General features: G+C 74.3%; 55 protein-coding genes, 1 pseudogene and 1 CRISPR repeat array (2 of these 57 running past the window's edge). Of the genes and pseudogenes, 29 read left to right on the top strand and 27 right to left on the bottom strand.

Annotated elements, in window-relative coordinates:
- Positions 1-1,513, top strand: the 3' portion of a protein-coding gene (locus BUE45_RS12675; RefSeq protein ID WP_073379295.1) for a hypothetical protein. Its footprint begins 494 nt before the window's first position; 1,513 of the gene's 2,007 nt are visible here — the last part of the coding sequence; the start codon falls outside the window, past its left edge; it ends in the stop codon at positions 1,511-1,513.
- Positions 1,514-1,682: 169 nt separating this feature from the next.
- Here the strand turns inward: BUE45_RS12675 and BUE45_RS12680 are convergent, their stop codons facing one another.
- Positions 1,683-2,396: an SDR family oxidoreductase gene (locus BUE45_RS12680; protein ID WP_073379297.1), complete on the bottom strand. Its 714-nt coding sequence runs from the start codon at positions 2,394-2,396 to the stop codon at positions 1,683-1,685.
- Positions 2,397-2,571: 175 nt separating this feature from the next.
- Between BUE45_RS12680 and BUE45_RS12685 the strand changes: the two genes are divergently transcribed.
- The 3 genes from BUE45_RS12685 (at position 2,572) to BUE45_RS12695 (ending at position 5,379) form a co-directional block, all read left to right on the top strand.
- Positions 2,572-2,988 (top strand): MerR family transcriptional regulator, encoded by a 417-nt coding sequence (locus tag BUE45_RS12685; protein WP_245833083.1) that lies wholly within the window; start codon positions 2,572-2,574, stop codon positions 2,986-2,988.
- 351 nt (positions 2,989-3,339) lie between these two features.
- Positions 3,340-4,143 carry a VOC family protein gene (locus BUE45_RS12690; protein ID WP_073379301.1) on the top strand — a complete coding sequence of 268 codons (804 nt, stop codon included), beginning with the start codon at positions 3,340-3,342 and terminating at the stop codon, positions 4,141-4,143.
- A 318-nt stretch (positions 4,144-4,461) separates the two neighbouring features.
- Positions 4,462-5,379, top strand: a complete 918-nt coding sequence (locus BUE45_RS12695) for an NADP-dependent oxidoreductase (RefSeq protein WP_073379303.1) — start codon at positions 4,462-4,464, stop codon at positions 5,377-5,379.
- Between the two features lie 103 nt (positions 5,380-5,482).
- Positions 5,483-5,816: a CRISPR direct-repeat array (repeat unit 29 nt; unit sequence GGGACCACCCCCGCGTGCGCGGGGAGCAC).
- A 130-nt stretch (positions 5,817-5,946) separates the two neighbouring features.
- On the opposite strand, the gene BUE45_RS12700 is transcribed toward BUE45_RS12695, so the two are convergent.
- Positions 5,947-6,567 carry a hypothetical protein gene (locus tag BUE45_RS12700; protein WP_178378518.1) on the bottom strand — a complete coding sequence of 207 codons (621 nt, stop codon included), beginning with the start codon at positions 6,565-6,567 and terminating at the stop codon, positions 5,947-5,949.
- Between the two features lie 105 nt (positions 6,568-6,672).
- Here BUE45_RS12700 and BUE45_RS12705 point away from each other — a divergent pair, with 105 nt between their 5' ends.
- The gene (locus tag BUE45_RS12705; RefSeq protein WP_073379305.1) at positions 6,673-7,194 is read left to right on the top strand and encodes a hypothetical protein; all 522 of its coding nucleotides are present in this window, start codon (positions 6,673-6,675) and stop codon (positions 7,192-7,194) included.
- Positions 7,195-7,219: 25 nt separating this feature from the next.
- Here the strand turns inward: BUE45_RS12705 and BUE45_RS12710 are convergent, their stop codons facing one another.
- Positions 7,220-7,942, bottom strand: a complete 723-nt coding sequence (locus BUE45_RS12710) for a TioE family transcriptional regulator (RefSeq protein WP_073379307.1) — start codon at positions 7,940-7,942, stop codon at positions 7,220-7,222.
- Positions 7,943-8,034: 92 nt separating this feature from the next.
- On the opposite strand from BUE45_RS12710, the gene BUE45_RS12715 reads away from it, so the two are divergent.
- Positions 8,035-9,192, top strand: coding sequence for an erythromycin esterase family protein (locus BUE45_RS12715; RefSeq protein WP_073379310.1), 1,158 nt, complete (start codon positions 8,035-8,037; stop codon positions 9,190-9,192).
- Between the two features lie 120 nt (positions 9,193-9,312).
- On the opposite strand, the gene BUE45_RS12720 is transcribed toward BUE45_RS12715, so the two are convergent.
- Complete coding sequence (locus BUE45_RS12720) at positions 9,313-10,326, bottom strand: SDR family NAD(P)-dependent oxidoreductase (RefSeq protein WP_084737182.1); 1,014 nt, start codon at positions 10,324-10,326, stop codon at positions 9,313-9,315.
- 157 nt (positions 10,327-10,483) lie between these two features.
- Here BUE45_RS12720 and BUE45_RS12725 point away from each other — a divergent pair, with 157 nt between their 5' ends.
- Complete coding sequence (locus BUE45_RS12725) at positions 10,484-11,032, top strand: TetR/AcrR family transcriptional regulator (RefSeq protein WP_073379312.1); 549 nt, start codon at positions 10,484-10,486, stop codon at positions 11,030-11,032.
- Between the two features lie 109 nt (positions 11,033-11,141).
- Here BUE45_RS12725 and BUE45_RS12730 read toward each other — a convergent pair whose 3' ends face one another.
- Together BUE45_RS12730 and BUE45_RS12735 are read right to left on the bottom strand one after the other, a co-directional pair.
- Positions 11,142-11,729: a hypothetical protein gene (locus BUE45_RS12730; protein WP_073379314.1), complete on the bottom strand. Its 588-nt coding sequence runs from the start codon at positions 11,727-11,729 to the stop codon at positions 11,142-11,144.
- 74 nt (positions 11,730-11,803) lie between these two features.
- A complete protein-coding gene (locus tag BUE45_RS12735; RefSeq protein ID WP_449406658.1) occupies positions 11,804-12,493 on the bottom strand; it encodes a TetR/AcrR family transcriptional regulator in 690 nt (229 codons plus the stop codon).
- 88 nt (positions 12,494-12,581) lie between these two features.
- Here BUE45_RS12735 and BUE45_RS12740 point away from each other — a divergent pair, with 88 nt between their 5' ends.
- Entirely contained in the window at positions 12,582-13,343 is a 762-nt protein-coding gene (locus tag BUE45_RS12740; RefSeq protein WP_073379318.1) for an SDR family NAD(P)-dependent oxidoreductase, read from the top strand.
- A gap of 425 nt (positions 13,344-13,768) precedes the next feature.
- Here the strand turns inward: BUE45_RS12740 and BUE45_RS12745 are convergent, their stop codons facing one another.
- Positions 13,769-14,413, bottom strand: a complete 645-nt coding sequence (locus tag BUE45_RS12745) for a CBS domain-containing protein (RefSeq protein WP_073379320.1) — start codon at positions 14,411-14,413, stop codon at positions 13,769-13,771.
- 149 nt (positions 14,414-14,562) lie between these two features.
- On the opposite strand from BUE45_RS12745, the gene BUE45_RS12750 reads away from it, so the two are divergent.
- Positions 14,563-15,993, top strand: a complete 1,431-nt coding sequence (locus tag BUE45_RS12750) for an acyl-CoA synthetase (protein ID WP_073379322.1) — start codon at positions 14,563-14,565, stop codon at positions 15,991-15,993.
- Positions 15,993-16,427, top strand: coding sequence for a GNAT family N-acetyltransferase (locus BUE45_RS12755; protein WP_073379324.1), 435 nt, complete (start codon positions 15,993-15,995; stop codon positions 16,425-16,427). The genes BUE45_RS12750 and BUE45_RS12755 overlap by 1 nt, the downstream gene beginning before the upstream one ends.
- Positions 16,428-16,731: 304 nt before the next feature.
- Here the strand turns inward: BUE45_RS12755 and BUE45_RS12760 are convergent, their stop codons facing one another.
- Complete coding sequence (locus BUE45_RS12760; protein WP_073379326.1) at positions 16,732-17,052, bottom strand: putative quinol monooxygenase; 321 nt, start codon at positions 17,050-17,052, stop codon at positions 16,732-16,734.
- A gap of 191 nt (positions 17,053-17,243) precedes the next feature.
- On the opposite strand from BUE45_RS12760, the gene BUE45_RS12765 reads away from it, so the two are divergent.
- Complete coding sequence (locus tag BUE45_RS12765; RefSeq protein WP_073379332.1) at positions 17,244-18,011, top strand: MBL fold metallo-hydrolase; 768 nt, start codon at positions 17,244-17,246, stop codon at positions 18,009-18,011.
- 277 nt (positions 18,012-18,288) lie between these two features.
- On the opposite strand, the gene BUE45_RS12770 is transcribed toward BUE45_RS12765, so the two are convergent.
- From BUE45_RS12770 to BUE45_RS12795, 6 genes are all read right to left on the bottom strand, one after another.
- Positions 18,289-18,669: a DUF1304 domain-containing protein gene (locus tag BUE45_RS12770; RefSeq protein ID WP_073379334.1), complete on the bottom strand. Its 381-nt coding sequence runs from the start codon at positions 18,667-18,669 to the stop codon at positions 18,289-18,291.
- 161 nt (positions 18,670-18,830) lie between these two features.
- Positions 18,831-19,148, bottom strand: coding sequence for an L-rhamnose mutarotase (locus BUE45_RS12775; protein ID WP_073379336.1), 318 nt, complete (start codon positions 19,146-19,148; stop codon positions 18,831-18,833).
- 13 nt (positions 19,149-19,161) lie between these two features.
- Entirely contained in the window at positions 19,162-20,226 is a 1,065-nt protein-coding gene (rhaS, locus tag BUE45_RS12780) for a rhamnose ABC transporter substrate-binding protein (RefSeq protein ID WP_073379338.1), read from the bottom strand.
- On the bottom strand, positions 20,223-21,308 hold the full coding sequence (locus BUE45_RS12785; protein WP_073379341.1) for an ABC transporter permease: 1,086 nt from the start codon (positions 21,306-21,308) through the stop codon (positions 20,223-20,225). The genes rhaS and BUE45_RS12785 overlap by 4 nt, the downstream gene beginning before the upstream one ends.
- On the bottom strand, positions 21,292-22,341 hold the full coding sequence (locus BUE45_RS12790) for an ABC transporter permease (protein WP_073379343.1): 1,050 nt from the start codon (positions 22,339-22,341) through the stop codon (positions 21,292-21,294). The genes BUE45_RS12785 and BUE45_RS12790 overlap by 17 nt, the downstream gene beginning before the upstream one ends.
- Positions 22,338-23,855, bottom strand: coding sequence for a sugar ABC transporter ATP-binding protein (locus BUE45_RS12795; RefSeq protein WP_073379344.1), 1,518 nt, complete (start codon positions 23,853-23,855; stop codon positions 22,338-22,340). Before BUE45_RS12795 ends, BUE45_RS12790 begins: the two co-directional genes overlap by 4 nt.
- Before the next feature lie 351 nt (positions 23,856-24,206).
- Between BUE45_RS12795 and BUE45_RS12800 the strand changes: the two genes are divergently transcribed.
- From BUE45_RS12800 to BUE45_RS12830, 7 genes and pseudogenes are all read left to right on the top strand, one after another.
- Positions 24,207-25,259 carry a LacI family DNA-binding transcriptional regulator gene (locus BUE45_RS12800; RefSeq protein WP_073379346.1) on the top strand — a complete coding sequence of 351 codons (1,053 nt, stop codon included), beginning with the start codon at positions 24,207-24,209 and terminating at the stop codon, positions 25,257-25,259.
- Positions 25,260-25,449: 190 nt separating this feature from the next.
- Complete coding sequence (locus tag BUE45_RS12805) at positions 25,450-26,526, top strand: Rv2578c family radical SAM protein (RefSeq protein WP_073379348.1); 1,077 nt, start codon at positions 25,450-25,452, stop codon at positions 26,524-26,526.
- 876 nt (positions 26,527-27,402) lie between these two features.
- Positions 27,403-28,047 (top strand): HemK2/MTQ2 family protein methyltransferase, encoded by a 645-nt coding sequence (locus BUE45_RS12810; RefSeq protein WP_073379572.1) that lies wholly within the window; start codon positions 27,403-27,405, stop codon positions 28,045-28,047.
- Complete coding sequence (locus BUE45_RS12815; protein WP_073379350.1) at positions 28,040-28,255, top strand: CDGSH iron-sulfur domain-containing protein; 216 nt, start codon at positions 28,040-28,042, stop codon at positions 28,253-28,255. The genes BUE45_RS12810 and BUE45_RS12815 overlap by 8 nt, the downstream gene beginning before the upstream one ends.
- Entirely contained in the window at positions 28,252-29,253 is a 1,002-nt protein-coding gene (locus BUE45_RS12820; protein ID WP_073379352.1) for an iron-containing redox enzyme family protein, read from the top strand. Before BUE45_RS12815 ends, BUE45_RS12820 begins: the two co-directional genes overlap by 4 nt.
- Positions 29,250-30,254, top strand: coding sequence for an L-histidine N(alpha)-methyltransferase (locus BUE45_RS12825; RefSeq protein WP_073379574.1), 1,005 nt, complete (start codon positions 29,250-29,252; stop codon positions 30,252-30,254). Before BUE45_RS12820 ends, BUE45_RS12825 begins: the two co-directional genes overlap by 4 nt.
- 105 nt (positions 30,255-30,359) lie before the next feature.
- Positions 30,360-30,881, top strand: a pseudogene (locus tag BUE45_RS12830) (LysE family translocator); the annotation flags it as partial.
- Between the two features lie 154 nt (positions 30,882-31,035).
- On the opposite strand, the gene BUE45_RS12835 reads toward BUE45_RS12830, so the two are convergent.
- The 5 genes from BUE45_RS12835 to BUE45_RS12855 form a co-directional block, all read right to left on the bottom strand.
- Positions 31,036-31,644, bottom strand: coding sequence for a flavodoxin family protein (locus tag BUE45_RS12835; protein ID WP_073379354.1), 609 nt, complete (start codon positions 31,642-31,644; stop codon positions 31,036-31,038).
- A gap of 864 nt (positions 31,645-32,508) precedes the next feature.
- Positions 32,509-33,453, bottom strand: a complete 945-nt coding sequence (locus BUE45_RS12840) for a nucleoside hydrolase (protein ID WP_073379356.1) — start codon at positions 33,451-33,453, stop codon at positions 32,509-32,511.
- 62 nt (positions 33,454-33,515) lie between these two features.
- Positions 33,516-34,409 (bottom strand): carbohydrate ABC transporter permease, encoded by an 894-nt coding sequence (locus tag BUE45_RS12845; protein ID WP_073379358.1) that lies wholly within the window; start codon positions 34,407-34,409, stop codon positions 33,516-33,518.
- A 3-nt stretch (positions 34,410-34,412) separates the two neighbouring features.
- On the bottom strand, positions 34,413-35,357 hold the full coding sequence (locus BUE45_RS12850; protein WP_245833089.1) for a carbohydrate ABC transporter permease: 945 nt from the start codon (positions 35,355-35,357) through the stop codon (positions 34,413-34,415).
- A complete protein-coding gene (locus tag BUE45_RS12855) occupies positions 35,354-36,637 on the bottom strand; it encodes an ABC transporter substrate-binding protein (protein WP_073379360.1) in 1,284 nt (427 codons plus the stop codon). The genes BUE45_RS12850 and BUE45_RS12855 overlap by 4 nt, the downstream gene beginning before the upstream one ends.
- A gap of 224 nt (positions 36,638-36,861) precedes the next feature.
- Between BUE45_RS12855 and BUE45_RS12860 the strand changes: the two genes are divergently transcribed.
- The 6 genes from BUE45_RS12860 (at position 36,862) to BUE45_RS12885 (ending at position 41,224) form a co-directional block, all read left to right on the top strand.
- The gene (locus BUE45_RS12860) at positions 36,862-37,857 is read left to right on the top strand and encodes a LacI family DNA-binding transcriptional regulator (RefSeq protein ID WP_073379363.1); all 996 of its coding nucleotides are present in this window, start codon (positions 36,862-36,864) and stop codon (positions 37,855-37,857) included.
- A 136-nt stretch (positions 37,858-37,993) separates the two neighbouring features.
- Positions 37,994-38,239, top strand: a complete 246-nt coding sequence (locus BUE45_RS12865; protein WP_073379365.1) for a hypothetical protein — start codon at positions 37,994-37,996, stop codon at positions 38,237-38,239.
- On the top strand, positions 38,211-38,738 hold the full coding sequence (locus tag BUE45_RS12870) for a DUF6879 family protein (protein WP_073379367.1): 528 nt from the start codon (positions 38,211-38,213) through the stop codon (positions 38,736-38,738). The genes BUE45_RS12865 and BUE45_RS12870 overlap by 29 nt, the downstream gene beginning before the upstream one ends.
- A gap of 27 nt (positions 38,739-38,765) precedes the next feature.
- Positions 38,766-39,614, top strand: coding sequence for a helix-turn-helix domain-containing protein (locus BUE45_RS12875; RefSeq protein WP_073379369.1), 849 nt, complete (start codon positions 38,766-38,768; stop codon positions 39,612-39,614).
- Positions 39,615-39,704: 90 nt separating this feature from the next.
- A complete protein-coding gene (locus BUE45_RS12880; RefSeq protein WP_073379371.1) occupies positions 39,705-40,124 on the top strand; it encodes a hypothetical protein in 420 nt (139 codons plus the stop codon).
- Complete coding sequence (locus BUE45_RS12885) at positions 40,124-41,224, top strand: methyltransferase domain-containing protein (protein ID WP_245833091.1); 1,101 nt, start codon at positions 40,124-40,126, stop codon at positions 41,222-41,224. Before BUE45_RS12880 ends, BUE45_RS12885 begins: the two co-directional genes overlap by 1 nt.
- A gap of 50 nt (positions 41,225-41,274) precedes the next feature.
- On the opposite strand, the gene BUE45_RS12890 is transcribed toward BUE45_RS12885, so the two are convergent.
- The 3 genes from BUE45_RS12890 to BUE45_RS12900 all read right to left on the bottom strand — a co-directional run bounded on the left by BUE45_RS12890 (position 41,275) and on the right by BUE45_RS12900 (position 42,659).
- On the bottom strand, positions 41,275-41,508 hold the full coding sequence (locus tag BUE45_RS12890) for a hypothetical protein (protein ID WP_073379373.1): 234 nt from the start codon (positions 41,506-41,508) through the stop codon (positions 41,275-41,277).
- A 78-nt stretch (positions 41,509-41,586) separates the two neighbouring features.
- A complete protein-coding gene (locus tag BUE45_RS12895; RefSeq protein WP_073379375.1) occupies positions 41,587-41,802 on the bottom strand; it encodes a DUF397 domain-containing protein in 216 nt (71 codons plus the stop codon).
- Positions 41,799-42,659, bottom strand: a complete 861-nt coding sequence (locus BUE45_RS12900; RefSeq protein ID WP_073379376.1) for a helix-turn-helix domain-containing protein — start codon at positions 42,657-42,659, stop codon at positions 41,799-41,801. Before BUE45_RS12900 ends, BUE45_RS12895 begins: the two co-directional genes overlap by 4 nt.
- 993 nt (positions 42,660-43,652) lie before the next feature.
- Between BUE45_RS12900 and bla the strand changes: the two genes are divergently transcribed.
- Both bla and BUE45_RS12910 read left to right on the top strand, forming a co-directional pair.
- Complete coding sequence (gene bla / locus BUE45_RS12905) at positions 43,653-44,597, top strand: class A beta-lactamase (RefSeq protein ID WP_073379378.1); 945 nt, start codon at positions 43,653-43,655, stop codon at positions 44,595-44,597.
- 263 nt (positions 44,598-44,860) lie between these two features.
- The gene (locus BUE45_RS12910) at positions 44,861-45,574 is read left to right on the top strand and encodes a DUF6518 family protein (RefSeq protein WP_073379380.1); all 714 of its coding nucleotides are present in this window, start codon (positions 44,861-44,863) and stop codon (positions 45,572-45,574) included.
- A gap of 900 nt (positions 45,575-46,474) precedes the next feature.
- On the opposite strand, the gene BUE45_RS12915 is transcribed toward BUE45_RS12910, so the two are convergent.
- From BUE45_RS12915 to BUE45_RS12935, 5 genes are all read right to left on the bottom strand, one after another.
- On the bottom strand, positions 46,475-47,941 hold the full coding sequence (locus BUE45_RS12915) for a rhamnulokinase (protein WP_073379382.1): 1,467 nt from the start codon (positions 47,939-47,941) through the stop codon (positions 46,475-46,477).
- Positions 47,938-50,049, bottom strand: a complete 2,112-nt coding sequence (locus BUE45_RS12920; protein WP_073379384.1) for a bifunctional rhamnulose-1-phosphate aldolase/short-chain dehydrogenase — start codon at positions 50,047-50,049, stop codon at positions 47,938-47,940. The genes BUE45_RS12915 and BUE45_RS12920 overlap by 4 nt, the downstream gene beginning before the upstream one ends.
- Positions 50,037-51,218, bottom strand: a complete 1,182-nt coding sequence (gene rhaI / locus BUE45_RS12925) for an L-rhamnose isomerase (protein WP_073379386.1) — start codon at positions 51,216-51,218, stop codon at positions 50,037-50,039. Before rhaI ends, BUE45_RS12920 begins: the two co-directional genes overlap by 13 nt.
- A gap of 327 nt (positions 51,219-51,545) precedes the next feature.
- The gene (locus BUE45_RS12930; RefSeq protein ID WP_073379388.1) at positions 51,546-52,487 is read right to left on the bottom strand and encodes a universal stress protein; all 942 of its coding nucleotides are present in this window, start codon (positions 52,485-52,487) and stop codon (positions 51,546-51,548) included.
- 159 nt (positions 52,488-52,646) lie between these two features.
- Positions 52,647-53,696, bottom strand: coding sequence for a glucose 1-dehydrogenase (locus BUE45_RS12935; RefSeq protein WP_073379390.1), 1,050 nt, complete (start codon positions 53,694-53,696; stop codon positions 52,647-52,649).
- Between the two features lie 371 nt (positions 53,697-54,067).
- Here BUE45_RS12935 and BUE45_RS32510 point away from each other — a divergent pair, with 371 nt between their 5' ends.
- The 3 genes from BUE45_RS32510 to BUE45_RS31250 form a co-directional block, all read left to right on the top strand.
- Positions 54,068-54,292, top strand: a complete 225-nt coding sequence (locus tag BUE45_RS32510; RefSeq protein WP_073379392.1) for a hypothetical protein — start codon at positions 54,068-54,070, stop codon at positions 54,290-54,292.
- Between the two features lie 59 nt (positions 54,293-54,351).
- Positions 54,352-55,122, top strand: coding sequence for a DUF1963 domain-containing protein (locus tag BUE45_RS12945; protein ID WP_342746022.1), 771 nt, complete (start codon positions 54,352-54,354; stop codon positions 55,120-55,122).
- A 150-nt stretch (positions 55,123-55,272) separates the two neighbouring features.
- Positions 55,273-55,311: the beginning of a hypothetical protein gene (locus BUE45_RS31250; protein ID WP_084737188.1), read on the top strand. 522 nt of this gene lie beyond the right edge of the window; 39 of the gene's 561 nt are visible here — the first part of the coding sequence; its start codon is at positions 55,273-55,275; the stop codon falls past the right edge of the window.

Raw genomic sequence — 55,311 nt, forward strand, 5'->3', positions numbered from 1 at the left:
CGCCGCCCGGGCCCTGCGCCTGCGCGGCGCCCTCACCGGCGCCGACCTGGACTCCGTTCTCTCCCCCGAGGGCCTCGACGCCCTCGACGACTCCGGCGAGGAGGCCTCCGCGCTCGTCGCCCACGCTCTGGAGGCCGACCACCCCCGGGCCCGGGCGGCGGCCACCGTGCTGGCCGAGCTGGGCCGCGCCGACTCCCGGGTGCTCAACCGCTGGAAGGACCCGGCGGCGCTGCGCTCCGCCCGCGCCGCCGCGCTGGAAGGGCGCGACGTCGCCACCTACCTGGACCTGGTCGCGGCCGAGGGCGGGGACCCGGTGAACGCCGCCGTCGCGCTCGCGGAGGACATCGGGGCCGCGGGCGGCGAGCAGGCGCAGGCGCGCGTGCAGGAGGCCGCCGTGCGCCTGGTCGCCCGCTTCGGCGGTTCCACCCGCGTCCACGCCCTGGCCGCGCTGGGGGACGCTCGCGTCCCGCTCGGGCTGCGGGTCGTCATCGCCGACCACTGGACCCGCACCCCCGTCACCGTGGAGGGCCTGCGGGCCTCCTGGTCCTCCTCCCCGCACCGCGGCTCCGCCGCGGAGCCGCCGCCCGACGCGCTGGAGGCCACCGCCGCCTGGCCGGACGCGGTCGACGGGGTGCGCGCCGCCGCCGGGCTGCCGCCCCACCCGGGGTTCGACCCGGAGCACCGCCTGGGCCGGGACACCGCGCTGGAGCTGCGCGAGGCGGTCCTGGCCCGGCACCTCGACGGGCTGCGGGCGGCGCTCGCGCGCCCCGACCTGTCCGAACCCGCCCTCGCCGTACTCCTGGAGCTGCTCCACGGCGCCGGAGCCCTGCGGCCCGAGGAGGACCTCGCGCCGTTCGCCCGCACCTGGCGCAAGCGGCTCTTCGTCAAACCCGACACGTACACCTACGCCCCGCCCGCCGTCGTGACGTACGCGGCGGCCCTGGCGGCGTCGGGTGCGGGGGCCGCCGACAGGGTCGTCGGCTCCGTCCTGGGCGACAAGCGCCAGTGGTCGCTCCCGGTCAGGCTGCTCCTGCTCGGCGCGGTCGACCGCGGCCGGGACGCCGACCTGGAGGCCGAGGCCGCACTGATCCCCCACGCGCACGGCGGCGCCAAGGGCGCCCAGGCCGCGGCGCACGCCCTGTCCCTGGTGCGCTCCCGCCTGCGCGGGACCCCACCCGTCGCGGCGGCCTGCGCCTCGCTCCTGGAGGCCCCGGAGCGGCCGCCGTTCGTGCGCCGCGGGTTCGCGACCGCGGCGGTCGCCCTGGCGGAGGGCGGGTCGGGACTGTCCGCGCACCTCTTCCGGCAGGGTTCGGCCCGGGCGCTGGACGCGGCGCTGCGGGTCGCGGGGGACCCGGACCTGCCGGAACGGGCGCGTCGCCGGGTCCTGGACCTCGCCGAGGAGTCAGGGGTCCCGGACCACCCCGGTCACGCCCGGCCCGTCCGGGTCCACGCCGACGAGGTGGCGCGCCTGCGCGCGGTCCGCGAGCAGGTCAGGGCCGGGCTCGGGGACTGACCCGGGCCGGGCCAGGGACGCCGAAAGCGGTGGCGACTCCGCGCCCCCGCCCCGACCGGGCCCCGGCACGGTGCCGCCCGGTCGCGGGGCCCTGCGGAAGGCGGGGCGAACGCGCCCCGTTCGCCCCGCCCCGGGCCCACCGCCCGGCGCAGAACCGGTCGCTCCGCCCTCAGGCCGCGGACAGCCCGGCGTAGAACGCGGCGGGGTCCCCCGCCAGCGCCGCCTTCACGTGGCGGCTGACGTCGTCGACCAGCACCTCGATCGCACCGGTGCGCACCCCGTCCAGGGCGGCGCGGGCCACGTCCGCCGGGTCGATCTTGGGGACGTCGTACCCGGCCATCATGTCGGTGTCGGCGGAGCCGAGGTGCACCCCCTGCACCAGGGTCCCCTGGCCGGCCAGTTCGAGGCGCACGCCGTTGGTCATGTTCCACTCCGCCGCCTTGGCCGCGGAGTAGGCCCCCGCGCCGTCGTGGGCGAACCACGACAGCGCCGACAGCACGTTCACCACCGCTCCCCCGCCGTTGGCGGCCAGTACCGGGGCGAACGCGCGGATCACGCCGAGCGTGCCGAAGAAGTGGGTGTCGATCTCCAGCCGGATCGCGTCCATGTCCCCGGTCACGAGCCCGGCGCGCGTCGCGACCCCGGCGTTGTTGACGAGCAGGGCGGTGTCCCCGGCCCCGGCGGCGGCCTCGGCCACCGAGCCGGCGTCCAGCAGGTCCAGGCGCAGCGGCTCGATCCGGGGGTCGGTGACCTCGACGGTCTCGGGGCGGCGGGCCGCGGCGTACACCTTCGCCGCGCCGCGGGCCAGGAGCTCGTCGACGAAGCGCCGTCCGATGCCGCGGTTCGCGCCGGTGACCAGGGCGACGGATCCGGTGATGTCCATGGGTTCCTCCGAGTACTCCGGGTGTGGTCGGACACGAGGGCGGCGCCCGCAGGACCGGTCTCGGCCTGCGGGAACGCCGTCTCACCCGGTTACGCTAAGACTTGACGCCGACGTCAAGGGCAAGTCCTCGTGCCGTGATCCACGTCACGGGTGCACGATCGGGAGCGGGGGGCGGATGAGCGGTTCCATGCGCATCGGGGTACTGGCGGAGCGGGCCGGGGTGAGCACACGAGCGCTCCGCTACTACGAGGAGCAGGGTCTCCTCTCCCCGGAGCGGACGCCCAGCGGGCAGCGCCTCTACCCGGAGGACGCGGTCGAGCGGGTCGAGATCATCCGGGGGTTCTACGCCGCGGGGCTCAACAGCGCCACCATCGCGGCCATCCTGCCCAGCGTCGACGCGGGACGCGCGGAGCCCGGGGTGCTGGAGCGGCTGCGCACCGAGCGGACGCGCATCTTCGCGAGCATCGCCGAACTCCAGGAGGCCGGACGGCGGCTCGACCAGGTGATCCGGCTGACCGTGCATCCCGACCCGGAGCACTGCCCAGCGCTGCGCGGGCAGGAGCCCGCCGCGGCCGGTCCGGCCGGACCCTGATCTGACCGGGGCCGCCCCGGGTCCCCGGCCGCCGGGACCGTGCCCACCGGTCCCGCTCCGGTCGCGGATCCGTCCGCCCTCCGGTCGCCCGAACCGGCCGGCCCGGGATCGGCCGGTCCGGGATCGGTCGACCCGGGATCGGTCGGTTTTGGAGAAGCCCGGAGCGGCGGGCCCTCCCTAGCGTGGTCGCAGGCCGCGCTCCCGCCGTCTCGGCGAAGACGACCGCGCCGACCGCACCGGACCCCCGCCCCTACCCGAGGCGGCCCGGAGCCGTCCCGGCGCCCGCGGGGGCGGCGGCACCGCCCGGCACCCACGGCCGGGCGGACCCGGCGAACCAAGGAAGCGGACACCATGGCACTCTCACTCGACACCGTCACCCTCGCGGTCGGGCGCGCACGGGAGGCGGAGGAGTTCTACACCTCCGTGTTCTCCCCGGCCGGAAGGCGGGGCGGCGACGGGGACCCCGTGCTCCTGGACCTGCACGGGGCGGGCCGGATCATCCTGCGCGAGGTAGGGACCGAAGACCCTACGGCCCCCGGGACCCCGGAGTTCCGAGGCCACGTGCTGTCGTACATCGTCGCGCAGCCCGGCGAGGTGGAATCGCTGCTGGCCGCCGCGGTCGCGGGCGGGGCCCACGTGCTCAAGCCCGCCCGGAAGGGGGTCTTCGGCGGCTTCTCCGCGGTCCTGCGGGCCCCGGAGGGCACGGTCTGGAAGCTCGCCGCGCCGACGAAGAAGAACACCGGCCCGTCGGGCGAGCCGCCGGTTCCGACCGAGGCGGGTGTGCTGCTGGGGGTCGCCGACCCCACCGCCTCCAAGGCCTTCTACACGTCCCTGGGCCTGGAGGTCGACCGGGACTACGGGGACAAGTACATCGACTTCGCGCTGGCGCCCGGGGGCCTGCGGCTGGGCCTGATGACACGCAGGGCGCTGGCCAAGGACGCGGGCGTGGGAGCCGGCGGCCCGGGGCCCGGCTCCGCGGTGCCGACCCTGGGGGCGTCGAAGCCCGAGGAGGTGGACGCCGTGCTGGAGGCGGCGCGGGCCGGGGGCGGCGGCGTCACCGCCGCCGGAGAGGTCGAACGCGGCGACGTACGCTCCTACACCGGACGCTTCACCGACCCGGACGGCTTCCCGTGGGAGGTCGCCGCGGCGGTGTGAGCGCGCTGGGGGCACGGGGCTGCGCGGGAGTCGGGGTCCCCGTGCCCGCCCCCGGCGGGGTGCGGCGGGAACCGCCGCGACCCGCGTGCGGGAGGCACGGCCGGGCGGCGGGCGACCGGGGCGCACCGTGGGGAACACGGCGCGACCGGCCCGCGTGCCCGTCGGTTCGGCCGGGTTCACTGCTGCCGACGTCCGGTTCCTCCAGGAGGAGACATACGCACTTCCAGGTACCTACTTCCCTATGGAGAGTTCCTCCACAAGAGTGGTGCGCGTCGGTTTCCGAGCGCGGGGCCCCAGGGGCCCGAAGGAGTGAGAACCATGGGTGCAGCCACCTTCCGCACCGCCGTCGTCCGGGTGCCGGGCGGACCGGACTCCATCGAGTTCATCGAGCTGCCGGTGCGCGAGCCCGGTCCGGGCGAGGTGCGCGTCGCGGTCACGGCGGCCCCGGTCAACCCCGTCGACCTCGGGGTGGCGGGCGGGGTCTTCCACGAGGCGGGCATCATCACCCAGGCCGAGCGGACGGGACTGGGCTGGGACTTCGCCGGAACCGTCGCCGCCGTCGGGGAGGGCGCGAACCTGGCCGTCGGCACCCGGGTCGCGGGTCTGGTCGGGGGCCTGGACCGGGACTTCGGGACCTACGCGGAGCAGCTGGTCGTCCCGGCCGCGAACGTGGCCGAGGTGCCCGAGGGGCTGGAGCCGGCCGAGGCGGCGACGCTGCCGCTCAACGGGCTGACGGCCGCCCAGATCGTCGACCTGGTCGGCGGGGCGCCGGAGGAGGGGGACCGGCTGCTGGTGACGGGCGCCGCGGGTTCCGTCGGGGGGTACGTGCTGACGCTGGCGCGGGAGCGCGGTTGGCGGGTCACGGGGCTGGCCCGCGCCGGGGACGAGGGTTTCGTGAGGGGGCTCGGCGCGGACTTCACCGACCGGGCGGCCGGGGTGTGGGACGCGGTCGCCGACACAGCCGCCCTTCGGGAGGACGCACTGGGCCTGGTGCGGGACGGCGGGGTGTTCGTGGGGGTGCAGCCGGGCTTCCCGGTGGCGTCCGAACGCGGGATCGACGTGCGCACGGTGGGGGTGGTGCCGGATGGCGTGCGTCTGGCGGGGCTGCTCGCGCGGGCCGCGACCGGTGAGCTGGCACCCCGCGTGCACGCGGTCGTGCCGCTGGCCGAGGCGGCCGAGGCGCACCGCGCCTTCGCCAAGGGCGGAGTTCGGGGCCGGTACGTCCTCCAGCCCTGAGGCCCGAGGGGCGAGGGGTGAAGGGGTGCTCCCCGCCCCACTCGGGCGACCCCCGCATGTGCGGGAAGCACCTGGGCATCCGATTCGACGAGTTCAACCGCACAGGACCACCCCCGCGTGCGCGGGGAGCACGACATGACCCCGCAAGAGGTCGGGGAAGCGCTGGGACCACCCCCGCGTGCGCGGGGAGCACCGGGAGATGTCGCCGGACAAGTCCTTGCCCAGGGGACCATCCCCGCGTGCGCGGGGAGCACGCTGGCCATGGGGGCTCCGGCGGGGGCGACTCGGGACCATCCCCGCGTGCGCGGGGAGCACTGGCCATATCCCCTGTCTCATCGGGGATTGAGGGGACCACCCCCGCGTGCGCGGGGAGCACTGGCATCCGGGGTGGCGGTCTGTCAACGCTCAGGGACCACCCCCGCGTGCGCGGGGAGCACAGTAACCGACCTGCGGATATCCCACCAGGAAACCGGCGTTTTTCAAACTTTCCAAGAATCGGCCACCGACCCCAAAAGCCCCTAAAGCCCCCAAAGCACCCGGGCGCGCACGCCCCGCCGCCCCGCACCCTCACTCCTCCCCCGCCCGGAGGCTCCCCTCCTCCCGGCAGCGGCGGAACATCTCCTCCACCAGCTCCTCCACCGCCGCCGCCCGCTCGGGCCAGGGCACCCGCCGCGCCACCGCGGCGAAGCGCTGCGCCTCTTCCGTGGTCGGCAGCAGCCCCGCCAACAGCCCCGGCAGCGCCGACCGCCGCAGCAGCAGTTCGTTCTCCGACGTCACGTGGGGCCGCCGCACCACCGACACGTTCACCCGCACCGCGTGCTCGTTCCCCGGCGGGACACCCGGGCGGTCGGGTTCCAGGGCGACGTAGCGGAACCCGTGCGCGAGGTCGCACGGCCCGCAGCCCACCGGGCCGCGGCCGAGCCTGCCCCCGCAGCCGGTGCAGACCAGCCGGTCGAGGGCGCCGTCCAGGACGCGCCAGTCGTGGCGGTCCGGCTCGGCGGCCACCAGGGCGGCCAACTCCTCTTCATCGGCCTCCTCCCCGAAGTCACGGGCGAACTCCGCCCAGCCCTCCTCGACCACACCGTCCACCAGGGCGCGGCACACGTCGCACGCGGGCGCTCCCCCGTACTCATATCCCCCGCACCCGGTGCACCGCCGCGGCGCGGTTCCCACCGCAGGTCGTCCCATCGGCCCTCCCCGTCCGCCGCAGACGATACGGGAGACCGCCCCCGCACCGCGCCCGGTTTTCCCCGGCCCCGGAGGCGGCGCGCGAGCCCCCTAGACTGCCGGACCATGGAGAGCCCCCTCACCCACGACAGCAGCTCCTTCCTCAACTTCCGCCGCTACTCCTTCCGGTCCCCCCACGCCCACGCGTTCCGCTGGGTGAACGCCAAGCGGTTCCGGCTCCGCGTCCCCTCCGCGGGCGACCGGCGGCTGCTCGCGGCCCTCATCGGGCACGCGTGGTTCCGGGACGCCTACGCGGGCGGCGGCGCGCACGCGGACGAGACCCGGCACGGCTCCTACCGGCTGGACGCGATCACCCCCGACACCTACGAGCGCGTCGGCAGGGAGGAGGGCGCCGCCGTCCTGCGCATGTGGGCGGACCGGTACGGGGAGGTCCCCGACGACCTGGAGGCCGACCTGCGGCGCGAGGTGTTCGAGCCGCTGGCCCGCGCCGACGGCGTCCACCACCTCGTCGGGGTCGGCGAGGACGACTTCCACGACTGGGGCGGCGTCCACGACGAGTTCCACGAGTTCGTGCTCGTCGACCGCTTCCGGGGACTGCTGACCCTGCTCGTCGCCGCCGACGACTGACCGCACCGCCCCGAGCGCGAACGCGCTAGCCTCCCTTGGCCCCTGCGGCTCCGGCCAACTCCAGGTAGTCCCCCAGGTGGGCCGCCGCCCCGAGCATCGCCACCCCGCGCGCCGTCAGCCTGGCCCGCCAGTCCTCCAGGGCCTCCGCCAGCGCCTCGGTGTCCCCCGCGGCCCGGACCTGGTCCACCACCACGGCGATGTGCTCCAGCGGGTACCCCCCGCGCCGGAGCAGGTGCGCGAGTTCGGCGTCGCGGACGTCGTGGGGGCGGAACACCCGGTACCCGGTGGCGGGTTCCCGCGCGGGCACGAGGATCCCCGCCTCCTCCCAGTTGCGCAGGGTCGCCGGGGTCACCTCCAGCCGGCGGGCGAGCGCGCCGATGGTGCGGACCGCACCGTCGCCGGACCGCGCCGGCGGGGTGCCGCCCCGCTCCAGCAGGTGGTCCACCGCCTCCCGGACGGCGTCGAGGGTGGCCCGGTCGCGCAGCGACCGGCGGTGGCCCTCGTCGACCACCGCCAGCGCCTCGTCGAGCCGCCCCGTGTTCACCGCGCGCATGATCCGTCCGGCGTCCGCGTGCCCGTGGGCCGCGATGAGGGACAGGTAGGCGCGCAGCGCCGCCGCGTGCACCCCGGTGTACACCCGGTAGCCGCTGGGCGTGCGCTCCGCGGCGGGCAGGCACCCGTCCTGTTCGTAGTTGCGCACCGCCTGGGTCGAGATGCCGTGTTCGCGCGCGAGGTCCGTCGGTCTCAAGGTTCCATCACCGCTTTGAGACTTTACAGCAACCGGCCAGTGTTGATCCTCTTCAAGTCTCAACAGCATTGTCAAAGGTACGATGGAGAGGCATGAGCCTGGACATCACCGACCTCGCCGCCCCGCCGTGCGAAATCCTCGCCCTGGGCGAGCCCGCCCACGGGGAGCCCGCCTTCCCGCTGATCCGCAACGAGCTCTTCGCCCGGCTGGCCGAACGCGGCTTCCGCTCGATCGCCCTGGAGACCGACCGCGTCGCCGCCCTGGCCGCGGACCGGTTCGTCCGCGATGAGGACACGGGCACCCGCCTGGACACCGTGATGCGGGAGGGCTTCTCGCACGGGTTCGGGGAGCACGCCGCCACCCGGCAGCTGGTCCTGTGGATGCGGGAGTACAACCTCAGGCGACCGCCCGGGGAGCGGCTGGCCCTGCACGGTTTCGACGCCCCGACGGAGATGGTCTCGGCCCCGAGCCCGCGCCCCTACCTGGAGCACGCCCGCGACCTCCTCGGGCTCGACCTCGACATCGCGTCGACGGCCGGCGACGACGAGCGCTGGAGCCGTACCGAGGCGGTCCTGGACCCGGCCGCCTCGGTGGGCGCCACCCCCGAGGCGCTGCGCCTGCGGGTGATCGCGGACGACCTGCTGGCCGAGCTGTACGCACGCGCCCCGGAGGTGATCGCGGCCACCTCCCACGCCACCTGGTCGGCGGCCCGGATCCACCTGCGCGCGGGCCTGGACCTGCTGCGGTACCACCGGTCGGCGGCCGAGGCCCTGGAGGCGGGCGCGCGCACGTCCCGGATGCTGGGCGCGCGGGACGCGGCCATGGCGCGCAACCTGCTCGACATCCGCGCGGCGGAGCACCACCGCGGCCCCACGCTGGTGTACGCGCACAACCGCCACCTCCAGCGCCACCCGAGCCGCTGGACCCTCGCGGGCATGGACCTGGCGTGGTCCGGGGCGGGCTCCCTCGTCCACGCCCTGGCGGGCGGGCGGTACTCCTTCGTCGCCGGGAGCCTGGGGCGCAGCGCCGCCCTCGCGCTGGCGGCCCCGGAGCCGGGGACGCACGAGGGCCTCCTGGACGGCCGGGTCGCGGTCTGGGGGCTGGCGGAGGCCGACACGGCCCCCGCCGCCCGGGTCCGCACCGACCCCGTCCCGGAGCAGGGCTACTTCCCGCTCGACGCGCAGACACTCGCCGCGGCCGACGCGGTGCTGCACGTCGCCGACGGGGCCGCAGCGGCCGACGCGCTCTGAGACACCCGGCCGCGGACCGGCCCCTGCCCGAGTGAACCCGCCCCTCTCCCGCTGGCGGGCCGCAGGCCCTCCCGCGGGCGCCCCCGCACCGTTCCACCGCAGCGGTCGGCGGCCGTCAGGTCAGCCCGGACTCCCGGCCCCGGGGACGGGCACGGTGACGCCCGCCAGGTCTTCGAGCTGGCGCCACAGGTGGCCGACCCGGTCCGGTGCGGCCAGCGCACGCGGCTCACCGCGCACGGGCACCCCGCGGACGCCGTTCTCGGGGACGTACAGCTCGCCGCCCCGCGCCCGCGGGTCGGTGAGGGCCCGCACCGCGGGCCAGGCGGCGGCGTCCTTGCCCTGCGCCCAGGGGGTGTAGGGGTTGCGCCGGCCCGGAACGGTCTCGTCGCGGACGCCCGCGCGGCGGGGAGTCCGGGCGTCCACGCCGACGCCCGGCCGCACCACCAGCGAGTGCACCGGCTCCCCGGCCGCGCGCAGGCGACGGTCCAGCTCGAACCCGAACACCTCGGTGAGCGCCTTGGCCCTGGTGTAGGCGACCAGCCCGAACCCGGAGGTGCGCAGGGCGTCGGTGAGGGGCCTGCGCAGCCGCTCCACGAACCCGGTCGAGGTGTGCACGATCCGCGCGGGCACGCCGGTGTCCCGCCCGGTGCGCAGCAGCAGCGGCAGTGTCCCGGCCACGAGCGCCACGTTGGCCACGACGTGCGTGCCGAGCTGCATGGGGAGCCCGTCCTCGGTGGTCTCGGACGCCTTCATGGCCATGGACCCGCCGTTGAGGAGGAGCCCGTCGATCCGGTCCAGCCCCGCCAGCTCCGCGGCGGCACCGGCCACCGAGGCCCGCGAGGCGAGGTCGACGACCACCTCGTCCACGGCGGCGCCGGGGACCTGCTCCAGGATCGCGGCGCGGGCCGTGCGCAGGCGTGCGGGTGAGCGGCCGGCGAGCACCACGCGGGCGCCCGCCCCGGCGAGCTGCTCGGCGGCGAAGTAGCCGATGCCCGAGGTCGCCCCGGTCACCACGACGGTGCGCCCGCGCTGGTCGTCGAGGCGGGCCGGGTCCCAGGCCTCCTCCCGGCCCGGCGCCCGCGGGGTGTCCGGTGCCGCCGGTGTCCTGCGCGTGGTCCGCGGCGTGCGCGCCATGGCCCTCTCCTCACGTCCGAGAAAAACGGATAATCTATCCGCCAAGATCGACCCTAGCATTGAAACGGATGACTTATCCGTTTTTCGTCGGGGCACGCCCGAAGCACCCGTTCCGCGCCCCCCGGCTCCCTCCCGGCGGCCGGATAGGATCCCGGACATGACCTCCACCCCGCTGCGCGCGGACGCGGCCCGCAGCCGCGAGCGCATCCTGGCCGCCGCCCGCCGGGCCGACCCCAAGGACCTGCGGCTCAACGAGGTCGCCCGCGAGGCGGGGGTGGGGGTGGGCACCGTCTACCGGCACTTCGCCACGGCGCACGCGCTCGTGGAGGAGCTGACCCGGGACGCCCTGGAACGGCTCAACGGGATCGCGCGCGAGGCCGCCGCCGGCCCCGACCCCGGGCCCGCCTTCGAGACCGCGCTGCGCTCGGTGGTGGACCTGCACCTGGAGTCGGGCGGGCTCCAAGCCGTCCTGCTCGCCGCGCAGGACGTGAGCCCCGAGATCGCCGAGCTCAAGGCCGCCACCCTCGCCGTGCTGCACGAGGTGCTCCGCAACGCCCAGCGGGCCGGGGCCGTGCGCGCCGACCTCACGGCCGACCAGGTGGAGCGGCTCGTGTGCGGGATCGAGTACGCCGTCCGCCTCACCCCGCAGGACGACCGCGCGCTGTTCGTCGACGTCCTGCTCGCCGGGCTGCGCCCCACACCCTGACGGGGCACGGGGCCGTGCCCCGGCACGACGACGGGCGGCCCCGGGCGGCGGGTGCCGTCCGGGGCCGCCGCGGCGGGGCTCCGCGCCCCGCCGCCGTGGTGCGGTGCCGCTAGAAGGGCGGGGCCATCGGCTGCGCCGGGGCCGCGTCCGGGATCATCAGGAAGGCGGCCACCGCGACCAGCACGAACAGCAGCCCGACGATGAGGCCGGCGGTGGCGGCCCACCGGGCCCAGGGGCGCGAGCCCGCGTTGGCCAGGGCCAGCGACAGGGCGGAGGCCAGCGCGGTGAGCAGCGCCAGTGTGCCGCCCGCGGCGATCTGGGTCCGGATCTGGGTGATCTGCTCGGCGGCGATCGGGTTCCCGCCGACCAGGACCATGCCGGTGAAGAGCTCCACCAGCTGCCCGGACAGGACGGTCACGGCCAGCAGCGCCAGGCCGACGAGCGCGAAGGTCTCCGCGGACAGGACGCCCCCGGCCGCGGGGACGGCGACGGCACCGGCCCCGGCCTCCTCACCGGTCCCGTCCTCCTCGGCGGGGTGGTGCTCTTCCTCGGAGTGCTCCGCCCCGGAGTACCGGGCCTCGGAGTCTCGGGGCGCCTCGGCGACCGAGGTCGCGGGCTCGAAGGTCGGCTGCCCCGCCCCCTCCGGCTTCGGCCCGGTGTTCTCCGGGCCCGTGTGGTCTTCCGGTGTGGTGCTCATCCGGTCACCGTACCCGTGGTGCGGTAGCGGTAAGACCTGAAAAACGCCTGATCCGGACACGGATCGTGACCGGTTCAGGGACGGATCGGCCCGAACCCGTCCGCCAGGGCCGCCAGGGCCACCCGCAGCAGGGCCCCCATCCCGCCGGGGCCGCCCTCCCCGGCGGCGTTCCCCGCGCGCAGGGCCTGGCGCTCGGCCGCCGTGCGCAGGGCCGCGTTGAGCGCGGCGGCCTGGACCCGGACGGCGAGGTCGCCGGGGTCGGTGCCCCGGCGCTCGGCGAGGATCCCCGCGAACACGTCCTCGGCCGCCCGGTGCACGTCCAGCCAGACGGCCATGAGTCCGGGCTCGTGCCGGGTCATCCGGATCAGGGCGGCCACCGGCTCCTCCACGGCCTCCCCGCCCTCGTCGAACGCGCCGGTCCGGTCGAGGTGGTCCACCAGGCCCAGGCCGGCGGGCCAGTCGCGCAGGCGGTCGGCCATCATCTCCAGGCCGCTGGTGAGCAGCGGCCGGACGCAGCCCTCCTTGGTGGGGAAGTAGCGCCACAGGGTGCGGGTGGAGACGCCGATGGCCCGCGCGATGTCGTCGCCGGTGGTCCCGGCCACGCCCTTGTCGGTGAACAGCTCCAGTGCCGCGCGGGCGATCTGGAGCCTGATGATCCGCTTGCGCCGCTCGGTCATGGGCGGCCTGCCCCTGGCGACCGTGGCCATCGCCTCCACCGTCCTCTGCTCCGTGGTGGCGGCCAGTCTAGCCGTGGATGTCCTCACAAGACAAAATGTCGCTGAGCGACAAAAAGGGACGTAGGCTGGCGGAGCGGCGGCGCGGGCCGTTCGCCGAACACACGAGGAGGCAGCCATGGAGACGGGTCTCAGGGGCAGGACGGTCATCGTCACCGGCGGCGGCTCGGGCATCGGCCGCGCGGCGGTCCGGGCCTTCGCCGCGGAGGGGGCCTCGGTCCTGGTGGCCGACATCGACGGGGACGGGGCGCGGGCCGCCGCGGAGGAGGCGCGCGCCGCGGGGGTCCAGGCGCGGGCGGTCGCCGGGGACCTGAGCGCGCCCGCGGTGGTCGCCGAGGTGGTGCGCACGGCCGTGGAGGAGCTGGGCGGCGTCGACGTGCTGGTCAACAACGCCGGGGTCATGGACGACATGTCCGCGACCGCCGACGTCTCCGACGAGGTGTGGGAGCGGCTGATCCGGGTCAACCTCACCGCCCCGTTCCTGCTGACCCGGGCGGTCCTGCCGCTCATGAAGGAGCGGGGCGCGGGCTCGATCGTGTTCACGGCCTCGGAGGCGTCCCTGCGCGGCGGTGCGTCGGGGACGGCCTACACGGCCGCCAAGCACGGCGTGGTGGGGCTGGTGAAGTCGACCGCGGTCATGTACCGCGACCACGGCATCCGGGTGAACGCGGTCGCCCCGGGCGGCACCGCCACCGGGATCACCCTGGGAACCCCGGCCGGTGTGGACGGTCCGGCGGCCCTGGGCCGGTACGCGGGCGCCATCGGCCGGGTCGCGGACCCCGGGGAGCAGGCCGCCGCAATCGTGTTCCTGGCCTCGGACGCGGCGAGCAACGTGAGCGGCGCGGTGCTGCCGGTCGACAACGGGTGGTCCGCCGTCTGACGTCGGGCCCGCGGGCGGCGGGGACCGGGACGGGCGCGGCCGGGCCGGGGCCGAAGCGGGCGGCGTACCGGACGAGGCCGAAGCCGAGCGTCTGCGCGCCGACGCAGGCGCAGGCGAACCCCGCCGGCCAGATTCGATAAGCACGCGACATCCGTCCACTCCCCCGCCCGTGTCCCGGGCACGGTAGGGCCCGGCTACGACGTTCGGGGACCCGGGGAGGGGATCGCGCGCGCCCTCCGGATCGCCGCCCGCCCCCGCGCGGGAGGAGGTACCGTCACCGCCGACCGCCCGCCGCTCCGGTGGACCCGGCCCTCGGCCCCCGTGCGCGTGCGGCTCCGGCCTCCGTTCAGGGGCGGAGCACCGCCGGTGTCACCGGACGCCGCCCACCGGACGGGCCCCGGCTCCCGTACAGGGCGCCGCCGCCGTCACCGGGCCCCGGCCGCGGGGCCCTCCCCGTAACCGTCCGCCGCGCCGTCCCCGACGGCCACGCGGATCACGCCCGGGACCGTCGCGGCGACGGTGAGGGCCAGGCGGCGTTCGTGGTCCCCGGCCCCGGCCCGGGACAGGCGCACCGACCCCTCGAACACGTCCACCGCCCAGTCCCCGGCGGCGGGAGCGCCCTCCGCCAGGGCCGCGCGCACGCCGCGCCGGACCTCGTCGTCGTCGCGGGTGTGCATGCGCAGCAGGTCGGTACGGGTGACCAGGCCGATCACCCGCCCCTCCCGCAGCACGGGCACGCAGCGCAGCCGGGTGTGGAACATGCGCTCGGCGAGTTCGGCCGCGTCGCCGTACTCGGTCGTGGTCACCACCGTGCGGGTCATCACCACGCCGACGGTGGCGGGCGCCGGAGCGGACGGGCCGGGCCGCGGCAGGGCCGAGGCCCGCGGGTCCGGGACGAAGCGGCCGTGCAGCAGGTCGACCTCCGAGACGATGCCGACGAGGGAGCCCTGCGCGTCGACCACCGGGGCGGTCTGCGCCCCGTGCTCCAGCAGGGCCACGGCCGCCTCGCGGACCGTCATCCCCTCGGCCAGGACCGGTTCGGCCCTGGACATCACCTCGCGCACCAGCATGGAATCCCCCTTCCCCCTGGGCGCGGACCCCCCGTCCGCGCTCCCCCTCCCGATTCCACACGCTCCGCGGCCGGGGCGCGAGGGACCGAAGTCCCCGGGTGCGATAGAGATGGGGACCGCCCCTTGTCCCCACCGGGAAGGAAACCGCCGTGCTCCCGCTCGTCGTCGACCCCGTCGACCGGACCGCGCTCGTCTTCGGCGACCGCTCCCTGACCTACCGGGAGCTGGCGTCGGCCGCGTCCCGGCTGGCCGCCGACCTGCCCGCGGGCGGGCGGGTCGCCGTGTGGGCGTTGCCGGCCCCGGAGACGTGCGTGGCCGTGGTGGCGGCGGTCCTGGCGGGTGCGGCGGCGGTGCCGCTCAACCCGCGGTCGGGCTCGGCGGAGCTGGCGCACATCGTCGGCGACAGCGCCCCCGACCTGCTGCTGGCCCCGCCCGGCACGCGGGTGCCCGCGGAGCTGGGCGGGCTGCGGCGGATCGACGTGGACGCCTCCCCCGCGCCGGAGGCGGCACCGCCGCGGCGCGAGCACGACCCGGAGTCGACCGCGCTCATCGTCTACACCTCCGGGACCACCGGGGCACCCAAGGGCGTGCTGCTGCCGCGCCGGGCGGTGACCGCGACCCTGGACGGGCTGGCGTCGGCGTGGTCCTGGACCGGTGAGGACGTGCTGGTCCACGCCCTGCCGCTGTTCCACGTGCACGGGCTGGTGCTGGGGGTGCTCGGACCGCTGCGCCGGGGCGGGACCCTGCACCACACGGGCAGGTTCGAGCCGTCGGCGGTGGCGGCGGCCCTGCGGGGCGGCGGGACCCTGCTGTTCGGGGTGCCGACCATGTACCACCGGCTGGCGCTGGCCGTGGGCGGGGACCCGGAGCTGGCCGGGGCGCTGGCGGGGGCGCGGCTGCTGGTGTCGGGGTCGGCCGCGCTGCCGCTGCCCGACCACGAGCTGCTGACGGCGGCCACCGGGCACCGGGTGGTGGAGCGGTACGGGATGTCGGAGACGCTGATGAACACCTCGGTCCGGCCCGGCGACGGCTCCCGGCCGGGCGGGGTGGGCACCCCCCTGGAGGGTGTGGGGTTGCGGCTGGTGGAGGAGGACGGGGCACCGCTGCCTCCGGGCGACCCGGAGGCGGTGGGCGAGGTCCAGGTGCGCGGGCCCAACCTGTTCACGGGCTACCTGAACCGCCCGGAGGCGACGGCCGAGGCGATGACCGCCGACGGCTGGTTCCGCACCGGCGACATGGCGGTGCGCGCGGACGACGGCTCCGTGCGGCTGGTGGGGCGCAAGAGCACGGACCTCATCAAGAGCGGCGGGTACAAGATCGGCGCCGGGGAGATCGAGAGCGTCCTGCTGGCGCACCCGGCGGTCGCGGAGGCGGCGGTGACCGGGGAGCCGGACCCGGACCTGGGCGAGCGCGTGGTGGCGTGGGTGGTGCCCGCCGGCGAGGCGCCCTCGCTGGAGGAGCTGGCGGACCTGGTGGCCGAGCGGCTGGCCCCGCACAAGCGCCCGCGCGCCCTGCGGGTGGTGGCGTCGCTGCCGCGCAACGACATGGGCAAGATCCTCAAGCGCTCCCTGGGCGCCTGATGGGCGCCGCCCCCGGCGCCGCGGGGCCCGGGACGGGTGCCGGGCACGACCTGCGGGTGCGCTTCCCCGTCGACGACGCGCAGGTGTCGAGGCTGCACGCGGACGCGTTCGGGCACCCGTACGCACCGGTGCCCTGGGCCGCGCGGCTGGACCGGCACAGCCGCTCCTGGGCCGGGGAGTTCCGCGGCGGGCGTCTGGTGGGGTTCGTGCACGCGGTGTGGGACGGGGGGCGGCACGCCTTCCTGCTGGACACCGCCGTCGAGGCCGCGTACCGGCGGAGCGGTGTGGGCGGCCGGGTGGTCGCGGCGCTGGTGGCGGACCTGCGCGCGCTGGGGATCGAGTGGGTGCACGTGGACTTCGAGCCGCACCTGGAGGGGTTCTACCGGCGGGCGGGGTTCACGGGCACGGCGGCGGGGCTGCTGCGCCTGCGGTGAGCGCGGTCCCGCCGCGTCCCCCGCGTCCCCCCGTACACGGCCGCCCCGGGGGCGCCGGCACCCGACCGTCCCCGGGGCGCCCGCGCCCGCATGCGGGCGCCGTCCCCGGGGCGCGGGCGGGCCGTCGGGCGCGGGAGCACCCGTCCCCGCCGCGCCCGGGCCGGCGGCGGGGCCGAGCGGTCCGGCCGGCCCCCGGCCGGGGGCGGGCCGGGGCAGCCGGGCGGGAGGAGCCGGCGGGGCGGCCGTGACCGGCTCCGTCCCGCGCTCGGCGGCCCCGCTTTCCCGGCCCCCGGGGCCGGAACGCCTAGTCGATGGTCAGCTCGCCCATCCGGTCCCAGCCCTCGCCCTCGACGGAGCGGCTGACGATCAGCGGGGTCTCGGTGAGCAGCGGCTTCATGGCCGCCAGGCCCTCCCGGAAGTGGTCGCTGTTCACGTGCGCCTCGGCGGCGCCGTCCTTGAACGCCTCGACCAGCACGAACTCGTTCTCGCGCTCGACGCTGCGGGACCACTCGAACCACAGGTTCCCCGGCTCGGCGCGGGTGGCGGCGGTGAAGTCCGCGACCGCGTCGAGGAAGGAGTCCCCGGCCTCCGATTTGACCCGGAACTTGACGACGATGAGGATCATGGCGTGCCTCCTTGCAGGCGGTGCGTCGGGGCGCGCCGTGTCGCCTCGCCCCGGGTCCCACTCTGGCAGAACCGGGGCCGCACGGACCCCGGTGAGCCTCCCGCGCGGGCGTTGCGATCGTCACGCGCACCGGGCCGGCCGCCGTCCCGTACCCCTGGTGGAGGTCCCCTTCCCCGATGGAAAGCGATGCCATGAGCCGCACTGCCCACTACCGTCTCGTCCCGGTCTCCGACCGCGTCCACCTGGTGGACGGGGGGTCCGTCAACTGGGTCCTGGTCTCCGAGGGGGACTCCCTGACCCTGATCGACGGCGGCTATCCCGGGCACGCCGACGCCGTGGAGGCATCGATCCGGGAGATCGGCCGCCGTCCCGAGGACGTGGCGGCGGTGCTGGTGACGCACGCCCACGTGGACCACATCGGGTCCCTGGACCGGTTCGCCGCCCGCTACGGGACCCCGGTCCACACCGGCACCACCGAGGCCGACCACGCCCACCGCGACTTCCTGGAGCAGGCCACGCCCCGGGACGTGGCCTCCAACGCCTGGCGCCCCCGGGTGCTGCCGTGGGCGCTGCACATCGTGCGGGCGGGCGCCCTGGGCGAGCACCGGCTGGACGCGGCGACGCCGTTCCCCGCGGAGGGGGCGCTGGACCTGCCGGGCCGCCCGGTCCCGGTCGCCGCGCCGGGGCACACCTCGGGCCACACCTGCTACCACCTGCCCGAGCTGGGGGTGCTGGTGAGCGGGGACGCGCTGGTGACGGGGCACCCGCTCACGTCGTTCGACGGCCCCCAGCCGCTGGTGTCGATGTTCCACCACGACCGGGCGCGGATGACGCGGTCGTGGGAGTCGCTGGCGCCGCTGGAGGCCGACACCCTGCTGCCCGGCCACGGCCCGGTGTGGCGGGGCTCGCCCCGGGAGGCGGTGGAACAGGCGCGCGCGAACTCCTCCCGCGTCTGGTGAGGACGCTCCCGCCCGGCCACCCGCACAAGGCGGTGGGGCAGGCGCGGACGGTCCTGCTCCCCGGCCGGTGAGCACGCCCCGCGCACGGCGCGGTGTCCCGGTCGGCGCACCCCTGGGGGAGGCGGTGGAGCGGGCACCCCCCGATCTCCCCCGGCGGGACCGTCCCGGGACCGCGGACGGCCGCGCCCCGGAGCGGCGCCCGGGCCCCGCGGTCACCGACCCGGCGGTGCGGCGGCCCCGGTCCCCGGACCGGGGCCCCGCCGCCACCGGGCCCGGGTCACAGCAGCGTGAGCAGCGCCGAGACCACCGCCAGCGCGGGCGCGGTGCCCTGCACCATCGCGGCGCGCGCCTTGGCGGGGTCGCGGGTGACCAGGACCAGCGCGGCGGCGGCCATGGAGCCGGTCCCGGCCAGGACCAGCGCGATCCCGGCGGCCGGCACCGGGGCCCACAGCAGCAGGCCCGCGACGGTGACCACGGCCAGGAACAGGTTGTAGAAGCCCTGGTTGTAGGCGAGTTCGCGGGTGGTCTCGGCGGCCTGAGCGGACATCCCGAACACCCGCCGGGTGGACGGCGCGGTCCACCGGAACGACTCCAGCACGAAGATGTACACGTGGACCAGCGCGGCGACGGCGGCCAGAAGGACGGTGACGATCTGCACGGCGGACCTCGGACTCCTCGGCGGAAAGGCGGACGGCACGAGTCTGCCGTACCCGCGCGCCCCCGCGGCACCACCGCGCCCGGGGCCGACCGCACCGTCCGCCCGCACGGCGGCGCGGCGGCCGCTGTCCGCGACCGCCGCGCCGCCCCGCGCCCGCGGGGTCAGGGCAGGTGGAAAACCTCCCGCAACGGCACCATGCTCGCGTCCGGGGCCGCCTCCAGCCCCTCGAAGAAGGGCGCCATCTCGGCCTGCCAGCGCGCGTTGACCTCCGTGTCGGCCATCAGGGCGCGGGCCCGGTCGAAGTCCTCGGTCTCCAGGTAGCCGATGACCGTGCCGTCCCCCGCGGAGAACAGCGAGTAGTTCCCCCACCCGGCCCCGGCCAGCGCCTCGCGCATCTCGGGCCAGACGGCGGCGTGCCGCTCCTCGTACTCCGCCAGCCGGTCGGGGCGGACTTTCAGGACGAAGCAGATCCGTTGCACGGTGCCTCCCCGGTCAGAAGTCGAAGTCGTCGACGTTGTCGGCGTTGAAGACCTGCGGCGGGCCCAGCACGACCTCGCCGTCGGTCTCGAACGTGAACTCGCCCAGGCGCCCGGCGGTGAAGGTCTCCCCGGCCGCGCCGGTGATCTGCCCCGCCTTGAGGGCGGCGCCGGTGTACCCGGCCAGGTAGCCCAGGTCGAGCGGGTTCCACAGGGCGAACTGCCCGACGGTGCCGTCGTGGACGAACTCGCTCATCTGGTTGGGGGTGCCCAGGCCGGTGACGACGAACTCGCCCTGGTACTCGGAGTCGCTGATGTAGCGGGCGGCGGCGGCCAGGCCGACCGTGGTCGGGGAGACCACGCCGTCCAGGTCGGGGTGGGCCTGGATCAGGCCCTGCATCTCCTGGAAGGACTGGAGGTCGTCGTCGTTGCCGTAGACCACGTCGACCAGTTCCAGGTCGGCGTAGTCGTCCTCGGCCAGGACCTCCTCCATCACCTCGATCCAGGCGTTCTGGTTGGTGGCGTTGGGGGTGGCCGACAGGACCGCGAACGTGCCCTCGCCGCCCAGGTCCTCGGAGATCATCTCGACCAGGGTGCGGCCGATCAGCTCGGTGGAGGACTGGTTGACGAACACGTCGGTGCAGTTGGCGTTGGAGTCGTAGCCGACGATGGCCGCCCCGTTGTCGCGGGCCTCGTTCAGGGCCGGGCAGACGGCATCGGGGTCGTTGGCGGCGATGACGATGACGTCGCTGCCCGCCTGGCTGGCCGCGTTGATGTACTCCACCTGGGAGTCGGCGGTGGCCTCGGTGCCGCCGCGCTCGGTGGGGGTGCCGCCCAGCTCCTCGACGGCCTCGGTGCCGCCGGTGTTGACGATGTCGAAGAAGGGGTTGTTGAGCTGCTTGGGCAGGAAGTCGATCTTGAGGCCCTCGGGGATCGCCGCGTCGGGGTCGGCGGTGCCGGTGGGGCCGCTGCCGCCCGAGTCCTGGGCGTCGTCGATGGTGGTCCCGCCGCAGGCGGCGGTCATCAGGACGGCGGTGAGCGCGCAGGCCCCGAGGAGGAGGTGGCGGGGACGGTGTGTCATGACTTCTCTCCGTTGTGTGGACGGTCACCGGGCACGGCTCCGGTGGGGGCGGCGGGCGAGCGGCGGGAGCGCACCCGGGCCACGATGTTGGGGGTGACGACGGAGGCGATGAGGATGGCGCCGGTGACGACCTGCAGGACGTCGCTGCCGATGCCGAAGAGCTGGAGGGCGTTGCGGATGACGCCGAGCATCAGCACGCCGGACACCACGCCCAGGATCGACCCCACGCCGCCGAAGATGGAGACACCGCCGAGCAGGACCGCCGCGACGACCTGGAGCTCCAGGCCCATGGCGGTGTCGGCCCGGGAGGTGCCGTACTGGAGGGTCCACAGGACGCCCGCCCCGGAGGCGACCGCCCCGCTGAGGGTGAAGAGCCAGAACTTGGTCCACTTCACCGGTACGCCCGTGAACCGGGCCGCCTCGGCGTTGCTGCCGATGTCGTACAGGGAGCGGCCGAACGCGGTGGCGTGCAGCAGCACCGCGAACAGCAGCGCCAGGGCCCCGATGGCGACGGCGATCCAGGGCAGCCCCTGGATCCCCAGGAAGGGCTGGCGCACCCCGCTCACCCAGTCCTGCGGGTAGCTGGCGACGGCCCGGTCGCCCAGCAGCACGTAGGCCAGGCCCCGGTACAGCGCCATGGTGCCGATGGTGACGGCCAGGGACGGCAGCCCGCACACGGTGGTGAGGAACCCGTTGAGGGCGCCCAGGGCCAGGCCCAGCAGCAGGGCGACGGGGATCGCCGTCTCCAGCGGAGTGCCCGCCTCCCACAGGACGCCCAGGGTGGCGCTGGTGAGGGCGAGGGTGCTGGCCACCGACAGGTCGATCTCGCCGGTGATGACGATGAGCGTCATCGGCAGGGCGATCATGGCGATCGCGGCGATGCTCAGCACCAGGAAGTTGATGTTGCGCGGGGTGCCGAACATGTCGACGGTCAGGACCGCGACCGCGGCCACGACCAGGAGCGCGCCCAGGACGGGGACGCCCTGCGTGGACAGCGCCGACCGCAGCGGGGAGCGCGGCGCGGCGGTGCGCGGCCTCTCCCGGTCGGGGGCGGCGGGGGTGTCGTCAGGCGCCACGGGCACCTCCTCCTCGGAGCCTGCGCGCCGTGCGCAGCGCGAGCAGCCGGTCCAGGCCGATGGCGGCGAGGATGAGCACGCCCACGACGGCCTGCTGCCAGAACGGGTCGACCTGCCAGATCGGCAGGGCCGCGGTGATGGTGGTCATGAGGACGCCGCCCAGGACGGCGCCGAAGACGGTGCCCACGCCGCCGGTGAGGGCGACGCCGCCGACCACGGCGGCGGCCACGACCTGGAGTTCCATGCCGGTGCCGACGGTGGAGTCGACCGTGCCGTAGCGGGCGGTGAACAGGACCCCGGCCAGGCCGGCCAGGGCGCCGTTGAGCGCGAAGGCCAGCACGACGCGGCGCCCGGCGGGGATGCCGGACAGGCGGGCGGCCTCGGCGTTGGAGCCGATGGCGTAGAGCTCGCGTCCGCTGCGGTACCGGGACAGGTAGACCCCGATGACGACGGCGACGGCGATGGCGGCCAGGGCGGGCAGCGGGACGCCGAGCAGTCCGGTCCGGCCCAACTGGAGGAACCCGGCGGGCAGGTCGGCGGCGTTGATCTGGCGTCCGCCCGCCCACCAGTGGTCCAGGCCGCGGTAGATGTACAGGGTGCCCAGGGTGACGACCAGGGCGGGCACCCGGACGGTGCTCACCAGCAGGCCGTTGAACAGGCCGCAGGCCAGGCCGATGGCGACCCCGGCGAGCATGCCGACGGGGACGGACAGGCCGGGGACGGCGGCGAAGAGCGCGGCGGTGCCGAAGGCCGACAGGCCCAGGACCGACCCCACCGACAGGTCCACGTTCCTGGTGATGAGCACCAGGGACTGGCCCACGGCGAGGATGACCAGCACGGTGGCGCCCAGGAAGAGGTCGCGCACGCCCTGCTGGGAGAGGAAGCCGGGGTTGTGCAGCCAGGTCGCCGCGATGAGCAGGACGACGGCCAGGAGCACGCCGACCTCGCGGAACCGGCGCCGGGCGCGGGCGGGGCGGCGGCTGTCGCCGGGCGGCGCACCGGCCGGCGCCCCGGTCGCGGTGGCGGGTGTGTGCGTCATGCGGCCTCATTCGGTCGCTGTCCGGTGGCCGCGTACATGACCGACTCCTCGTCGGCCACGGCGCGGTCGAGTTCGGCGGTGATGCGGCCCTCGTGCATGACCAGGACCCGGTCGGCCATGCCCAGCACCTCGGGCAGCTCGCTGGAGACCATGACGATGGCCAGGCCCTGTCCGGCCAGGGCGGACAGCAGGCGGTGGACCTCGGCCTTGGTGCCGACGTCGATGCCGCGGGTGGGCTCGTCGACGAAGAGCACCCGGGGCGCGGTGGACAGCCACTTGGCCAGGACGACCTTCTGCTGGTTGCCGCCGGAGAGGGTGGAGACGGCGTCGTCGAGGGAGCCGTACTTGAGGCCGAGGCGCTCGCCCCACTCGCGTGCGGCGTCGTGTTCGGCGCGGGCGGGCAGCAGGCCGAAGCGGCTGAGCGCGCGGCGGCGGGTGGAGGTGGCGTTGCGGCCGATGGTGCCCTCCATGACCAGTCCCTGGTGGCGCCGGTCCTCGGGGACCAGGGCCATGCCGGCGCCGATGGACGCCTTGGGGCGTCCGGCGGGCAGGGGGCGCCCGGCGACGCGGACGGACCCGGCGTCGTAGCGGTCGACGCCGAAGACGGCGCGCACGACCTCGCTGCGCCCGGCGCCGACGAGTCCGGCCAGGGCGACGATCTCGCCGGTGCGGACGGAGAAGGCGACGTCGGCGAACACGCCGGCGCGGGTCAGCCCGTCGACCTCCAGGACGACGTCCCCGTGCTCGGCCTCCTCCTTGGGGTAGAGGGTGGTGACCTCGCGGCCGACCATGCGCCGCACGACGGTGTCGACGTCCAGGTCGCCGGTGGGGTCGCAGGAGACGAACGCGCCGTCGCGCACGACGGTGACGCGGTCGCACAGCGAGAAGACCTCGTCGAAGCGGTGCGAGATGAACAGCAGGGCCGACCCGGCGTCGCGCAGGGTGCGGGCGACGGTGAACAGGCGCTCGGCCTCGACCCCGGACAGGGCCGCGGTGGGCTCGTCCATGATGAGCACGCGCGCCCGCCGGGTGAGGGCCTTGGCGATCTCGACCAGCTGCTGGTCGGCGATGGACAGGCCGTTGGCGGGGCGGTCGGGGTCGATGTCCACGCCCAGCCGCCCGAAGGCCCCGGCGGTCTCGGCCCGCATGCGCGCCCTGTCGACGGTGCCCAGGCGGGTACGGGGCTGGCGGCCGATGAAGATGTTCTCCGCCACGCTCAGGTCGGGGAAGAGCGTGGGCTCCTGGTAGATGACCGCGACCCCGGCGCGCTGGGCGTCGGCGGGGGCGGCGAACACCGCGGGCTCCCCGTCGGCCAGGATCTGCCCGGTGTCCGGGCGGTGGACACCCGCGATGGTCTTGACCAGGGTGGACTTGCCCGCCCCGTTCTCCCCGACGAGCGCGTGGATCTCTCCGGCGCGCAGTTCCAGGGACAGCCCGCGCAGGGCGCGGACGCTGCCGAAGGACTTGGTGACGTCGACCAGCGCGAGGGGCGGGGGGACCTCCGATGGGTCCACGTGGCCCTCCTTCTCCGGTGCGGTTCCACGGCCGGGGACGGATCCTCCACCGGGAACATCAAAAACGTTTTAATATGGAGTGGATGTTAGGTGGCCCACACTGTCCCGTCAAGGGAGGTCCTCGGAAACCCCAGGTGTCAACCGGATAACGGCGCACCGGGGGTGCCGGGAAGGGTCGCCCGCAGAGGTGGCCGGAGCCACTCCGCAAGCGCTTTCATTGACACGTTTCAAACGAGCTGTGACCATGGATCGACAACGAGTGCCGCCCGCCCCGGACCGCCCGGGTGCGCCGGTCGGCGGCACGCGGGGGCCGGCCCGTCCCCGTCGGACCGCGAAGCCCGGGAGAACCACGTGTCCAGCAGTGCCAGCCCTGCGCCCCACAAGGTGGGGATCACCGAGGTCGCCAGACACGCGGGCGTCTCCCCCGGCACCGTCTCCAACGTCCTCAACCGCCCCGAGCGGGTGGCCGCCGCCACCCGCCTGCGGGTCGAGCGGGCCATCGCCGAGCTCGACTACGTGCGCAACTCCTCCGGCAGCAGCCTGCGCTCGGGCCGCAGCAGCTCGGTGGGGCTGCTGGTGCTGGACGTGACCAACCCCTTCTTCACCGAGGTCGCGCGCGGCGTGGAGGACGAGGCCGCCGCCCGCGGCCTGGCCGTGGTGCTGCTCAACTCCGCCGAGACGCACGAGCGCCAGCGGCGCAACATCCGGCTGCTGGCCGAGCAGCGCGCCGCGGGCGCGGTGGTGATGCCCGTCGACGACGACCTGTCCGACCTGCTCTGGCTGCGCCGGCAGGGCACCGCCTGGGTGGCGCTGGACCGCGGCGACGTGGGCGGGGAGACCGGGTGCAGCGTCAGCGTGGACAACCTGGTCGGCGGGCTGATCGCCGGCCGCCACCTCATCGGCCTGGGCCACGAGCGGGTGACGTTCCTGTCCGGGCCGTTCTCCATCGAGCAGGTGCGGCTGCGCCACGAGGGGCTGCGCCGCTCCTTCGCCGAGGCCGGGCTGGACCCCGACGCGGCGGTGCGGGTGCTGGAGCGGCCCCAGCTCAACCCCGAACAGGGCGAGCGGGCCGTGGACGAGGTGCTGGCGGGCGGCCCCCGGCAGCGGCCCGGCGCGGTGCTGTGCGCCAACGACCAGCTGGCGCTGGGCCTGGTCAAGGGGCTGGGGCGGCGGGGGCTGCGGGTGCCCGACGACATCTCCGTGATGGGCTACGACAACGTCGACTTCGCCGACCTCATCCACCCGGGGCTGACCACGGTCGCCCAGCCCAAGTACGAGCTGGGGCGGGCGGCGATGCGGCTGCTCAACGCCGAGCTGGACGACCCGGGCCACGCGCACGAGCGGCTGCTGTTCAGCCCGGAGCTGGTCGTGCGCGGGTCGACCGCGGCGCACCGGCCTGCCTGACCGCCCGGGCGGCGCCCCGCCCGGGGCGCCGCCTCATTTTTTTCTCCTCCCCGCGCGGACCGCCGGGGCCGGGATCCCCGAGCGGGCCGGGGGAACCGGCGTGCGGCGGTCCGATTCCCGGCATGTCCGACACGCGAATCACCGGGCACCCCACTCGACATGCGTTCGAAAACATGTTCGAATCCCACTCATGCGCTGGGAGAACCTGAGAGAGTCGACCACCTCCGTCGAACAGACCGCGCTGTTCGACCACACCCCGGCCCCGCCCCCGCGGGGCACCGGGCGGGCCGGGCTCCGCACGGCCGGTCCCGGGCCGGTGCGGGCGGGCGGGGACGGCGAGCCCGTCGCCATCGAGGTCCGGGCCCGGTCCATCATCAACCGGGTGCCCGGGGAGTCCCCCCTGTTCCGCTGGAGCCTCAACCCCTACCGCGGCTGCTCGCACGCCTGCGTGTACTGCTTCGCCCGGCGCACGCACGAGTACCTGGACCTGGACTCCGGCCACGACTTCGACACCCGCATCGTCGTCAAGGTCAACGCCGGGAGCCTCCTGCGCGCCGAGCTGGCCCGCCCCTCCTGGCGGGGCGAGCACATCGCGATGGGCACCAACACCGACCCCTACCAGCGGGCCGAGGGCCGCTACCGGCTGATGCCGCAGATCATCGCCGCCCTGCGCGACGCCGCCAACCCCTTCTCCATCCTCACCAAGGGCACCCTCGTCCTGCGCGACCTCGACCTGCTCGAACAGGCCGCCCGGGTCACCGACGTGGGCATGGCCGTCTCGGTGGGCTCCGTGGACGAGGCGGTGTGGCGCACGGTGGAGCCGGGCACCCCGGGGCCGCGCGCCCGCCTGGACGCGGTGCGCCGCCTGACCGAACGCGGCCTGGAGTGCTCGGTGCTGATGGCCCCGATCCTGCCCGGCCTGACCGACTCCGCCGAGCGGATCGAGGAGACCGTCGCCGCGATCGCCGCGGCCGGGGCGGTCCGCGTCACCCCGGTGGTGCTGCACCTGCGCCCCGGCGCCCGCGAGTGGTACCGGGCCTGGCTCACCCGCGAGCACCCGCGGCTGCTGCCGCTCTACCGGCGGCTGTACGGCCAGGGCTCCTACGCACCCGAGTCCTACCGCGGGATCGTCACCGAGGCCGTCCGCGAGATCGCCGGACGCCACGGCCTGAACCGCCCCGGCTCCGCCCGCCGCGCACCGGACGCGGCCCCGGACGCGGCGGCCGGCCGCCGCCCCGAACAGCTCGCCCTGGGGTTCCCCGGGTAGGCGCCGCGCCGGGGCGCGGCGGATACTCGGACACGGCGGCGGGCGGGCGACCCCCAGGGGGCGGGGTGGGGAGGGTGCGCGCGGCGGAGCAGGGGCGCGCGGCGGAGCAGGGGCGCGCGGCCTTCACCCCCAGGGGTTCGCGGAGCCGAGTACGCCTACCGAAACCCCCTGGGGTCGGGGTGGCGATTCATGCTCACCGGCTGTGCCCGGGGCCCAGAGACAGCGCACGCTTCACCCCCTACGGCATTGGGAGGGCATGGGTGGGCTCTACGTTCGGGCCGCTTGTCGCGCGCCTGGTCCTTTGCAGGGGGCATTCCTCCCGATCCGGGCAGCTGAGGTGGGATCGCCTCGCTCGACCCGGCCCCGGACGACACCCCCGCCACTGACGACGCGCATCCAACGCACCGCCCCGGAAGTCTGCCGCCCGCCGACTGCGCCGGGGCCAGGTCCACGCTCCGCTGGCCGCCGTCTCCAAGCGGCTGAGCTTTCGGAGAACTCCGGTCGAGCTCTCACCCCCACGACCTGAGCGGGGAGCGACACCCTCCGGCTGGGGCCGGGCGTCCCGGTCGGGTGGAAAACCATGTGGCGCAGGGCCCCGGTCCGCCGACCGGCGGGGGCCGGGCGCTCCGGTTCGGAGAAAAACCACCACGGCGCAACCCCTCGTCCAGCCCCGGGATCTGTAGGCCGGCGCCCCGGTCAGAAGGAAAACCACCACGGCGCAGGCCCCAGTCCATCCCCGGGCCACGGCCCGGTGCCCCGACCGGGCGGAAGACCACGTGGCGCAGGCCGGGCACCCCGGTCCGCCGGGGAAGCGCCGTGCCCCCGCCCCGGGATTGGCCGGAGCCGGGCCCGGGTAGTGGACGTCCCATGCTGCTCATGAGGCTCCCCGGTGTCTACCGGGCACAGCATGACACGTCGCTGCTCCGCACCGTGCTCCGCCGGCGCGGCGGGGTCGCCGGGCGCTCGGTCCTGGACGTCGGGTCGGGCACCGGGGCGCTGGGCATCGAGGCCGTCCGCGCGGGCGCGGCCAGCCTCACCTCGGTCGACCTGTCGCTGCGCTCGGTGATGACGAGCTGGCTCAACAGCCGGCTGCACGGCGTCCCGGCCACGGTCCGGCGGGGCGACCTGTTCGCCCCCGTGGGGCCGCGCCGCTTCGACCTCGTGCTCGCCAACCCGCCCTACGTGCCCGCCGCCGCCCCGCGCCCGCCCCGCCACCGGATGGCGCGGTGCTGGGACGCGGGCCCCGACGGGCGCATCCTGCTGGACCGCATCTGCGCCGGGGCACCCGGGGTCCTCAACGAGGGCGGCGCCCTGCTGCTGGTGCAGTCCGGGCTCGCCGACGAGCACGCCACCCTGGACCGGCTGGACGCGGCCGGCCTGGTGCCCGCGGTCCTGGCTCGGGGCCGCATCCCGTTCGGCCCGGTGCTGCGCTCGCGCGTGCGCGAGCTGCGCGAGCGCGGGCTGCTCGCCCCCGGCCAAGTGGAGGAGGAACTCGTGGTCATCGAGGCCCGCCATGGATGACGACCGCCGCCGGGTCGTCGTCACCGGCGAGGGGCCGGTCCTCATCTACGGGCCGGTCGACGTGGAGATGCCCGACGGCACGCGCGTGCCCGGGGACCGGGCGGTGACGGCGCTCTGCACGTGCGGCCGCAGCAGGCGCAGCCCGTTCTGCGACACCAGTCACCGGCGCCGCGTACGCGACCGCCGGGAGAAGGAGGACGACACGTGACGACGACGATGACGCGGGCACCCGCGCTTCCGGCACCCCGCGGCCCGGTGTCCGCGGCCGTGCTGGCCGCGCTGCGCGGTGACCGGGCCGACCTGCCCGACCCGGACGGCGCCGCGCCCTACGGCGAGGACCTCCAGCTGGCCCTGTACTGCTGCTACGAGCTGCACTACCGCGGGTTCGCCGGGGTCGACGCCGCACGGGAGTGGGACCCCGCGCTGCTGACGCTGCGCGCCCGGCTGGAGGACGCCTTCCTCGGCGCCCTGCGCCGGGACGTGCCCGGGGGCGCGGACGTGCGGGCCGAACTCGACGGGCTCCTGGTCGAGCACGTCGACGCGGCCGGCGTCTCCCACCACCTGCGCCGCGACGGCGAGCTGTGGCAGCTGCGCGAGTACGTCGCGCTCCGGTCGCTCTACCACCTCAAGGAGGCCGACCCGCAGTCCTTCGTCATCCCGCGCCTGGACGGCCCCGCCAAGGCCGCCCTGGTCACCGTGCAGCACGACGAGTACGGCGCCGGCGACCCGACGCGGGCGCACTCCCGGCTCTTCGCGGACATGATGGCCGAACTCGGCCTGTCCGACTCCTACGGCGCCTACCTGGACTCCGCGCACGCCGAGATGCTCGCCGAGGTCAATTTCATGTCGCTGTGCGGGCTCCACCGGGGGCTGCGCGCGGCGCTCGTCGGACAGTTCGCCACCGTCGAGCTGACCTCCTCGCCGGGGTCGGACCGGATGGTCAGGGCCATGCGCAGGCTGGGCTGCGGCCCGGCCGCCGTCCGGTTCTACGCCGAGCACGTCGAAGCCGACGCGGTGCACGAGCAGCTGCTGCGGCGCGGGGTCATCGCGCCGCTGCTGGAGGCCGAACCGGATCTGGCACCCGGCATCGTGTTCGGCATCCGCGCCGCCGTGCTGCTGGCCGGGCGTTCGGAGGAGCGGATGCTGGACCGCTGGGGCCGCGGGGAGTCGGCCCTGTGCGGCCCGGCGGGAACGGGCGGGCCGTGACGGGGCCCGGGCCGCGGGCGCGCACCCGCATCCTCCCGGTGGCGGACCGGGGCGACGCCGTGCCGGAGGAGGAGGTCGTGCGCGACCACCTGGGCCGGACCCCGCCCGGGCTGCCGCCCTGGCTCGGCTACGACGAGGCCGGCTCGCTGCTGTTCGAGCGGATCACCGAGCTGCCCGCGTACTACCTGACACGGGTGGAGCGCGCCCTGCTGGAACGCCACTCCGCCGAGGTGGCGGAACTGCTCGGCTGCGGGCGGATCGTCGAGCTGGGCAGCGGGAGCGCCAAGAAGACCCGGCTGCTGCTGGAGGGCTGCCTGCGCCTGCGCCCCACCTCCTACCTGCCGATCGACGTCGACCGGTCCATGCTGGCCTCCAGCGGCGCCGCCCTGTGCGCGGAGCTGGACGGCCTGGAGGTCACGGGCCTGTGGGGCCGCTACGAGGACGGCCTGGACTGGCTGCGCGCCCACGCGGGCGGGCCCCTCGCGGTCGTCTTCCTGGGCAGCACCTTCGGCAACGCCGTGCGGGAGGAGCGCGGCGGGCTGCTGCGCGAGATCGCCCGCAGCCTGGGCCCGGGCGACGCCTTCCTGGTCTCCGCCGACCTGGACAAGGACCGCGAGACCCTGGAGGCCTGCTACAACGACCCGCCCGGGGACGCGGCGTTCGCGGGCTTCCGGCTCAACTACCTGACCCGGCTCAACGACCTGTACGGCGCGGAGTTCGCGCTCGACGACTTCGTCCCGCGGGCCCGCTACAACGCCGACACCTCCACGGTGGAGGGGCGGCTGGTCGCCCGCGCCGACCGGGCGGTGCCCGTGCCCGGCCTGGGGGTGACCGTGCGCGTGCCGCGCGGGGGGTTCCTCAACGTGGGGTACTCGGTGAAGTTCGACGAGCACGGCCTGGCCCGGGAGGTGGGGGCGCACGGCTTCGACCTCCAGGCCCGGTGGCTGGACGAGGACGCCGGGTACGGGATCTTCCTCTTCCGCCGGCGGGGGGACGGGTGAACGGCTCCGGACCGGCCGGGGCGCGGGGCCGCCGCGTCCGCGGCGGGGCCTGACCCGGTGCTCTCCTCGGCGCAGCTCGCGGTCTTCGTCCCCGCGGCCCTGGCGGTGGCGGCGGCGCCGGGCGCCAACAACCTGCTGGCCTTCCGCAACGGGCTGCGGCGGGGGCTGCGCCCCGCGGCGACCGCACTCGCGGGACGCTTCCTCGCCTTCGCCCTGATGCTGGGCGTGGTGACCACCGGGCTGGGCGCCCTCCTGCACGCCTCGCAGGCCGCATTCGAAGTCCTGCGCCTGGCCGGGGCGGCCGTCATGGTCGGGCTCGGGTCCTGGATCGTGTGGTCGGCCCGCCCCGCGACGGGCCGGACGCGGGAGGAGGGGGCCGGGGAAGAGGGGGCCGGAAGCCCGGCGGCCGTCCCGGTGCGACGGCTGGCGGCGCAGGAATTCGTCACTGCCGCCGCCAACCCCAAGGCGCTCCTGCTGTTCACGGCGTTCCTGCCGCCGTTCGTCCTGCCCAGGGGCGCTCCGGCCGGGGTGCAGCTGCTCGCCCTGGGCGTGCTGTACACGGTGTGCGAAGCGGCCACGGCACTGGTGTGGGCGGCCTCGGGCCGCGTGCTGGCCGCCCGCGGCCTGCGGCCGGCGACCCTGCGCAGGCTGGACCGGGCGTCCGGGGGCGCGCTGGTCGCGTTCGGCGGGGCCTCTGGCCCTGGCCGGCCTGTCGCGCCGGTGAACGCGCGGGCCCGGGGGCGGGGTTCCCCGCCCCCGGGCCGTGGCCTCGCGGTTCCGGTCAGGGCGCCGGGTAGGGCTTCTCCCGCAGGAGCCGGGACAGGTGGGCCGCGTTGCGGGCCAGGGTCGCGGTCGTGGAGGCCACCGCCTCCGGCGTCTCCTCCAGGTCGATGTAGTCCTTGGGGTTCATCGCCTCGTTGTTCCAGTAGGTGCCGCCCTGCGCCGGGATGGTGAAACCGGTGTCGCCGAGCGCCTGGAACAGGTCCGCGGTGATCTTGTGGGCGCCGTCCTCGTTGCCGACCACCGCCGTCACGGCGACCTTGCCGAACATGCCCGGCCGCCCCTGGTCGTCGGTCTCGGACAGCTCGGCGTCCAGGCGCTCCAGGACGCGCTGGGCGACGCTGGACATGTGGCCGACCCAGGTGGGCGTCGACACCACCAGGATGTCCGCGGCGAGGATGCGCCGCCGGATGTCCGGCCAGGCGTCGCCGTCGCCCATGTCGGGCTCGACCCCGGGGCGGACGTCGAAGTCGACGACCCGGACCAGGTCGCCGCCGACGCCGTGACCGGCGAGGGCGTCCAGGACCTGCCGGGCCATGAGTTCGCTGCTCGACGGGGCGGGCGAGGGTTTGAGGCTGCACACGAGTGCCAGAGCGTTCAAGGAGTCCATGCCGGGGCGACTACCCGGGGATCCGTGTTCCACCGTATACGGGGGGTCATTTTTGGTGGAGGGGGTGAAGAGGGGGTGGGGGTGGAGGGGGTGATTGGGGTCGGGGTTCCGAGAAGCGGTGTCCTCCGGCTGCGGTCGGGGGCTCCGGGCGGGTGGACGGCCCCCGGGGGCGGGGTGGGAAGTGTACGCGTGGCCTTCACCCCCGTGTGTTCGCGGAGGGAGCGATGCCCTCCGGCTGGGGTCGGGGGCTCCGGGCGGGTGGACAACCCCCACTGGCTGGGCGGGGAGGGTACTCGCGGCCTTCACCCCCAGGGGTTCGCGGAGCTGAGTACGCCCTCGTCAACCCCCTGGGGTCGGGGTGGCGATTCATGCTGACCGGCTGTGCCTCAGGCCCAGAGACAGCGCACGCTTCACCCCCTACGGCGTTGGGAGGGCATGGGTGGGCTCTACGTACGGGCCGCTTGTCGCGCGCCTGATCCTTTGCAGGGGGCATTCCTCCCGTCTCAAGGGCTGGGGTGGGATCGCCTCGCTCGACCCAGCCCCGGAACACACCCCCACCACTGACGACGTGCGCCCAACGCTTCCCACTGAAAATCTGCCGCCCGCCGACCGCGCCGGGGCCAGGTCCACGCTCCGCTGGCCGCCCACCCCAAGCGGCTGAGCTTTCGGAGAACTCCGGTCGAGCTCTCACCCCCGCGACCCGAGGTGGGAGCGACACCCTCCGGCTATGGCCGAGGTCGCGGCCACCTGACCGGCAGGGGCCGGGCGCTCCGGTGGGGTGGGAAACCACTGCGGCGCAGCCGCGGACCGGCTCCGTGCTGTGGTCAGGCGCTTCGGGGGAAGTCGCTATGGCGCAGGCTCCGGTCACCTCGACGGCTGTGGGCGGGTGCCGTGGTCGGGAGAGGTGCCGGCCGAGACGATCCCGCCGACCATCTCCTCCACCACCGCGTCCGCCTCCAGCCCGCGCACGAGGTGGGTGCGGCCCTGCGGACCGCCCGGCTCGAAGGTGCTCTCCCCGGCGAACTCGCCGTCCGGGGCGATCCGCACCGTCCCCGGCCCGGAGAGCGTGAACAGGTCCGGCCGGGCCAGGGTGAGCACCGCGACCGGGTCGTGGGGCACGTTCCACTGCTCGTCCCAGAACTTCCACCACTGGTCGATGTCGGCGGCCAGCGCCTCCCCCAGCGGCCCGGCCGCCCTGAGGCGGTCCAGCTCCGCGTCACCGACCTTCACCCTGCGGGTGACCTCCAGGCCCACGACCACGGTGCGCAGCCCGGAGGCGAACACCCGGGCCGCGGCGGTGGCGTCACTGCGGAAGTTGTGCTCGGTGCGCTCGACGTCGCCGAACGCGCCGCCCATCACCCACAGCGTCCGCACGTTCTCCGCGAACGAGGGGTCGGCCTCCAGCGCCAGGGCGATGTTGGTGAGCGGGCCGACCGCCAGGACGTCGACCTCCCCGGGCCGCGCGGCAACGGTGCGGGTCATCCACTCCACGGCCGGCTCCGCCTCGTAGGATTCCTCCTCCAGCCCGGGGTGCAGGGTCCCCTCGTGCCCCGCCCACCAGACCTCGCGGCCCGAGAGCGTGGCCCCGGCCCCCGCGCGGACGGGCAGGTCGCGCCCGGCCAGCGCCGCGTACCGGCGCGCCAGCCGCGCCCGCAGCCCCGTGTCCCCGTAGACGGTGGTGACGCCCAGCAGGTCCAGGCCGGGGAGCCCGAGGATGAGGGACAGCGCCATCGCGTCGTCCACGTCCGTGCCGATGTCGGTGTCCAGGATGACGGCGCGGGTGTCGGGCGCGGCGGGGCCGGCGGTCATGGAACGCTCCTTCGGGTAGGGGGTCCGGGCGCGGTCGGTCGACCTCCCGGACGGGGTCGGGCTCACTTGAGGCCCGCGGTCGAGACCGACTGGACGAAGTACTTCTGCAGGGCGAGGATGATGACCAGCGGCACCAGGATGAGCATCACGGACCCGGCGAACATGAGCCCGTAGTCCACGTTGAACTGGCCCTGCATGGCGGCCAGCGCGACCGGGCCGACCACGTGGTCGGCGTCGGTGCCCATGAGCAGCGGCCACACGTAGGCCTGCCACTGGAACAGGAAGAGCATCAGCCCCGCCCCCATCAGGGCCGGCCGCGACAGCGGCAGGTAGATGCGCCAGAACACGCCCCACCAGGTCAGGCCGTCCAGACGGCCCGCCTCGACCAGTTCCTCCGGGATGGCGAGGAAGAAGTTGCGCAGCAGGAAGATCGCCATGCCGTTGCCGAGCCCGGGCAGGATCAGCCCGGTGTAGGTGTTCTGGAGGTTCCAGTCGCGGAACAGGTCGGCGAGCGGGATGGCGATCGCGTCGAAGGGGATGAGGAAGCTGACGACGATCACCGCGAACACGGCCCGGTGGCCGCGGAACCGCAGCGCCGAGAGCCCGAACGCCGCGGTGGCGCACAGGGCCAGGCCGGCGACGACGGTGACGGCGCTGATCAGCAGCGAGTTCAGGATGCCGCGCCCCAGGCTGGTGCCCGCCAGCGCAGCGTAGTTGTCCAGGACCGGCGTCAGGGTCAGGAAGGTCTCCCACCCCACGGGCGAGAGGAAGCGGAAGGTGTCCGCGCTGGGCCGCAGCGAGTTGGTCAGCACCCACACCAGCGGCAGCACGAAGGCCAGGCCCACGGCCGCGCCGGCGGCGCCGAGCAGGACCCTGCGCAGCGGCGGGCGGCCCCGTCGGCCCGCGGGGCGGGGCCCGGCCGTGCGGGCCGGGGCGTCGGAGGCGGTGTTCGGCATCGCTCAGTCCTCACTTCGCAGCATGCGGAACTGCACCGCGACGATCACGATGGTGACGGCCACCAGCACGACCACCTCCGCCTGGGCGCGCCCCATGTCCCCGAGGGCGTAGGCGCGGTTGTAGATGTCGAACATGAGGAGGTTGGTGGAGCCCTCCGGGCCGCCGCCGGTGAGGATCTGCACCGGAGCGAACACCAGCAGGTTCGACACGGTCGCCGCCACCAGGACGAACGACAGGGGCCTGCGCAGCATCGGCAGCGTGACGTGGAGGAAGGCGCGCAGCGGCGAGGCGCCGTCCAGCTCGGCCGCCTCGTACAGCTCGGCGGGGATGTCGTTGATGCCGGCGATGAGGAAGAGCATCCAGTAGCCGACGCCGATCCACGACAGCAGGACGATGATGGAGGCCAGCGCCTGGTCGGGCGAGGTCAGGTACCCCTGCGGGGGCAGTCCGACGGCCGCCAGCAGCGCGTTGGCCAGGCCCCCCTCGGGCCGGAAGATCACGCTCCAGATCACGGCGGAGACGGCGGGCGGGGTGGCGACCGGCAGGATCACCAGCGCCCGCCACACCTTGCCGCCGGCCATGCGCCGCCGCGTGTAGAGGACGGCCAGGCCGACGGAGACGGCGACCTGGAGGGGGTTGACGACGAGGGTGAAGAGCAGGGTCACGCCGAGCGCGTTGCGGAAGTCGGCGTTGGCGAAGAGGTCGGCGTAGTTGGCCAGGCCGACGAACGCCTCCCCCGACAGCAGGGACGTGTGGTGCAGGCTCCCCCACACCGCGCTGGCCCCGGGCAGCAGCCGCAGCAGGGTCAGTGCCACCAGCGAGGGCAGCAGGAAGGCCAGTGCGACGGCGGTGCGCCCGCGCCACCAGGGCCGGAGGTAGCGGGCCGCCCGGGGGCGGGCGGCCGTGGCGCGCCCGCCGCTCCCGGTCGCCGCGGGGGCGGTGCTCATCGCAGCGGTTCCCAGGCGGCCTCGACCTGACCGCCGGCCTGCTCCAGACGCGGCCCGGGGTCGGAGCCGTTGCGGATGTCGGCGAAGGCCGTGTTCATGACCTCCTCGAACTGGGCGTATCCGACGCTGACCGGGCGCACGACCGCGGTGTTCTCCACCTCGTGGGCGATGAGGTCGGCGGCTCCGGCGCTGCGCTCACCGGCGAGTTCGTCCACGCGCGGCAGGTAGGCGGCGGCCGCCTCGGTGTTGGCGGGGATGATGGTCTGGCGCTCGGTGCTGGCGAGGTTGCCCTCGGGGTCGATGGCGGCGAACTCCAGGAAGGCCTTCGCGCCGTCCTTGTTCGGGGAGGCGGGGTTGATCCCCCAGGACCAGGAGCCGGAGGGGGTGACCTGCTCTCCCCCCTCGAAGTAGGGCAGGGGGGCGACGGTCCAGTCGACGTCGGAGTCGGCGAACACGCCCAGGTCCCAGGGGCCGCCGACGAAGAAGGCGACGTCGCCGGAGGCGAAGAGCGGGCTGGTCTCGAAGGAGCCGACGCCGCGCGGGGAGAGCCCGTCCTCGAAGGTCGCGCCGTACCACTCCATGGCCTGCACCCACTCGGCGTTGGACACGTCCTGTTCGAGCATGTCGTCGCCGACCACGCCGCTGCCGCCGCCGAGCGACTCCGCCAGGGGCTGGAGCTGGTAGTAGTACTCGGTCTGCTCCATGAGCAGGCCCCACTCGGTCCCGGCGTCCTGGGCCGCCTCGGCGGCCTCCACCGTCCGCTCCCAGGTCCAGCGGTCGGCGGGGTCGGTGCCCGGGGCCTCGACCCCGGCCTCGTCCAGGGCGTCCTGGTTGACGAACATCATCTGGGTGGAGTTCCAGACCGGCAGCGCCCAGAGCCTGCCGTCGTGGATGCCGGTGGAGTACTGGCCCTCGGTGGTGGCGGCGCGGCCGGCCTCCTCGTACTCGGGCAGTTCCTCCAGCAGGCCCTGCGCGGCCATCCAGGGCACGCGCGGCTGGTCCACGGCGTAGACGTCGATGGAGTCGTCCTCCGCGGTGAGCCGCTGCTGGACGGTGCTGTTGTACTGGTCGAAGGGCACCTGGGTGTACTCGACGGTGAGGCCCTCGTGTTCGGCCTCGAACGCCTCGATGAGGGGCTCGAAGTAGGCGGGGTCCTCCGGTCCCAGGAACTGGATCGCCGCGTCCACGCCGCCCTCGGAGCCCGAGGAGCAGGCGGCCGCGACGAGGGCCAGGGTGGCGGCTCCGGCCGCGGACGCCAGAACACGCTGTCGTTTTCTCATGGACGTGACCTTTCGGGGCGGTGTTCGGCCTGGGCGGAGCTTCGCGGACACGGAGGACGCCACCTGCGAACCGGCGATCTATGCGCTTAGATTTGTACAGCAAACATCATTCCGCGGCGAAAGACAAGGTCAGCGGCGGGCGTGCTGCGCACGGGCTCCCGGCGGGCCCGCGGCGGGGAACCGGATACGCTCGCGGACAGGACATCGGAAGGGACGGGCACCGCATGGCGACGGCGCGGGACGTGGCACGGAAGGCGGGCACCTCGACCGCGGTGGTCTCCTACGTGTTCAACAACGGCCCGCGCGGAGTGGCCCCCGCGACCCGGCAGAGGGTCCTGGCGGCGGCGCGGGAGCTGGGGTACCGGCCCAACGCGCTGGCGCGCTCGCTGTCCAGCGGCAGGACGCGGTCGATCGGGCTAATCGTGCCCGACATCTGCAACCCCTACTTCGCCGAGCTGGCCAGGGCCATCGAGGACGCCGCGGGCACCACGGGGAACCTGCTGCTGATCGCCGACTCGGCCCTGTCCGCCGACCAGGAGCGGCGCCACACCCGCTCGCTGATCGACCGCCAGGTGGACTCGGTCGTCCTGGTCTCGGTCCGCGACGAGCCCGACCTGCGCGAGTTCTTCGACGCGGGGGTGCCGGTGGTCGCGCTGCACCCCCTCTCGGACCGGAGGCTGGCCTCCTCCATCACCATCGACTACGAGGCCGCGGCGCAGCGGGCCACCGAGCACCTGCTCGCCCACGGGCACCGCAGCGTGGTGCTGCTCAACGGCCCTGTGGAGTCCACCGGCGCCCGCCAGCACCGGGCCGGGTTCGACCGGGCCGTGGCGGGGGCGCCGGGGGTGCGCTCCAGGATGGTGCGCTCCGAGATCTCCCGCCACCACGCGGCCGAGGTCGCCCAAGAGCTACTCCAGGGGCCGGACCGGCCGCGGGCGGTCTACTGCACCACCGACGAGCAGGCCTTCGGCGTGCTCTACGCCGCCCACCGGTCCGGGCTGTCGGTCCCCGCCGACCTCGCCGTGGTGGGCTTCGACGGCACCCGCAACTGCCTGGTGTCGATCCCGGCGCTGACCACGGTGCAGCAGCCCATGGAGGCCATGGCGCGCCGGGTCGTGGAGATCCTCGCGGACCGCACGGTGCTGGAGGAGCCCGTGCACGAGGTGCTGGGCTTCGAGTTCATCGCCCGCGACTCCAGCGGCGGCCCCGCCCCCGGGTGAGCACAGGCGGCCCCGGCCGCCGGCCCCAGGCGCACGGGCACCGCGATGTCCGCATACGGCCACGGCGTTGACACACGGAGTGACGGCACGGGATGCTCATGCAACCGGATGCAACCGACCCGAGAGAGATGCATCCATGACGACGTTGAAGTTCATCGGCAAGGACCCCGAGTCGAAGACCGGCAACTCACCTACGGTATTCATCGATGAGGAAAGCGCGGATCTCGTGATCCAGGGTTGGAAGGCTGACGAATCTACGTTGGCCGCCTGCCGAAGGGTCGGTACGATCCCTGACGACGAGGCCGTCGTGCGCGTTCCCGCTCACATGGTCGAAATGGTAAAAAAGGCCTGTGATGACGCAGAGCGCACCCACGATCGTTGATCTGATCAACGCCTGCGAGAGGTCAGCGGTCCACCTGGAGATGCGCGACGTCTACGGCGTGGACGAGGAGGCCGAGGAGTTCGAGGTGTGGAAGCGCACCGGCGAAGGCACCGACTGGGACGACCGGGATTCCTGGTGGCTGCCCTTTTACCAGGCTGTCTCCGATGTGGCGACCCGGGGCGGGACGGTACGGCGCGCACGCATCGTGTCCGTCCCGGCTACGGACTACATCCTTTTCGAGTACGCCGAGACCCGGGGGAACCTCATCGCCGGGGAACAGGTACGCTGGCTACCACGTCGCAACGCGACCGACATCGCACTGCCAGGAAACGATTTCTGGCTCTTCGACAACAGGACTCTGTACGTCAACCACTTCTCCGGTGACGGACACCCCACCGAACCGGAGATCACGGAAGCTCCTGACGTCGTGAAGCTCTGCTCCTCGGCTTTTGAAGCAGTCTGGGAGCGAGCCGTCCCACACGCAGAATTCTCCTTCTGACTCCTCCAACCACCGGATATCCAGTTCGTGCCTTCCTACTCCGAGTCCAGCGCCCAGGCGGCCCGTGAATCCGTCGCATCGCGGCTGAAGGAAATCCGCCTGGACGCTGGTTTGACGGGGGCCGAACTGGCTTACCGGTGTGGATGGCACAAGTCAAAATCCTCCCGCATCGAGAACGGGAAGACACCCCCTTCGGATGCTGACATCAGTGCCTGGTGCCGCGTGTGCGGGTCACCGGACAGGGCGAACGACCTCATCGCCGCATCGCGGAACGCCGAATCACTGTACGTGGAGTGGCGGCAACGCCAACGTTCCGGCCTGCGGCACATCCAGGAGTCATACGTACCGCTTTATGAGCAGACACGTCTTTTTCGAGCCTACTCACCTGATGTCATCCCCGGTTTTTTTCAAACGCCCGCTTACGCAACGGCGATGCTCACCTCAATCTCTGAGTTCTGGGGGCTTGCGGACGATGTCCAGTCCGCGGTCTCATCACGCATGGACCGATCGCGTTTCGCACTCCAAGGACCTCGGCACTTCGCGATCGTGATGGAGGAGTCGGCCCTTTTGTACCGCGTTGGTGACCCAGAAACGATGGCTGGCCAGTTGGGCCACCTCCTGGCTTCCATTTCCATGCCGAACATCTCACTCGGCATCATTCCCTTCGCCTCTGCCCGCACCATATGGCCGTTGGAGGGGTATCTGATATTCGACGACCTCTTCGTCCAGGTGGAACTCATGACGGCAGAGCTGACCATCGAGGCCCCGACCGAGGTGGAGACCTACGCCAGGGCGTTCGGGCGCCTCCAGAAACAGGCCGTGTACGGATCCGGGGCACGCGCGCTGATCACCTCGGCCATCGAAGCACTCGACTGATGCGTGCAACCTCGTGCAACAGTATGGACATCTCTGAATCACACTCCGTAGTGTCCTGAACAGAGCCCTGGACACAGATCGGACGTACCCGTGCAGGACACCCCCGAGCCCGACACCAGACCGGCTGACCCGGCCGTGGCCGCGCTCGCCGCCATGCGCAGGCACTACGGAAACCGGTACACCATCCACCACAACGGTGATTTGTGGGTGGCCTGCGACCGCTCCCCCTCGGGTCTGACCGCGCCCACGATCATCGAATCCACCCTGGAAGCGTTCGTGGCCGCACTGGAGTCCCCGGGACAGCGCTTCGGCCGTCCCTTTCTCCCGAAGCCGGACCACCGGCTTCTCCCCTCTCTCCCCGGTGAGGTTTCGATGGCCGAGAAGTGCTCCATGTGCAGGGGTGACGGCACCATTGTCGCCAAGCACGACGGAAAGGCGAAGGACGACTGGGACAACCAGGAGATCCTCATGACCTGCCCCGGCTGCGGCGGAACCGGAGAAGTGGAGTAGTGGCACTCGACGACATGCACGAGCGTCTCGTGAGCTCGCTGGAGACCTCCGAAGCGATCCGCGCGGCTTTCGCGGACCATCCGCGGCACCGGTTCATCCCCGACCTGGTGTGGCCGAGCACGACCGGCCTGCCGCTGTTCCGCACCGCAGACCCGGAGCGGTGGGCACGGATCGTCTACGCGCAGGACGCGGTGACCATCCAGGCCAACGACGGGGGCGCGGGGCCGCGCAACGAACCCAGCTCGTCGTCGTCCGCGCCGCAGCTCATGGCGGACATGATCGCGGTGGCACGGGTCGAGCCGGGCATGCACGTCCTGGAGGTCGGCACCGGGAGCGGGTGGAACGCCGCGGTGCTGGCCGCTCTGGTCGGTCCGACAGGACAGGTGACGAGCCTGGAGATCGATCCCGACGTGGCGGCCCACGCGCGAGTCCGCTTGGAGGGGACCGGGGTACGCCTCATCACCGGCGCGCTGCCGCCCGGGACCGGCGCCTACGACGCCGTCATCGCCACCTGCGCCGTCAGCCGCGTTCCGTCGGAGTGGCTCGCTTCGGCCCGACCGGGCGCGGTGGTCGTCACCCCGTGGGCGGCGTCGTCGGACTGGCAGCGTACTCCGGTGGCGGCGCTGGTCAGGGGCCCGGACGGGACGGCCACCGGCCCGTTCGTGTGCGACGCGATGTTCATGCACGACCGCACCCAGCGCGTTCCGGACGGGGACTTCCCGGGGTTGGGGCGTCGGCCGGAGGCGACCTCTGTACTGCCGTTCACCTCGGGCGAGGTGGTCGAACACGGACTCCTGACCCGGCTCATGCTGATGCTTCCGGGGATACGTGTCGGTCTGGGGGTGCGCCCGTTCAACGGCGGCCACGGGCGGATCGTGTACCTCGGTGCGTCGGACGGGTCCTGGGTGTACTTGTGGCCGGATGGATCGGCCACCGGAGGAGGCCCTTCACCACTGGCGGAACGCCTGCACGAAGCCCACCGTCGACTGTCTGAGGCGGGCATGCCCGGCCTGGAGGAGTTCTCGCTCACGGTCGACGCAACATGCCGTGTCACTTCCGCTTCTCTCGGCGTGTGGGAACATCCGCCGAGATCACACTGAATCTCCGGGGTGGGGTCGGTGCTTGTTGCGAGCACCGGCCCCGCAACGCGCTAGAGCCAGACGAGTTCGGCGCGCAACCGCCGGGCGGTGCTCTCCGGCAGGCTCCCCTTGATGATCGAGCGGTCCAGGATGTTGTAGATGACGGTGCAGCCGTCGGGAAGCTCCATTCCCCAGGCGAATGCCCTGCCCCTGTGCTCGCCCTTCGTCAGCCGCAGCTCGAAGAACTCCGCTCCGGGGTCGTCGTGGTAAACAGGTGTGGTGCCGTCGGTGCGGTCCTCTTCCAAGGGGTCTCCCTTCGGTCAGCGCCGCCCGGGACGGCAAGGGCGTCAACTCGATGACGTCCCGGGCGGCGGTTTTCTCGGTTACCGAGTGGGCCGGGCGAACTCACCCTTGTGCGCCCCGTCAAGGAAGCACTCCCACTCGTTCGGGGTGAAGAACAGCACGCCTGCCTGCGGGTCCTTGGAGTCCCGCACGACAGTTCCCTCCTCCAGGTGCGCCACCTCCACGCAGCCCTGGGCGGTCTCGCTCGCCCGGGCCTTGAACCAGCGCGCATCGGAGAGGTCGGGGACAACAGTCATTCGGTCAGATCCTTCGCGATGCCGGAGACGAATGCTTCGAGGTCCTCGGGGGCCAGCGCCGAAGCGCTCATCAAGGAGAACCTCTCCCGGAATTCTGCCACCAGCGGCTTTTTCTGGAGAAACAGGTTCCCGGCCGGGGACTCGACGTAGACGTGGTCCAGATCATCGGGATTCTCGAACTCGATCAGGGTGAAAGGGCCGACCAGCCCCACATGCGGTCCTCGGCTCAGCGGCATGACCTGCACGGTGATGTTCGGCCGGTCCGCCATCTCCACCAGGTGCCTGAACTGGGCACGCATCATTTCCGGACCTCCGGCGGGCCTGCGAAGGGCGGCCTCGTCGAGGATGGCCCACAACCGCAGCGGCTTTCTGCGCTCCAGCACTTGTCGTCGCTGCACTTTCAGCTCGACCAACCGGTCGATGTGCTGCTGCGAAACACCGGAGGCGGGGAGGGTCGCCCGTGTCACCGCTCGGGCGTAGTCCTCAGTGGCGAGAAGCGCGTGGATGACGCTCGGGTGGTAGCTCCGCAGGCGATCGGCCTCCGCCTCCAGACCGACGTAGCTTCCCAGGCCGGAGGGCAGGACGTCGTCGTAGTCATCCCACCAGTTCTCCTCGGCCGTGTGCCTCGACATCGCGGCGAACCGTTCGCGCTGTTGCGCATCGGTCACCTTGTACAGGTCCATGAGCACACGCAGCTCGCTCGGTTTGACGACCCGCTTACCGTTCTCAATCCGGCTGAGTGTGGCCTCGGACAGCCCGGACTCCCGAGCCACCTGTGCGTTCGTCATCTCTTGCTGTTCACGCAGCCTGCGGAGATCTATCCCCAGACGTCGCCGCCCAACGGTCGCGTCACCCATGCGCCCTCCTTCACGTAGGAGCATAAGTACGCAGCGTAGTTCTTTCAATAGCTTTCATGAAAGTTCTGGAAGTGAGATCTGAGGCGACCGGCTCGCCCTCGGCGTAAGTGGTCCGGTTTTTGAAACACCTCGGTCGTCCTGCTTGGGTGGTATCCCACCGAGTGCCTACCCGGGCACAGGTGTCAGTGGTCAGGACCGTCGTGGTCCTCCACCCAACCGGGGACCCCAGCAACAGCCGGTCGGCGGACCGCGACCTCCACCACAGCCGGAGGGTGTCGCTCCCCGCTCAAGTTGCGGGGGTGAGAGCTCGACCGGAGTTCTCCAAGAGCTCAGCCGTGTGGAAACGGCGGCCAGCGGAGCGTGGACCTGGCCCCGGCGCAGTCGGGGTGCGGCAGACTTCCGGGCCGGTGCGTTGGGTGCGCGTCCGGGGTGGTGGGGGTGTGTTCCGGGGCTGGGTCGAGCGAGGCGATCCCAGCTCAGCCCTTGAGACGGGAGGAATGCCCCCTGCAAAGGGTGGTGGGCGCGAGGAGCGGCCCGTACGTAGAGCCCACCCATGCCCTCCCAATGCCGTAGGGGGTGAAGCGTGCGCTCTCTTGGGGCCCCGGGCACAGCCGGTCAGCATGAATCGCCACCCCGACCCCAGGGGGTTGACGAGGGCGTACTCGGCTCCCCAGACACACGGGGGTGAGGCCCGCGCGCACCTGCCCCGCCCCCGCCCCCCGGGGGATCGCCCCGCCGCCCCGGGCCACCAGGGGGCGGAGGCCGCGCATACCCGCCCGGCCCAACCACCGGGAATCGCCCACCCGCCCGGAATCCCCGGCCACAGCGGGAGGGCATCGCGCCGACCCGGCCGCAGGAGCCGAATCACGCACACGGACGGGCACCCGCTCAGGTCCGCGCGCCGCGCCACCAGCCCCGGCATCGTCGACAGCACCCCCGCGGACGGCGAGACTTCTCAAGGTCACGTCCGCACACCGGAGAGGGCGTCTCGCGATGCCGTGGTCCCCGACCCGACACACCGCACCGGCGGTCCTGCTGGCCCCGATCCTGCTGGCCGCGCTCGCCGGTTGTTCGTCCCCCGGCGCCCCGGTCCGTCCCGCAGCTCCGGCGCAGGCGACCGGTGCGCCCACCCGGCCCGCCGACCCGCCGCCTCCCCTCCTCCTGGACTCCGATTTCACCCGCCTGGAGGAGGAGTTCGACACCCGGCTCGGCGTCTACGCGCTCGACACCGGCACCGGGCTGGCGATCGAGTTCCAGGCCGACGAGCGGTTCGCGTACTGCTCCACCTTCAAGGTCCTGGCCTTCGGCGCCGTCCTCGACCGGACACCCCTCGACCAGCTGGACCGTGTCGTCACCTACTCCGAGGCCGACCTGGTCTTCCACTCCCCCGTCACCCGGGAGCACGTGTCCACCGGCATGACGCTGCGCGAGATCGGCGACGCCGCGCTGCGCCACAGCGACAACACCGCCTCCAACCTGCTCTTCGAGGAACTCGGCGGACCGCAGGGGCTGGGCGAGGCCCTGCGCGGGATCGGCGACGACGTCACCCGCGTGGACCGGATCGCGCCGGAGATGGCGGAGGCCGTCCCGGGCGACGTGCGCGACACCAGCACCCCGCGCGCGATGGCCGCGAGCCTGCGCGCGTTCGCCCTGGGCGACGTCCTCCCCCAGGAGAAGCGCGACATCCTCGTCGCCATGATGCGGGCCAACACCACCGGCGACGACCTGATCCGCGCCGGGGTCCCCGAGGGGTGGCGGGTCGGGGACAAGACCGGTGCGTGCGGCTACGGGACCCGGCACGACATCGGCGTGCTGTGGCCGCCGGCCGGCGACCCGGTCGTCCTGGCGGTCATGTCCAGCCGCGACGAGGCGGGCGCGGGGTACGACGACGCCCTCGTCGCACAGGCCGCCGCGCTGGCGGTCGAGGCGCTCGGGTAGGGGCGGTTTTCCGTGCGGATGCGTCGGGGCGCGCTGGGCCGGCCGGAACGCCGAGAGGTCGATGACCGGGGGCCCGGTAGCGGAGGGCCGCCCATCCCCGCACGGGTCTCACACGCGGCCCCTGTCGGAGTGGCTCCGCAGGGCCGGCCTCTCCCCGCGGGCTCGGGCTCACGCGGTGGAGAGCCGGGAGCGGGCGCCACCCGCGCCCCCCGGAGTGCGGCCCGTCCCGAACCGATACGGGCTCCGGGTGCGTTGACACGGGCATGAACCACACCGCATCGCCCCCGGCTGCGACGGAATCCCCGCTCCCGGCCCTGGGGATCGCCCTCGCCGGCGCCCTGACCGTCGGGTTCCTGACGTCCTTCGCCCAGGGGTGGCTGCCCGCCCCCGTCAACTCGCTGGCCAACTCCGGCGGGTCCTGGAGCCTGGCGGCGTTCCTGCTGGCCCTGCTCGGCCGCCGCATGCGGGTGAGCGTGGCGATCGGCGTCCTGGCGCTGGTGGCCATGGTGCTCGGCTACGACCTGGCGTCCATGCTGCGCGGGTTCGGGGTCTCGCCCTTCTACACCTTGTTCTGGGGTACGGCCGCGGTCACGATCGGTCCGCTGCTGGGGTGGAGCGCGCACGTGCTGCGCCACCGGAGCCGGTGGGCGCCGGCCGGTGCCGGCCTCATGGCCGGGATCCTGGTGGGGGACGGCGCGAACGGTCTGCTGACCGTGCTGGAGAGCACCTCGCCCGTGTACTGGACGCTGTCGGTCCTCGCCGGTCTGGTGCTGCTGGTCTGGGCGTGCGTGCGCCGTTTCCCCGGGGTACGGCCGGTGCTGGCGGCGGTCGCGACCACGGCCCTGGTCGCAGGTGCGATCTGCGGGGTCTTCGCGACGGCGAACCACTTTCTGAGCGGGGGCGAGGCACCGGCCGCGGCGGAGAGCAGCGCTGGAGCGATCGCCGTTCTCGACACGGAGGTCCGGGCGCAGGGATGAGCGCGCCGGAGGTCGAGGGAGTGCTCGGGCAACGGATCGTCGTGCGGGGGTGCGTCGTCGGGGGCGCACGTGCCGCGTGTGGACCTGCGGCATCGGGCTCTCCGCGGCCCGTCCCCGCGTGCGCGGCCTGCGCCGTGGTGGTTTTTCTCCGAACCGGAGCGCCCAGCCCCAGCCCGGGGCTGGATGCGGGATCCGCGCCGCAGTGGTTTCCCACCCGGTCGGAGCGCTTGGCCCCAGCCGGTCAGCGGACCGCGACCTCCGCCGTGGTGGTTTTTCTCCGAACCGAGGAGTCCGGCCCCAGCCGGTCGGCCGACCGCGGCCCTGACCAAAGCCGGAGGGTGTCGCTACCACCCCAGGTCGCGGGGGTGAGAGCTCGACCGGAGTTCTCCAAAAGCCCGGCCATGTGGAAACGGCGGCCAGCGGAGCGTGGACCTGGCCCCGGCGCAGTCGGGGGACGGCAGATTTTCAGTGCTGCACGTTGGGCACACGTCCGGAGTGGTGGGGGTGTCATCCGGGGCTGGGTCGAGCGAGGCGATCCCAGCCCGGCCGCCCGGATCGGGAGAAATGCCCCCTGCAAAGGGCGGTGGGCGCGACAAGCGGCCCGTACGTAGAGCACACCCATGCCCTCCCAACGCCATAGGGGGTGAAACGTGCGCTCTCTCTGGGCCCCGGACACAGCCGGTGAGCATGAATCGCCACCCCGACCCCAGGCGGTTGACGAGGGCGCACTCGGCTCCGCAGACACGGGGGGTGAAGGCCGCGCGTACCCTCCCCGCCTCGCCCCCGGGGGTTGTCCACCCGCCCGGAGCCCCCGACCCCAGCCGGAGGGCGTCACGCCGACCTCTGGTCGCGGGGCGTGGAAGCGACACCCTCCCGCTGGGGCCGTGGGCGGACCGGGGGTCAGATGCGGCGGGCGGCCTCCGCCCACGGGGCCTGGGGGCCCTCCGGGTGGTAGGTGACGGTCTGGACGGAGTCCGCGACGATGCGGCGCAGCGCGGCCAGGTCCCCGTCGGCGGCCCCCACCGCGCGGGCCTGGACCAGGAGGTTGCCGATGGCGGTGCCCTCGGCCGGGCCCGCGACGACGGGCAGGCCCACCGCGTCGGCGGTGAGCCGGCACAGGAGCGTGTTGTTGGCGCCGCCGCCGACGATGTGGACCACCTCCACGTCCTTGCCGCCGAGTTCGGCGGCCTGGTGGACGGCCCGGCGGTAGGCCAGGGCGAGGGAGTCCAGGATGCAGCGGGTGAACCCGGCCTCGTCCCCGGGCGGGCGCTGGCCGGTCTCGGCGGCGAAGGCGGCGATACGGTCCGGCATGTCACCCGGGGGCAGGAACCTCGGGTCGTCCACGTCCACCACACACGCCAGCGCGGGGAGCCGGGCCGCGCGCTCCAGCAGGTCCGCCAGGTCGACCCGGCGCCCCCGCTCGCGCCAGGTGCGCAGCGACTCCTGGAGGAGCCACAGGCCGCTGACGTTGCGCAGGTGGCGGACGGTGCCGTCCACGCCCAGCTCGTTGGTGAAGTTCGCCGCCCGGGATGCCTCCGTGCGAACCGGGGCGTCCAGTTCCACGCCGACCAGGGACCAGGTGCCCGAGGAGATGTAGGCGAACCGGTCCGTGGCGGCGGGCACGGCCACCACCGCCGAGGCGGTGTCGTGCGAGCCCACGGCCACCAGCGGGGCGCCGGCGGCGTCCCCGAGGCCGCCGCGCAGGGGTGCGACCACGGTGCCCGGTTCGACCAGGTCGGGGAGGAGGCCGCGGGCGGGCACGCCGAAGGACTCCTCCAGCACGTCCAGGGCCTCCGGAGCCCAGCGGCGTGTCCGCACGTCCACCAGGCCCGTGGTGGAGGCGTTGGTCAGCTCCGCCGCCTTGGCCCCGGTCAGCCAGTACCCCAGCAGGTCCGGGACCAGCAGCAGGTCGCGGGCGGCCGCCAGGCGGGCCGAGCCCGCCTCGGCGGCCAGCTGGAACACGGTGTTGAACGGCTGCACCTGGAGCCCGTTGACCGCGTACATGCGGTCGGCGGGCCAGTGTCCGAAGACGCGTGCGGGCACCCCGTCGGTACGGGGGTCGCGGTAGTGGACCGGGGCGCCGAGCAGCGCGCCGTCGGCGTCCAGCAGCCCGTAGTCCACCGCCCAGGAGTCCACGCCCGCGGAGGCGAGCCCGCCGGTCCCGGCGGCCCGCCGCAGCCCCTCGACCGCCCCCGCGTACAGGGACAGCACGTCCCAGTGCAGGGTGGTGCGGCCCGCAGCGGGCACGGGGACCGGGCCGTTGGCGAACCGGGCCACCTCCTCCGTGCGCAGCCGCCCGTGCGCGATCCGGCCCGCGATGACCCGTCCGCTGGACGCGCCCAGGTCCACCGCGGCGTGGACGCTCATCGCAGGAACGCCGCGGCCACGCCGCCGTCCACGGGCACGTGCAGCCCCGTGGTGTGCGACAGCTCCCCCGCGGTCAGCGCGAACACCGCGTTGGCCACGTGCTCGGGGAGCACCTCCCGCCCCAGGAGGGTCCGCTGGGCGTAGAACCTGCCCAGGTCCTCCTCCTGCACCCCGTACACCTTGGCGCGCTGGGCGCCCCAGCCGCCGGCGAAGATCCCCGACCCCCGCACCACGCCGTCGGGGTTGACCCCGTTGACGCGGATGCCGTGGGTGCCCAGCTCGGCTGCCAGGAGCCGGACCTGGTGCGCCTGGTCGGCCTTGACCGCGGAGTAGGCGATGTTCTTGGGTCCGGCGAACACGGCGTTCTTGGAGGCGATGTAGACGATGTCGCCGCCCATGCCCTGGGCGATCATGGTGCGCGCCGCCTCGCGGGACACCAGGAACGAGCCCTTGGCCATGACGTCGTGCTGGAGGTCCCAGTCGTGCTCGGTGGTCTCCAGCAGCGGCTTGGACACGGACAGCCCGGCGTTGTTGACCACCAGGTCCACCCCGCCGAACGCCAGGGCGGCCGCGCGCAGCGCCCGCTCCACCGCGGCGGCGTCGGAGACGTCGCAGGCCACTCCGACCGCGACGTCGGAGTCCCCCAGTTCCGCGGCGGCGGCCTCGGCCTTGCCGGCGTCCAGGTCGGCGACGACCACGCAGGCGCCCTCGGCGGCGAGCCGGGCCGCGATCGCCTTGCCGATGCCGCTCGCCGCGCCGGTCACCAGCGCCACCCGGGAGGCCAGGGGCCGGGGCGCGGGCAGCCGGGCCAGTTTGGCCTCCTCCAGCGCCCAGTACTCGATGCGGAACTTCTCCGACTCCTCGATGGGCCGGTAGGAGGACACCGCCTCGGCCCCGCGCATCACGTTGATCGCGTTGGTGTAGAACTCGCCGGCCACGCGGGCGGTCTTGGCGTCCTTGCCGTAGGAGAACATGCCCACGCCCGGGACCAGCACGATCGCCGGGTCGGCGCCGCGGATGGCTGGGCTGTCGGGGGCGGCGTGGCGCTCGTAGTAGGCCCGGTAGTCGGCCCGGTAGAGCTCGTGCAGCTCCGTGAGACGGGCGACGGCCTCCTCCAGCGGGGCGTCGGCGGGCAGGTCCAGGACCAGGGGCCGGACCTTGGTGCGCAGGAAGTGGTCGGGGCAGGAGGTGCCCAGCGCGGCCAGGCGCGGGTGCTCGGCGCGGGCGAGGAAGTCCAGGACGGTGTCGTCGTCGGTGAACCGGCCGACCTGGGGGTGGTCGGTGGAGGCCAGGCCGCGGATGACGGGGGCCAGCGCGGCGGCGCGCTCGCGGCGCTCGGCCTCGGGCAGGGCCCCGTGGCCGGGCAGGACCGGGCCGAAGGGCTCGGGGCGTCCCCGCTCGGCCAGGAACCGCTCCGCGGTGCGGATGATCTCCAGAGAGTGGGCCTGCGCCTGCTCGCTCGTGTCCCCCCAGGCGGTGATCCCGTGGCCGCCCAGGATCGCGCCGACGGCGCCGGGGTTGTCCCGGGCGACGGCGGAGATGTCCAGGCCGAGCTGGAACCCGGGCCGCCGCCAGGGCACCCACACCACGCGGTCGCCGAAGCAGGCGCGGGTGAGGGCCTCGCCGTCGGCGGCGGTGGCCAGGGCGATGCCGGAGTCGGGGTGCAGGTGGTCCACATGCGGGGCGTCGACGAGGCCGTGCATGGCGGTGTCGATGGAGGGCGCGGCGCCCCCCTTGCCGAAGAGGCAGTGGTCGAACGCGGCGACCATCTCGTCCTCGCGGTCCTGGCCCGGGTAGACGTCGGCGAGGGCGCGCAGCCGGTCCAGGCGCAGGACGGCGAGGCCGTCCCCGGTGAGGGTGCCCAGGTCGCCGCCGGAGCCCTTGACCCACAGGACCTCGACGGGCCGGCCGGTGACGGGGTCGGTGCGCTCGCCCTTGGCGGAGGTGTTGCCGCCGGCGAAGTTGGTGTTGCGCGGGTCGGAGCCCAGGGTGTTGCTGCGGGCGATCAGCTGGTCGACGACGCTGTCGGTCACGGGTTCCCCCTGCTGCCGGGCGGTGGTGGCGGTGGTGTCCGGGGTGTTCTCGGGGCCGGTGCTCACGCGCCCCACCCGGCCTGGGTGCCGCCCGTGCGCTCGGCGGCGGCGCGCTCGGCGTAGCCGGAGCGGGCGTGCGCGGCCATGGGGTCGGGGTCCAGGCCCTGTTCGGTGCGCAGGTCGGCCAGGAGCGGGCGCACGTCGGTGTTGTAGGCGTCCATGACGGCGGCGTTGGCGGCCAGGACGTCGCCCTCGCGCTGGGCGGCGGCCAGGGTGTCGGCGTCCACGAGCAGGGCCTTGGCGGTGGCCTCCTGCACGTTCATGACCGAGCGGATCTGTCCGGCGATCTTGGGCTCGATGTTGTGGCACTGGTCGAGCATGAACGCGACGCCGGTGTCGGCGGCCAGGCCGCCGCCGCGCACGACCTCGTACATGATGCGGAAGAGCTGGAAGGGGTCGGCGGCGCCGACCATGAGGTCGTCGTCGGCGTAGAAGCGGGAGTTGAAGTCGAACGCGCCGAGCTTGCCGGCGCGCAGCAGGAACGCGACGATGAACTCGATGTTGGTGTGGGCGGCGTGGTGGCCGGTGTCCACGCACACGACGGCCTTCTCGCCCAGTTCCAGGCAGTGGGCGTAGGCGGTGCCCCAGTCGGGGACGTCGGTGGCGTAGAAGGCGGGCTCGAAGAGCTTGTACTCCAGCAGCAGGCGCTGGTCGGGGCCGAGCCTGCCGTAGACCTCGGCCAGGGCGGCGGCGAGGCGGTCCTGGCGGGTGCGCAGGTCGTCCTGGCCGGGGTAGTTGGTGCCGTCGGAGAACCAGAGCTTGAGGTCGCGCGAGCCGGTGGCGTCCATGATGTCGACGCATTCCAGCAGGTGGTCGGTGGCCTTGCGGCGCACGGCGGGGTCGGGGTTGGTGACACTGCCGAGCATGTAGTCGTCGTCCTGGAAGACGTTGGCGTTGACGGTGCCGATGCCCACGCCCAGCTCGCGGGCGTGCGCGGCCAGGGCGGCGTAGTCGTCGACCCGGTCCCAGGGGATGTGGAGGGCGACGGTGGGGGCCGCGCCGGTGAGGCGGTGCACCTGCGCGGCGTCGGCGAGCTTCTCCCAGGGGTCGCGGGGGACGCCCTGCCGGGCGAACACCTTGAAGCGGGTGCCGGAGTTGCCGAACGCCCAGGAGGGCAGCTCGATGTGCTGGCGCCGCAGGACCTCCAGGGCGCCCGCGCGACGGTCGGAGGGGGTTGTGGCCACGGCGGTTCTCCGTTCACTGCTGTGTCGACCCGGGTGCCGCCCGAACCAGGCACTTGAATCGTTTTAAGCACTGCTGTGCGAAGATTATCCCCGGGGCGGGAAAGGCGTCAAGACGTGCGTGTACGGGGCGGCAGGGCCGCGACGGGCACTTCTATGAATCGTTTTTACTCCGGCTCGCACGAAACCTCCGCCCCGCACGAACCCCCGGCCGGACCGGGGCACCGGCCCCGGCGCCCCGCACGCCGCGGGGGCGGCCCGGCACGGTGCCGGACCGCCCCCGCGGTCGCCCCCCTCGCGCCCGCCCCGGCGGGGCGGGCGGTACCGCGGTCAGTCGGTGCCGCCGGACCAGGGCGTGGTCTCGGGGTGCTCCTCCGCCCGGTGCGGGATCACCACCACCGGGACCGCGGACCCGTGCAGGACCGCCTGGCTGACCGAGCCCAGGAAGAGCCCGCGGATGCCGCCCCGGCCGCGTGAGCCGACCACCACCAGGTCGGCCTTCTCCGCCTCGGCCAGCAGCGCCGCCTCCGGGGACAGGCGGCTGCGCACCACCGACACCTCGATCCCCTCGGCCTCGTCGCCGACCTGCGCGAACACGTCGGCCACCAGTTCGGCCGAGCGCTTCTCCATCAGCTCGTCCGGCGGCGTCCACCCGGAGGCGGCCAGCGCCTCGGGGGCGAAGGGGGTGGACACCTCCCAGCTGTGCACCGCCACCACGGCGGCACCCGACTCGCGGGCCCGCCCCAGGGCGAACCGCAGCGCGGGCACGGCGGCGTCCGAGCCGTCCACGCCCACCACGATCCGGCCCGCGGGCCCGGCGTGCGGCCTCCCCTCGGGCACCACCGCCACCGGGCAGTGCGCCCGGGCGGCCAGGCGCACCGACGTGGAGCCCATCACCGCCACGCGCAGCGCGCCCAGCCCGCGCGAGCCCACCACCAGCAGGTCGTCGTGCCCGGCCCGCTCCAGCATCGCGGGGGCGGGGTCGTCCATCGCCAGGAACACCTGGACCCGGGCGCTCGGGGCCAGGGCGCGCACCCGGTCGGCCGCCACGCCCAGGACCTGCTCCCCGTGGGCGATCAGCTCCTCGGTGGCCGAGGGCCGGGTGGGCCCCTCGGACATCACCACCAGCGGCATCGGCAGGGCGAAGACGATGTCCAGCGGGCGTCCGGTCCGTTCGGCCTCGGCGGCGGCCCACTCCAGGGCGGCGTCCGCGTGCCCGGAACCGTCCACGCCCAGGACGATCTTCGGGGATCGGGGGTCATCGGAGGTCATCAGCAGACTCCTCGTGTCTCGGCGTCCTCACTGGTTGCCTGCCCTCGCCAGGGGGGCGAAAACACCGCGGAGGTCCCACGCGCCGGGGACCGGGGGCCCCGCCCGTGCCGCAAAGGTCCCCTCCGCGGCACGGATCCGGCCCCCCGGCCTGCGGCGTCCTCACAGGTCCACGACGATCTTGACCTGGTCTGCGGACGGGGCCGCGAACACCTCCGCGGCGTCGGCCAGCGGCACCCTGCGGGTGATCATCCCCTCCAGCCAGGAGTGGTCGGCCTTCTCCAGGGCGCGGGCGGCCTGCTCGTAGTGGCGCAGGTTGGCGTTGACCGATCCGAACAGCACGTCGTTCTCCAGGACCAGGCGCCGCCCCATGAGGTCGGAGTCGATCCGCACCGTCCCGGTGGCACTGCTCAGGCCGACGAAGCAGACGATGCCGTCGGCGGCGTTGTGCTCCATCGCGTCGAGGATGACCGGGTTCGCGCCGGTGGTCTCCACGATGACGTCCAGCGGCACCCGCGCGGCCAGGTCGGCGACGGTCCCGGTGTGGTACGAGGCGCCCAGGGCGGCCACCAGCTCCGGCTTGACGCCGTCCTCGGCCCGGTCCAGGACGTGCACGTCCAGGCCGCGCTGCACGCCCAGCAGGGCGGCGAGCAGGCCGATGGGCCCGGCTCCGGTGACCAGGACGGTGCCGGGGTCGAACCAGGCGCGGGCGCCGATGCGCTCGATCTGCTCCCAGGCCTTGGCCACGACGGTGGTCGGCTCCATGAGCACGCCGACCCGCTCCAGCTCCGGGGCGAGGGCGACCGCGTAGTCGGCCTCCACCGTCCACTGCTGGGCGCCGAAGCCGTCCAGCTGCTTGATGCCGCGCTCGGTGAACCCGCCGTTGCGGCACATGTCGAACTCGCCGTGGCCGCAGGGGCCGCAGGGCAGCGCGTCGGGGCGGCGCACGACGCCCACCACCAGGTCGCCCGCGGCGAACCCGCTGTCCGGCGGGGCGCTGCGGACCCGGCCCAGGGACTCGTGCCCCAGGACCAGGCGCTCGGCGCCGGGCGGCGCGGCGCCGTAGTCGCCGTCGACGATCTCGCGGTCGGTCCCGCACACGCCCAGGGCGAGGCCGTCGACCAGGAGCTCGTCCTCCCCGGGCACGGGTGGCTCGACCTCCTCCACCCGCACCGATCCGCTCCGCATGGGTTCCACCGTCAGCGCCTTCATCCGTCCCCCGCCGTGTCCGGTTCCTCCGGGTGCGGCCCGCGGGCCGCACCCGGAGTGGTTCCCCGGGCGGGGCCCCGCCATGGCGGGTCGGCGGTGTCTTGACCCGGAGCTGCCCCGGCCTTGGGCGGGGGCGGCGGTGGCACCACGGCCGTCGGGGACCGCGGGTCCGGGAGGGGAGGCGGGCGAAGGCACGCCCGGGCGGGACGGGCAGGGCCGGTGCCGGCGCCGGGCGGCCGTTGCGCGGCGCCCCGGGGCATGTCGGACAGGGCTGACCCGGGCCCCCTCTCCCGGAGGCCGCCGAGCCGACCGGGACTCCGACGCCGCCCCGCTGCCGGAGGCAGGACTCCGCGCTGCTCGACCGCGACCTGCTGGTGTGGAACGCCGGTTTCGGCCCGGGGCTGCGCGAGGACCTGGCCGACCACCGGGTGTACCAGGGCCTGGACGCGGTGGCGCAGGGGCGCGACCCCATCGTGGACGACGCGGTGGTCTCGGGCGCGCTGACGTGGAGCACGGTGCTGAGCCTGCCGTTCGCGCTGGAGCGGCTGGTCCCGCGCATCGCCGCGGCGGTGGACGGGGACCCCGGCACCCCGGCCTGAGCGGGGCGGCGGCCCAGCCGGTGTCCGGAGTGTCCCCCGTCCGCGCCAGCATGTCCGGCATGAACACCTCTCAGGCATACCGCGACGAGGCCCGCGGGCGGGGCGTCCCCGAACACGCCATCGACCTGGCCCTGGGGCTGGCCCGTCCGCAGATCGAGCTCGTCCCGTCGGCCGCGGACGGCGGCGTCCCCGCCGGACGGTACGGCGGCCTCCCCTGCCTCCCGCCCGGCGTCGAGTGGGACGGCGGCCTGGACCTGGTCGCGACGGTGGACTGCGCCGCCCTCCCCGCGGACGGGGGCGGCCTCCCCCTGCCCCGGGACGGGCACCTGCTGTTCTTCGCCGACCGGACCGACCCCGACGGGCTCGCGCTGATGGAGGACTCCCGTTCCGTGGTCCACGTCCCGGCGGGGGCGCCCACGGCCGAGCGCCCGCTCCCCGGGGGCCCGTACGTGCTGCCCGCCCTGGACCCGCACCCCCTCTACGCCCGGTCCGTGCCGAGCATGCCGATGAGCGTCGACGACGCGGTCCTGTCCGACCCGGAGACGGCACGCCTGTACCGGGAGCACCGGCTGGACGAGTACGACCACCGGATGCCGCCGTGGGAGGGCACCCTGCTGCTGGGGGGCTACGCCTACTCGCCGCAGGACCCGCCCATCATGGACTCCTCCCCGCAGGACGAGAAGGGGGGCTGGGTGCTGCTGGCCCAGGCGCAGCTGGACATGCCCGAGAACCCCGGTTTCACCGCGTGCCCGTTCTGGATCATCCGGCGCGACGACCTCGCGGCCGGCGACTTCGCGGCGGCGGCGCTGGTGTCCCTGTCCTACCACTGAGGCGCGCACGGGGCCGGGCCGCCGCACGGTCCCCGATCTGGGACGCCCGGGCCGGGCGTCCCAGATCGGGGACCGGCGTCGCGTACCGGGGCACGGGGTGTCGGCACCGGCCGCTAGGCTGCGGCTCCCCTACCCGGATGAGGACACCCGGTGAACGAACACCAGGCCCTGGACACCCCCGAGCGGTGG

Source organism: Nocardiopsis flavescens (assembly GCF_900141985.1).
GTDB lineage: Bacteria > Actinomycetota > Actinomycetes > Streptosporangiales > Streptosporangiaceae > Nocardiopsis > Nocardiopsis flavescens.

Excerpts from the sequence above, each read along its gene's own strand:
- BUE45_RS12715 (WP_073379310.1), top strand. The coding sequence starts at position 8,035 with ATGAGCCTGGACATCACCGACCTCGCCGCCCCGCCGTGCGAAATCCTC.
- bla (WP_073379378.1), top strand. The coding sequence starts at position 43,653 with ATGCCGTGGTCCCCGACCCGACACACCGCACCGGCGGTCCTGCTGGCC.
- BUE45_RS12700 (WP_178378518.1), bottom strand. The coding sequence starts at position 6,567 with ATGGGACGACCTGCGGTGGGAACCGCGCCGCGGCGGTGCACCGGGTGC.
- BUE45_RS12760 (WP_073379326.1), bottom strand. The coding sequence starts at position 17,052 with ATGATCCTCATCGTCGTCAAGTTCCGGGTCAAATCGGAGGCCGGGGAC.
- BUE45_RS12910 (WP_073379380.1), top strand. The coding sequence starts at position 44,861 with ATGAACCACACCGCATCGCCCCCGGCTGCGACGGAATCCCCGCTCCCG.
- BUE45_RS12730 (WP_073379314.1), bottom strand. The coding sequence starts at position 11,729 with ATGAGCACCACACCGGAAGACCACACGGGCCCGGAGAACACCGGGCCG.
- rhaS (WP_073379338.1), bottom strand. The coding sequence starts at position 20,226 with ATGACACACCGTCCCCGCCACCTCCTCCTCGGGGCCTGCGCGCTCACC.
- BUE45_RS12855 (WP_073379360.1), bottom strand. The coding sequence starts at position 36,637 with ATGAGAAAACGACAGCGTGTTCTGGCGTCCGCGGCCGGAGCCGCCACC.
- BUE45_RS12685 (WP_245833083.1), top strand. The coding sequence starts at position 2,572 with ATGAGCGGTTCCATGCGCATCGGGGTACTGGCGGAGCGGGCCGGGGTG.
- BUE45_RS12870 (WP_073379367.1), top strand. The coding sequence starts at position 38,211 with ATGACGCAGAGCGCACCCACGATCGTTGATCTGATCAACGCCTGCGAG.
- BUE45_RS12945 (WP_342746022.1), top strand. The coding sequence starts at position 54,352 with ATGAACACCTCTCAGGCATACCGCGACGAGGCCCGCGGGCGGGGCGTC.
- BUE45_RS12835 (WP_073379354.1), bottom strand. The coding sequence starts at position 31,644 with ATGGACTCCTTGAACGCTCTGGCACTCGTGTGCAGCCTCAAACCCTCG.
- BUE45_RS12930 (WP_073379388.1), bottom strand. The coding sequence starts at position 52,487 with ATGACCTCCGATGACCCCCGATCCCCGAAGATCGTCCTGGGCGTGGAC.
- BUE45_RS12810 (WP_073379572.1), top strand. The coding sequence starts at position 27,403 with ATGAGGCTCCCCGGTGTCTACCGGGCACAGCATGACACGTCGCTGCTC.
- BUE45_RS12755 (WP_073379324.1), top strand. The coding sequence starts at position 15,993 with ATGGGCGCCGCCCCCGGCGCCGCGGGGCCCGGGACGGGTGCCGGGCAC.
- BUE45_RS12680 (WP_073379297.1), bottom strand. The coding sequence starts at position 2,396 with ATGGACATCACCGGATCCGTCGCCCTGGTCACCGGCGCGAACCGCGGC.
- BUE45_RS12850 (WP_245833089.1), bottom strand. The coding sequence starts at position 35,357 with ATGAGCACCGCCCCCGCGGCGACCGGGAGCGGCGGGCGCGCCACGGCC.
- BUE45_RS12720 (WP_084737182.1), bottom strand. The coding sequence starts at position 10,326 with ATGGCGCGCACGCCGCGGACCACGCGCAGGACACCGGCGGCACCGGAC.
- BUE45_RS12690 (WP_073379301.1), top strand. The coding sequence starts at position 3,340 with ATGGCACTCTCACTCGACACCGTCACCCTCGCGGTCGGGCGCGCACGG.
- BUE45_RS12865 (WP_073379365.1), top strand. The coding sequence starts at position 37,994 with ATGACGACGTTGAAGTTCATCGGCAAGGACCCCGAGTCGAAGACCGGC.
- BUE45_RS12845 (WP_073379358.1), bottom strand. The coding sequence starts at position 34,409 with ATGCCGAACACCGCCTCCGACGCCCCGGCCCGCACGGCCGGGCCCCGC.
- BUE45_RS12805 (WP_073379348.1), top strand. The coding sequence starts at position 25,450 with ATGCGCTGGGAGAACCTGAGAGAGTCGACCACCTCCGTCGAACAGACC.
- BUE45_RS12840 (WP_073379356.1), bottom strand. The coding sequence starts at position 33,453 with ATGACCGCCGGCCCCGCCGCGCCCGACACCCGCGCCGTCATCCTGGAC.
- BUE45_RS12860 (WP_073379363.1), top strand. The coding sequence starts at position 36,862 with ATGGCGACGGCGCGGGACGTGGCACGGAAGGCGGGCACCTCGACCGCG.
- BUE45_RS12740 (WP_073379318.1), top strand. The coding sequence starts at position 12,582 with ATGGAGACGGGTCTCAGGGGCAGGACGGTCATCGTCACCGGCGGCGGC.
- BUE45_RS12815 (WP_073379350.1), top strand. The coding sequence starts at position 28,040 with ATGGATGACGACCGCCGCCGGGTCGTCGTCACCGGCGAGGGGCCGGTC.
- BUE45_RS12705 (WP_073379305.1), top strand. The coding sequence starts at position 6,673 with ATGGAGAGCCCCCTCACCCACGACAGCAGCTCCTTCCTCAACTTCCGC.
- BUE45_RS12695 (WP_073379303.1), top strand. The coding sequence starts at position 4,462 with ATGGGTGCAGCCACCTTCCGCACCGCCGTCGTCCGGGTGCCGGGCGGA.
- BUE45_RS12900 (WP_073379376.1), bottom strand. The coding sequence starts at position 42,659 with ATGGGTGACGCGACCGTTGGGCGGCGACGTCTGGGGATAGATCTCCGC.
- BUE45_RS12745 (WP_073379320.1), bottom strand. The coding sequence starts at position 14,413 with ATGCTGGTGCGCGAGGTGATGTCCAGGGCCGAACCGGTCCTGGCCGAG.
- BUE45_RS12895 (WP_073379375.1), bottom strand. The coding sequence starts at position 41,802 with ATGACTGTTGTCCCCGACCTCTCCGATGCGCGCTGGTTCAAGGCCCGG.
- BUE45_RS12765 (WP_073379332.1), top strand. The coding sequence starts at position 17,244 with ATGAGCCGCACTGCCCACTACCGTCTCGTCCCGGTCTCCGACCGCGTC.
- BUE45_RS12935 (WP_073379390.1), bottom strand. The coding sequence starts at position 53,696 with ATGAAGGCGCTGACGGTGGAACCCATGCGGAGCGGATCGGTGCGGGTG.
- BUE45_RS12790 (WP_073379343.1), bottom strand. The coding sequence starts at position 22,341 with ATGACGCACACACCCGCCACCGCGACCGGGGCGCCGGCCGGTGCGCCG.
- BUE45_RS12725 (WP_073379312.1), top strand. The coding sequence starts at position 10,484 with ATGACCTCCACCCCGCTGCGCGCGGACGCGGCCCGCAGCCGCGAGCGC.
- BUE45_RS12915 (WP_073379382.1), bottom strand. The coding sequence starts at position 47,941 with ATGAGCGTCCACGCCGCGGTGGACCTGGGCGCGTCCAGCGGACGGGTC.